A 57,671-nucleotide genomic window follows, 5' to 3' on the forward strand; every position below is an offset into this window, starting at 1 on the left:
CCCGTTCGCCACTCGCCACCAGACCGAAGTCCGTGCTGCCGTTCGACTTGCATGTGTAAGGCATGCCGCCAGCGTTCAATCTGAGCCAGGATCAAACTCTTCAGTTCAAACCTGTTACTGTTTTCGGTTCCGCAGTTTCCTGCTGACGAACCGGTCGCTCACTCAACGTACTGACGATGATCAATCCGTCTTTCGACAGATAAACCTTCCTCTAATACTGTGTGAGGCTTCTGATACTTTTGCCCTGCAGCAGATCCATACGGATCCGCCGCCGCATTCCGCATCAAGCGCCCACACTTATCGGCTGTTAGTTTTTAAAGATCGATCCGCCCAACCCGCAGCGCCTGAACTACCACCACCCGGCACTGCTTCGTTTGCGTCGCTGCGTCTGCAGCAGAGAAGCGGGATTATGGAGAGCGATCGACAACCCGTCAAGCCCCTTCTGCGAATTTCTTTTGGGAGCAAAGACTCTCGTCTCCGTTTTCTTGCCCACACCCGCAAAAGAGTCAACTCACGTCAGACCTAAAAAGAAGCAAAAATAGTTAGTCCTCCAATTCAATCCACTGAAGTCCAGATACCGACAAAACAAAGTAGTCCGAGCACAGCGCGAATCCGCCACCGCTCCCCAAGTTAAAGTTTTACCCTTCCTCGCCGTCAATCAGATCATCCCGCCACTTAAATTCGCTGCCGACTATGGACAATCGCGTCGACGCACACGTCGAGGAAACCCAGCGCGCCGCTGCATCGCCGGCGCTCGAACCCGATTCGGTGCCGGTAGGCACGCCGCTCCCATGGCCGATCGTCGATGCCGACGGTACGCTGCTGTTCGCAAGCGCGACGACGCTCGCGACCACCGACGAACGCGCCTTTCTGTTCCAACACTTCCACCCGCACCGCGGCGACCTGCACGACCTCGGCGCACGACAACTGCCGGCGCCCACGACCCAGCCCGACGAGACCGTCGAGCTGACGCTGAAAGACATGCACCTCGAGATCGGCGCATTGATCGGCATGCGTTCGCAACTCGGCAGCGGCGCGCCGATGCACCCATGCCGCATCATCGGTTTCGCGCCGAATCATGCGCTGTTCGTCACGCCGCCCATGCAGCAGGGCCAACCGCTGCCGCTCACGCCCGGCGAGAACGTCGAGCTCGTCGCGATCGCGAGTCAGGCCGTGTTCCGTTTCGTCTGCACGGTCGAAGCAGTCTGCCGCGTGCCGTTCGACTATGTCGTGTTGTCGAGACCCGGCATGGTCCGCCGGCTACGCGAGCGCAAATCGATCCGCGTCCACGCGCATCTGCCCGTGCGGTTTGGCATCGGTGTGGCCGGCGACACATACGAAGGCCTTGGCCTCGCCAAAGGCATCAGCGCACTCGGCATGTCGTTGTGCGCGTCATGGACACTGGGCGAGGTCGGCGAGCGGCTACGCATCGCGTTTCGGCTGAAGTCGGCCGAATACGATTCGCAGATCGAGACGATGGCAGTGATCCGCAACGTTCAGAAGGGCAAGACGCCTGGCGAGCCGTCCATGCATGGGCTCGAACTGGATCAACTCGATTCCGCTCAACAGATGGCGATGAAGGTGTTCGTGTTCGATCGTCAGGAGGATGTGCAGCATTGGTCCAACGGGCTGAAATAGACGCTCCGGCTGGCAACCAACGCGCGCGCGGACGGAGCAGTCCGAGCTCGCTGCGCACACATCGATCAGCCGATCAGCTGTTCCGGCGTCAACCGCCGCGCTCCCCACGCATTGGCGAGCACTTCGCAACGGCCGAGCCGTATCGCACCACGCTCGAAATCGACGAACACGACTTCGTCGGCGTCGGCCGGCCGCGCGGGTTCGTCGCGCGTGCGGCCGTCGGTCAGAATCCAGAGCCAGCGCTGCTGGGCCGGACGTCGCCGCGCGCAGCGCTCGAGCAAATGCGCGGCGCTCCGCACGCCCGACGCGAGCGGCGAGCCGCCACCTCCGCCCACGGGCGCGAGCCATCGCTCGTTCCACCAGCGCGGCACGGCGGGACCGAAGCGTATGTCCGCGCCCGCGCCGCCGAAGCAGATCAGCGCAGCCTCGCTGCGCATCGCACTCGCACGGTCGAACAAGGCAGTCAGTAGCCCCTTCGCGAGCGCGAGGCGTTGGCCCGCCAGCATCGACCCGGAGCAATCGAGCACGAAGCAATGCAGCACACCGCCGCGCGGCGCTTCGCGTGCGAAACGCAAATGCTCGCGACGCAGCGTGCGCTCGCGCATCGCGGCGAGCGTCGGTGGCCAGGCAATGCGCCGGCCCGGTTCGCCGCGCGACGTGTCGCGCGCACCCGCCCCCGCACCTTGCGGCCATCGAAAACCGCTGCGCGAGTCAGCGGCGGCGCCCTTCCGATGGCTCAGCGTTTTTTTGCGTCGAGCGGAATGACGCCTTTGACGGGCACAGTCGCGGTCGGCTCGGGCGGCAGGTAACCCCAGTCGGAGTCAGCGGAAGATATCGCCGTATCGCCGGACGCACCCCCGGCGACGCGCTGTGACCGCGCCTCGCTTTCCGGCTGACGCTGATTCGCATGTTGCGAATCATGTTGACGTCGCCGATGAAGCAGCACCGCATCGGCGACGCGCTCCACATGTCCGACCGTCACCGCATCCGTCTGTTCGAACGCGGCCAGCGCACGCGCCGCGCGCAGCATCACGAGGTCGGCGCGCAGGCCGTCGACGGCCGCGTCGATGCATAGCGCGCTCACGCGCGCATGGACGGTGTCATCGAACGCCAGCAGCGGCAGCGCCGCGCGCGCCGAGCGAATTCGCTGCACGTATGAAGCCTGCTGCTCCGCATAAGAGGCACGAAACCCCGCGGGATCGAGATCGAACGCGAACCGCGCTTTGACGATCGCCTGCCGCACCTGCGGCTCGAACGCGTTCTGCAACTCCACCATCAGACCGAAGCGGTCGATAAGTTGGGGCCGCAACTCGCCCTCTTCGGGATTCATCGTGCCGATCAGCACGAAGTTCGCGTCATGACTGTGCGACACGCCATCGCGTTCGACGGTATTCACGCCGCTCGCCGCCGCATCGAGCAACGCATCGACGAGCGCATCGGGCAGCAGATTGACTTCATCGACGTACAGCACGCCGCGATGCGCCTTCGCGAGCAGCCCCGGCGAGAAGCGTACTGAGCCGTCGCGCAGCACGGTTTCGATATCGAGCGTGCCGATCAGACGATCCTCGCTCGCGCCAAGCGGCAGATTCACGAGCTGCCCTTCCGGCAGCAGCTCGGCGAGCGCGCGCGCGGCGGTCGACTTCGCGGTGCCGCGCGGTCCGCTGATCAGTACGCCGCCCAAGCCCGGATCGATCGCAGCGAGCACCAGCGCCTGCTGCAACGAGGCCTGGCCAATCAGCGCGGCAAACGGAAAAACCGGCCGCGATGCTGTGCCCGACACAGAGCCCGCGCTGCCTACGTCGTCCGTTCCTCGCATCGCTCCATTCATGTTTGTCTTCCTTCGATCTGCTGTTCGCTCGCAAGCAGATGCGCTTCCACCTGCGCGCGATAGTCGCCCGGCTGCTGCCACAGCCCTCGCTGCATCGCTTCGAGCAAACGCTCGCAGATCGAATGCAGCGCATGCGGGTTGTGCCGTTGCATGAACGCGCGAGTGTCGGCGTCGTTCAGATAAGCATCGGCGACGAGCGCGTATTGATGATCGGCGATCACGCGCGCGGTCGCGTCGTAGCCATACAGATAGTCGACGGTCGCGGCGATCTCGGCCGCGCCCTTGTAGCCGTGGCGCTTCACGCCATCGAGCCATTTCGGATTGACCACGCGCGAGCGGATCACGCGCGCAATCTCCTCCTGCAGCGTCCGCACGCGCGGCGCGGCCGGATTGCTGTGATCGGCGTGATAGACACTCGGCTGCTGACCGGCCAGATGCCGTACCGCCGCGACCATGCCACCCTGAAACTGGTAGTAGTCGTTCGAATCGAGCACGTCGTGCTCGCGGTTGTCCTGGTTCTGCAGCACCACATCCAGCGCTGCGAGGCGCGCGCCAAACGCTTGATGCGCCTCCTCGCCCGCGCTCTTCTGCGCATACGCATATCCGCCCCACGCCTGATACGCGTTCGCCAGATCGGCGTCGGTCTGCCACTCGCGCGAGTCGATCATCTGCTGCAGACCCGCGCCGTACGCGCCGGGTCGCGCGCTGAACACGCGCCAGCCGGCGCGCTTGCGCGCATCGACCGGGTCCATGCCGCGGGCAATCAACGCATCGCGTTCGCGCTGCACGCGCGCGCGAATTGGATTCAGCTCCGCGGGCTCGTCGAGGTCGGCAACCGCCTGCACGGCCGCATCGAACAGATGCATCACGTTCGCGAACGCATCGCGAAAGAAACCGGATACGCGCAAGGTGACATCGATACGCGGCCGGTCGAACGCTTCGATCGGCATGATCTCGAAGTCCGTCACGCGATGACTGCCCGGCGCCCACTTCGGCCGCACGCCGAGCAGCGCGAGCGCCTGAGCGATATCGTCGCCGCCGGTGCGCATCGTCGCGGTGCCCCAGACCGACAGGCCGATCGCGCGCGGATAATCGCCATGCTCCTGCAGATGCCGCTCGATCAGTTGCTGTGCCGATTTCAGGCCGAGTGCCCACGCGGCTTGGGTCGGCACCGCGCGCGTGTCGACCGAATAGAAGTTGCGGCCGGTGGGCAATACGTCGGGCCGACCGCGCGAAGGCGAGCCGCTCGGACCTGGCGGCACGAAACGCCCTTCGAGGCCGCGCTTGAGCTGCGTCATTTCCTGCGGGCCACAGGCGTCGAGGCGCGGCAGCACGTCGTCGCGCAGGCGCGCGATCACCTGTGCCGCTTGCGGCAGACTCTCGTCGCCTGCGGGGACGGCCCGCGAACGATCCGCGTCATCGCAATCGACACCGCAGACGCCGCGCAACAGCTCGCCCGCAAGCAACTCCAGGCGCTCGCGGGTATCGCCGCAATGTCGCCACGGTGCGTCGCTGACCCGCTGCAAAACTTCGGGACGCGGGCCGTCCCATGCGGCGGCCCAATCCACGCTCAACGGATCGAACAGATGATCGATGCGCAGATCGCGCGCCAGCGCGTCGACGAGCCCGGCCTTGCCGCCCTGTCCATCGCCGATGGGAAAGCGCCCGAGCGCGAGCAGCGTATCGCGTCGCTGCGCGCCGCGCGGCGACTGCCCGAACGTATGCAGGCCATCGCGAATCTGTGCTTCCTTCAGCTCGCACAGCCACGCATCGACGCGCGTGAGCAGCGCGTCTTCATCGTCCTGTCCGTTCGGCGCCGCGAGACTCAGTTCTTCGTGCAGCCGATGCTCGACGATCGTCGTCAGAATCGTGCGACGCAAGAGCTTTGCGCGACGCGGATCGACCATCAATGCTTCGTAGTATTCGTCGACCTGGCGTTCGAGGTCTTGCAGCGGCCCATAGCTTTCAGCGCGCGTAAGCGGCGGCATCAGATGATCGATGATCACCGCCTGCGCGCGCCGCTTCGCCTGGCTGCCCTCGCCCGGATCGTTGACGATGAACGGATACAGATGCGGCATCGGCCCGAGAATCAGATCGGGCCAGCACGCGTCGCTCAGCGCGACGCTTTTGCCCGGCAGCCACTCCAGGTTGCCGTGCTTGCCGACGTGCACGACCGCGTCGATGCCGAACTGGTGGCGCAGCCAGAAGTAGAACGCGAGGTACGCATGCGGCGGTACGAGCTCGGCATCGTGATAGCTCGCATAGTCGCCTTGTTCGCGCGAACGCGAAGGCTGAATGCCGACGAACACCTGCCCGCAGCGCCAGCCCGCGATCATGAAGCGGCCGCGCCGCAGCGTCGGGTCCTGGTCGGGCTTGCCCCAGCGCGCGTTCAACGCGTCGCGCACGCTCGCTGGCAACGCGTTGAAATGCGCGAGATAGTCGTCGAGTGCGAGGCTTTGCAGGGCCGGACGCAGATCGCGGACGACCGGATCGTTGGTCACGCCCTCGGTCAGCCTGTTCAACAACGCGTCGCCGCTGTCTGGCAATTCGCCGACACGATAGCCTTCATCGCGCAGCATCGACAGAATGCCGACCACCGATGCCGGCGTATCGAGTCCCACGCCATTGCCGATGCGCCCTTCGCTCATCGGATAGTTCGCGAGAATCAACGCGACTTTCTTGTCGGCGTTATCGAGCGAACGCAGACGGCACCAGCGCCGGCTCAGCTCGGCGAGAAAGCGCACCCGTTCGAGGTCGGGCTGATAACGAACCACGTCGACCTGCGTATGCGCACAGCGATACGCGAGCCCCTTGAAGCTGATCGCGCGCGTGATGATGCGCCCGTCCACTTCGGGCAGCGCGACGTGCATCGCGATATCGCGCGAATTGAGGCCGTGGTTGTCTTTCAGCCAATCGTCGCGATTGCCGCCGCTCAGGATCACCTGGAACACCGGCGCGTCGCCGGCGAGTGCGAGCGGCTCCGGGTCGTCGATCGCGGACGCGGCGAACGCGGTGGTGTTCAGCACCAGCACGACGCCATGTTGCGCGCACAGCGACTGCACGACATCGCGGCTCATCGCATCCTTCAACGACGTGATCGCGAGCGGCAGCGGATTGAGCCCTTGCGCTTCGAGCGCATCGATCAACGCATCGAACACCGCGGTATTGGCGGCCTGCAGATGCGCCTTGTAGAACAGGATCGCGACGACCGGCGCGTCCTGCCGCCAACGCGCCTGCCAGTCGGCAACGGTAGGCGTATCGCGCTCGGGGTGATACAGCGACGCGGCCGGCAATGCGCGCGGCGGCTCGGGCGCGCGCCCCCGACCGAGCGCGCGGTACGCGATGCAGCGCAAAAACGCCTCGGCGTTCTGCGGACCGCCCTCGCGCAGATAGCGCCACAACTGCTGACACAACTCGGCGCTCGCGGTGCTGCGCGCGAGCAGGTTCGGGTCCTCCTGCAGATCGCCGGAAAACATCGCGAGCGTTTGCTGTTTGCGCTGCGCGAGCGCGACGACCTGCTCGATGCCGTACGGCCAATACGCTTCGCCGCCGAGATGATCGACGACGACCACGCGCGCATGCTGCAACACGTCGTCGAGATAGAAATCGACCGAGGCAGGCTGACGCAGATACGTGACGTTCGCGAGCCGCAGGCTCGGGAAGCCGTCATCGAGACGCGGCACCACGCTCGCGAGCAGCGACAGCGTGGTGTCGGCGGAACTGAGCACGACGATCTCGGCGGGCTGCTGATCGATGCGGATCACGCCCTGCGTATCGTCGACGAAACCGCCCGGCGTCGTGCGCAGCAAATGCATGCTGGCGCGCCCGTTATGCCGTCGCGTTCGACGTCGCGCCGAGCGCCGCGTCGAACGCCTGTTGCAGCGCGGGTTGATCGAGGTCTTCGCCGATCAGGACGAAGCGGCTCAGGGCGTCGTCGCCGCTTTCGCCCGCCTGCCAGCGCCGGTCGAAGTAGCTGTCGAAGCGCCGGCCAACGCCCTGGATCACGAGGCGCATCGCCGCGCCCGGCAGTGCCGCGAAGCCTTTGACACGGTAAATCGTGTGGCTTTCGACCAGCGTCTGCAACGCGGCGAGCGCCGCGTCGCGCGACGGCACCGATGCCTGCACGACGACCGAATCGAATTCGTCGTGGTGATGATCGGGGTCGTCGGCGGAACCGTGGTGGTCGTGACGCAGATGGATCGTCTGTTCCGACGCCGCTTCGAGCCCCAGCAGCGTATGCAGGTCGAGCTGCCCCCGCTGCGCGCGCACGATCTTCACCTGCGGCGGAATCTCCGCGCGGATCGCGGCTTCCACTTCGTGCTGCCGCGCGTCGTCGATCAGATCGGTCTTGTTCAGAATCACCAGATCGGCAGCCGACAACTGGTCTTCGAACAGCTCGTGCAGCGGCGACTCGTGATCGAGATTCGGATCGGCCTTGCGCTGCGCATCGACGGCGACCGGGTTATCGGCGAACTGGCCGCTTGCGGCGGCCGGGCCATCCACCACCGTCACCACCGCGTCGACCGTGAAGCCGTTGCGGATCTGCGGCCAGTTGAACGCCTGCACGAGCGGCTTCGGCAACGCGAGCCCCGAGGTTTCGATCAGCACGTGATCGAGTTCGTCGCGCCGCTCTGCGAGCTTTTCCATCACCGGGAAAAACTCTTCCTGCACGGTGCAGCACAGACAACCGTTCGCGAGTTCATACAATTGTCCTTCGGTCTCGACGCCGTTTTCATCGCAACCGATGCCGCAGCCCTTGAGGATTTCGCCGTCGATGCCGAGTTCGCCGAACTCGTTGACGATCACCGCGATGCGCTTGCCGCCCGCATGCTGAAGGATGTGCCGCAGCAACGTAGTTTTGCCACTGCCGAGAAAGCCGGTAACGATCGTGACGGGAATCTTGCGCAATTGAGTTTGCATCGTGAGGTCCATCCCTTTGCGTTGCATCGGTCTGCCGCAAGTTCCGCGCATCGGTCGGCATCGGCTGGCGAATGGAGCGAATGAAGCACGCGCAACAGTACCAGCGATCACTAGACACGGGGACGAACGACGGCATTGCCGCGACAACGGAAATACAGAAAGCGGAACTGAGGTCATGAACGCGCCGCCGCATCCCCGCGGCGGTCGTTCTGCTTCTTCGGGCCGGTATCCGGGCTGGCGAAAGCGCCGCTCCCCCTTCCCGGACGAGTGGTTTCTCGTCCAGTGGTGATATGTCGACGCGACCTTGCGCGAGGACATCGAAGCCGGCACCGCGGCGCCCGGCTATCAAGCCGGAACCGCTTTTCGCTTACCGTTGCGGGGACAGCACAGGTTAGCCGCTCTAGCGCAGATGGCTCCCTGTTTCCCGTTTAACTGCATGCGCACGAACGCGCACGCGAGCACCCAAAGTGCGTGCGAGTGTAGGCCCCCGGGCATGCGCAGTCAAGGAACGCAGAGCGCCGGAAAGCGCCGCCGAGGCTTATCTGGCAAGGCGTCATGTGCTATCGTATGCGCGCGTTTGGTGCCCGCACATGCGCTCGCATGTGCAGTTAAACGGGAAACAGGCAGCGCGTCGCGCGTTCAACCTGTGCTGTCCCCGCAACGGTAAGCGACCTGCGGCGCGCGATTCGAATCGCCTTCGATTCCACCGTGCCGCGCATGCGTTTTTTGATGCCACTGTCCCGCGAATCCGCAGATTCGCAACCGGCACGGGAAGGCGAAGCGCGTGAGGCCGCCAGCCCGGATACCGGCCAGACGCGGAGGCGGCGCCGCATGCATCCGTGCATCAGGTTGCGCCGCCGGCCGCCGGAATCCGCGGGGAACGGATGTGAAGGCGTAGAAACGTGGCATCGCGTGTGTCGTGGCGTTCTCTCTGAAGAATCCGCCGCGAACCGCACGAGTGACCGCACCCCGATTCGCTGTACCGCATGACATCCATATTCACCGCTGCGTGCACCGTCGCACGCCGCTTCTCTCCCCCCATCTCCGCATGGCATGCGCCATGCACGCCGCGATGACGCGCGCCTGGCTGATCGGCGCCGGTCCCGGCGACGTCGAACTGATGACCCTGAAGGCCACTCGTGCGCTCGCCCAGGCCGATGTCGTGCTGGTCGACGATCTGGTCAATCCCGACGTACTGCAGTTTGCAAGCGCCAACGCGCAAGTCGTGTACGTCGGCAAACGCGGCGGCCATCCGTCAACGCCGCAAGCGGAGATCGTCGCGCAAATGCTCGGGCATCTGCGCGCGGGACGCAGCGTGGCGCGGCTCAAAGGCGGTGATCCGTTCGTGTTCGGCCGCGGCGGCGAAGAATTGCAGGCGCTGCAGGCGGCGGGTATCGAAGTCGACGTGATCAACGGCATCACGGCCGGCATCGCCGCGCCCGCGACGCTCGGCATCCCGGTCACGCATCGCGATTACGCGCAGGGCGTCGTGTTCGTCACCGGCCACGGCGCCGGCGGTGGCGAGCCGGACTGGGCCGCGCTCGCCGCGACGCGCATGACGCTCGTGATCTATATGGGCATGCGGCGGCTCGGCGAAATCGTCGGCGCGTTGCTCGCGGCCGGCATGTCCGCCGATACGCCCTGCGCGGCGATCGAATCGGCGACGCGGCCCGAGCAGCGTCACGTGCTCGCGCCGCTGCGCGAGTTTGCCGAGGCGGTCGTGCGCGCGGGGCTCGGCTCGCCGGCGATCGTCGTGATCGGCGGCGTGGCCTCGTTCGCGCTTGCGCGTGATGCGGCCAAACGCGACGGCCGAGTCGCTCACGAACAAGCTGCGAGCGCGATTAAAACGCTGAGCGTCGGCGTAGGTTGCCGCTTGCACAGCGATGCGGCTGACATCGAAGCCGCCGTGCGCGCAGCACTCGGTTCGAATGCCTTCGAGCAGATCCACACCATCGCGACGATCGACGCCAAAGCCAACGAAGCAGGTCTGCTCGAATTCTGTTCGCGCCATCAACTACCGCTGCAACTGTTCAGCCGCGAGCAGATCACCGCCGCACCGGTCGCGTCGCCGTCGGCGGCCGCGCGCGCGCATCTTGGTGTCGACGGTGTGTGCGAACCGTGTGCGCTACTGGCGGCAGCAGCGTCGGTCTGCGCGACAATCGCGAAAAACGCCCGTCTGGTCGTACGCAAGACCACGCACGCCGGCATTACCGTCGCGATTGCGGCGGCGAGCGACTGCGCACCCGGCGACGTAGCGCCCTTCCATCCCGCCCCTCAAGACCAGGACCTCCGATGAAAACCGATCCCGAATCGCATCAACGCATGACCGAGCGCCGCCGCGAAGGCCACGAAAAGAAACAGGCCAGCGCGACCGTCGAAAAAGGCCTGCTGATCGTCAACACCGGCACCGGCAAGGGCAAGAGCACAGCCGCGTTCGGCATGGCCGTGCGGGTGCTCGGCCACGGCATGCGGCTGGGTGTCGTGCAGTTCATCAAGGGCGCGCTGCATACGTCGGAGCGCGATTTCCTCGGCGCGATCGCGCAATGCGATTTCGTCACGATGGGCGACGGCTATACGTGGAACACGCAGAACCGCGAAGCCGACATGGCGACCGCGCGCAAGGGCTGGAACGAAGCGCGGCGGATGATCGAAAGCGGCGACTACCAGATGGTGATCCTCGACGAGCTGAACACCGTGCTGAAGTACGAGTACCTGCCGCTCGACGAAGTGCTCGCCGTGATCAATGCGCGAGCGCCGATGCTGCACGTCGTCGTGACCGGGCGCCATGCGCCCGACGCGCTGATCGAAGCCGCCGACCTCGTCACCGAAATGCGCGCGATCAAGCATCCGTATCGCGAGCAGGGTGTGAAGGCGCAGCGCGGCGTGGAGTTCTGAACGATGTCCGCACCCCCCACGGGGACTTCCTTCGGGGCGCCCCCCAAGGGGACTCGCTCCGCAGCGTGCCCCGCGCTGTTCATCAGCGCGCCCGCCTCGGGACAAGGCAAGACCACGATCACCGCGGGTCTCGCGCGCTATCACCGGCGGCTCGGACGTCGCGTGCGCGTGTTCAAGACCGGGCCGGATTTTCTCGACCCGATGATCCTCGCGCGCGCGAGCGGCGCGCCGGTGCTGTCGCTCGATCTATGGATGGTCGGCGAAAGCGCGTGCCGCAACCTGCTCGCGCAGGCGGCGCAAGAAGCCGATCTGATCCTGATCGAAGGCGTGATGGGCCTGTTCGACGGCACGCCGAGCAGCGCCGATCTGGCGACCACGTTCGGCGTGCCGGTGCTTGCGGTGATTTCCGCGCAGGCGATGGCGCAGACCTTCGGCGCGCTCGCGTTCGGTCTTGCGCGCTTCAGACCGCAACTGCCGTTTCATGGCGTGCTCGCGAATCGCGTCGGCTCGGCCCGGCACGCGCAGATGCTGCAGGAAGCGCTGCCGCCTGAACTGCGCTGGTGCGGCCACATCGCCACGAGCGACGAGATCACGCTGCCCGACCGGCACCTCGGCCTGCATCAAGCCGATGAAATCGACGATCTGGAAGCGCGCCTCGAACGCGCGGCGGATACGCTCGCGTCGACCGCGCTCGCCGAACTGCCGCCGCCGGTCGATTTCGGCGCACCGTCGCCCGAGGTGCTGCCGCGTCTGCTCGAAGGCACGCACATCGCGATCGCGCGCGACGCCGCGTTCTCGTTCATCTACCCCGCCAACCTCGCGCTGCTCGAAGCGCTCGGCGCGCGGCTCAGCTATTTCTCGCCGCTCGCCGACGAAGCGTTGCCCGCCGACACGCACGCGCTCTATCTGCCGGGCGGCTATCCCGAACTGCATATGGCGACGCTCGCGGGCAACATGAGCAGCGCGGCATCGATCCGCGCGCACGTCGTGGCGGACAAACCGGTGGTCGCCGAATGCGGCGGCATGCTCTACCTGCTCGACACCCTGACCGACGCGCAAGGCACGCGCACGCGGATGCTCGGCCTGCTGCCCGGTCACGCGACGATGCAAACGCGCTTCACGTCGCTCGGCATGCAGCAGATCGACGGCCTGCACGGCACGCTGACCGGCCACACGTTTCATTACTCGAAGCTCGCGACACCGCTCGAACCGCAGCGCTTCGCCACCCGCGCGCACAGCGACACCCCCGGCGAAGCGGTGTTCCGCGTGGGCCCGATTGTGGCAACCTATATGCACGCTTACTGGCCCTCCAACCCGGCTTTCACGGCCGCCCTCTTTCATGGCGAAGCCTTTTGACGACTCCGAGCGCGATGCGGTCTATCGCGCGATTTACGAACGCCGCGACATGCGCCACTTCGTGCCCGATCCGGTCGATCCGGCGGTGCTGCGGCGTCTGCTCGACGCGGCGCATCACGCGCCGAGCGTCGGCTACATGCAGCCGTGGCGCATCGTGCGCATCACCGATGCGGCGCTGCGCACGGGCTTGCGCGACATCGTCGAGCGCGAACGGCTCGCTACCGCCGACGCGCTCGGCAAGCGCCGCGACGAGTTCATGAAGCTGAAGGTCGAAGGCATGCGCGATTGCGCGGAACTGCTGGTGATCGCTTTGATGGACGGTCGCGAGCGACACGTGTTCGGCCGTCGGACGCTGCCGGAGATGGACCTCGCGTCGGTCGCGTGCGCGATCCAGAACATGTGGCTCGCCGCGCGCGCGGAAGGACTCGGGCTTGGATGGGTGTCGCTGTTCGATGTCGACGCGGTGCACCGGCTACTGGCGATGCCGGAAGGGGCGCGGCCGGTCGCGATTCTGTGTCTCGGCCACGTCGATGCGTTCTACAGCGAGCCGATGCTCGAAACGGAGCGCTGGGCGAGCCGTCTGCCGCTAGCCGATTGCGTGTTCGAAAACCGCTGGCCGGGCGGCAAGCCGGCGCCGGAATAACCGACACGCACGGCTCCGGCGACTCGAAGCTGCATTATTTAGCGCCGCAGCGGCTCCATCGACTCGACGTTCGGCGCACCGCTCGCCTTGTCGATACTGAGCTTCACGCGCCAGTCGGCCGGCGCGTCGTACGGCAGCTTCGCAAGCGCGGTTTTCACGAGCAGCGGCAGCGCATGCAGCGGGTCCGCGTCGCGATCGCCATACACCGCGCTGACCTTGTAGCGCTCGGTGCCGCTCGCATAGTCGAAAAAGCGCAGCGTCAGCGCGTGCTGATACTTGCGCCCGAACAGCAGCGCGCCTGGACCGTCGCTGCCCGCGCCGCAATCGGCGGGCGCGCAATCCCCACCGCCAATGCCGATCGACGCCGGCCGCGTGCTATACGCGATCGACAGCAGATAATGCGCGGGCTTGCCCGCCGTATCGACGAAGCCGTGTTTCGCCAACTCGTCGCGCAGCAGCTTTTCGACTTGCGGATGGTCGGTGCTGTCGTCCTGCGCCGGCGTGCGCGCGAGCGAATAGGTCTGCTCGCCTTGCAGTGCAACGGCGTGATCGGCGCCGTTGGCGGAGACGGTGTGCACGTCGGCGCTGAGGCCCGCGCAAGCGGTGAGGCTCGTCGCGGCCAGCGCGGCACATAGGTGAGCGATCTTCGCCATTTTCTGTCTTCTCTCTAGTCCATCGAATCCATCACGAGCGCATCAGGCGCGCGGTGCGCTCGTTTCATCGAGCGGCGCGTCGTCGAGCGCGGGCAGCCAGATCGTAAAGGCCGTCCCCTCGCCGGGCGCGCTGACGACTTCGACGCTGCCGCCGTGGCGCGTAACGACAGTTTTGATGAACGCCATGCCGAGTCCCGCGCCGCCCACTTCCGGCCGCTCTGCCTCGTGAAAACGGCGAAAGCGCTCGAATAGCCCCGCCTGCTGCTCCTTCGGGATGCCATAGCCCTGGTCGCGGATCGTGCACGCCACGCGAGCCGCCCCGCTGCCTTCGCGCCTCGCCGCCGGCTGGCTCGCGAAGCTGCACACGATGCGCGTGTCGGGCGGACTGTACTTGACCGCGTTGTTCAGAATATTGACGAGCGCGCGTGTCATCAGTGAGCGGTCGGCGCAAATCCAGGGTTCGTCGTTGCTGTCGTCGCCGGTTTCCGTATGCAGCGTGATGCGCTTCGCGTGCGCCTGCGGCCAGACCTCGTCGCTCGCATCGATGACGAGTTCGGTCAGGCTCAGCGGCTCGAGCACATAGGCCTGCGATTCGGCGCGCGCCAGTTGCACGAAGTCGTCGGCGAGCGTGAGCGCGCGTTGCGCGTAGCGTTCGATGCGCTCGAGCACTCCGCGCGCGAGCGCCGGCTCGGTCCGCGCGCGCTCGATCTCGACCAGCGCAATGATCGACGCCTGCGGCGAACGCATGTCGTGCGACAGCAGCCGCAGCGCGTCCTCGCGCTGACGCTCGGCCGCATGCAGCGCCGACACGTCGACCAAACCGGCGATCCAGCCGGTCGTCTCGCCCTGCGCGTTGGTGCAGGTCGCATAGCGCAGCAGATGGTCGCGCTCGTTCGTGTCGCGCACCTCGACACCCTGCGCCATCAGCGCCGCGAACTCGCCGCGCGTCGGATCGAGCGGCGCCGGCCAGTGCGCGTGCGCGTACACGTTGCGCTGGTTGTCCGAGGCCGCGCCGGTATCGATCGTCTTCACGAGCGTGAGCCCGCCGAGCACGCTCTGCATCGGCTGGCCCTCGGGCATCGGCGCACCGAGCCGCGCGAAATGCGCTTTCGCCGCGTGATTCGCGATCAGCACGACGCCGCCCACATCGCTGACGAGAATCGGCTCCGGCATGCTGTCGAGGCTGTCCCACACGAAGCGTTTCATGTCCTGCACCCGTTGCGCGGCCTCAGCCATCAGCGCCATGTGCTGTGCGAGCACGTCGCCGCCGAACTCGCGGCGGCGCCTCGGCGTTTCTGGCAGCAGATGCGGCTCGTCGGCGAGACGTTGCAGCTCGCCGCGCAGATACGCCATCGTCATTTCGAGGCGGCGCCAGTTCCAGATCGGGTAGACGATCGCGACGCCGAGGATCGCCGGCACCGGCGACATCCACAGCCTGCCGCCGTACAGCAGGAGCGCGCTGCCGGCCACGGCGAGCAGCACCAGCGCGCCGGTCAGCATCAGCGAGCGGCGCGGCGACAGCACGAGGAAGCCGCCGAGCAACGCGCCGAGCGGCGCGAGTGCCGCCGCGAACACGATCCACAGCGCGACCGGCTGGATCTCGCGGCCGGTCAGCAGCGTGTCGAGCACGTTCGCGTGGATGTAGACGCCTGGCAGCGGACCGAGCTCGCCCGACACAGGCGTCGCGAAGCGGTCGTACAGACCCGACGCCGTCACGCCGATCACGACGATGCGCCCGCGCAACTGATCGGCCGGCACCTTGCCGGCGAGCACGTCGGCGAAACTGAAGCTCGCGTAGTTCGCGGCATTCGGGCCGAACGGTATCAGGAAGCGGTCTTCGCGGCCGTCGTCGCTGCCGCGCGCGGGCTCGTTCGAGCGACGCGGCGGCAGCCCGTTGCGCAGATGCAGCTTGCCGTGTTCGACCGCGTCGGCGACGAGCACCGTCAGTTGCGGCCAGCGCGAGTGCTCGTCGCCGTGGAAGCGCGCGACGCTGCGCACGATGCCATCGCTGTCCACTTCGAAATTGATGTGACCGAGCCCGGCTGCCGCCTGCGCGAGCGGCGTGACGGGTTGATCGACGGTGCGCTCGCCGCTCGCATCGGGCGGTGTCAGCAGCACGGGCAGATAGGTCGGGCTCAGCGCGATGGCGTGGGCGAGCCGGGCGTCGTCGAGGTTGGGCTCGGTGAACAGCACGTCGTAGATCACCGCGGCAGGTTTGGCCGCGGCAAGCTGCTCGAGCAGCCGCGCATGCACGCTGCGTGGCCACGGCCAGCGGCCGAGCCCGTCGATGGTCGCATTGTCGATCTCGACGACGACGATGTCCGACAGCAGCGGCTGCGCGCGCAGCTTCAGAAACTGGTCGTACACCAGCAGATCGATGCCCGCGCCGACGCGCCCGAGCGAAGTCAGCAGGACCACCGCGAGGCCGAGGCAGCCGACGCTGAGCCACTCGATCAGAAAGCGCCGGCCGGCCCGCCGTCCGAGACGGGCGCGCGGATCGAGGCTCAGTCGCGTAGAAGTGGCGGGCAAGGGACGATGTAGTCGGGAACCAGAGGACGGATCGGCCAGCAGGCCGGCTCCGAGAATCTACCAGCGTCAGCGCGCCAGCGTAAAGGAGCGGACCGGGCTGCTCTTTTCGTAGAAGCGCCCGTTGTCGAACTGCTCGGCGACGATCGTCCAGTAGTAGACACCTGGCGGCAGATCGCTGATCACGAGCTCGCCGCCCGCCAGATCGGTGCGATCGATCAAGGGATGGCTTAGATCAGCCGTCTTCGCGAGCACGAAGCGAAAACGCGTCGGCACCTTGCTGTGGCTGACGAACCAGCGGAACTCGTAGTCGTGGCTGCCCGCGCGCTGCGCGGCCGAAGCATCCAGCCCGAGTTGGCGGCGCTCGAACGCATACACGCTCGGCAGGCCATCGAGGCCGTTGCTATCGGTCGACGCAACACGTACGAAATATGTGCCGTCGGGCAGATCGCCGAAGTCGGCGTGCGGCACGCTCACGCGTAAATCGCGCACCAGGTCGAGCTGATCGGCATCGTGCGAAATCTGCAGCCGATAGCCGAGCGCGTGCTCGGCCGGGTTGACGTCGAACGCGACGGTCTTGCCGTCCTGCACGCGCGCCGGCCGCGCGAGCGAAGGTGCCGGCAACAGTTGGAGCGGACTGCCGACCGCTTCGCCCGAGTGCGTGACGTTGCCGAAGCTTGCCTTGACCAGTTGGTCGGACGCCTGCAGCGGCCTGCCCGGCGCCGGCGCGGCGCTCTGGCCGTGCTGCGTGGCCGGATCGACGCCGACCGCGCCATCGAGCACGGCCACCGCGGTGGTCTGCGTGTCGCCGTTGTAATCGACGCGGAAGCGCGTACCGCGCACCCCGGCGACCACCGAAGGCGACCGGATCTGGAAACGATCGTCGCGTCGCGTCGCACGCGTGACCTGGCTTTCGACCTCGCCCGAACGCAACTGGAAGATGCGATCTGCCGCGCCGGTCAGCGTGATGTGCCGCAGCCTCTCAATATTGAGTTCGCCGTTTTGCGCGACCGTCACATACGAGCCGTCGGGCAGTTCGAGCGTCGCGAACCCGTTCGCGCCAGTGCGCAAGTGATCGCCTTCGGCAAGCGTTTCACCGCTCTTCAACGGCAGATAAGGGCTCGTGTCGAACGCGTGCTCCACCGGACCGCTGGTCGCGACCACGCGCGCCGTGTCCCGATCCTGGCGCAGCCTTTGGAACGGCAAACGCAGCACGATGCCGGCCGGCATGCGGCGCGGCGCGGGCACGTGATTGAGCCTGCTCAACAGCGCCCAGTCGGACGGGTCGGCCAAGTAGCGGGCGGCGATGTCGTACAGCGTGTCGCCTTCGTGCGTGGTGTACGAAGCGTAGACCGGCAACGCCTTCGCACCGGCCTTGCCGCGCGCGGGCTGCGCGTGCGCGAGCGCGCTCCACCCGGCCGCGCCTGTTGCGATCAGACAGGCCGCGGCAAGCCACGCGGCGGCGCGGCGGCCGGAGATGGCGCCGCTGCCCGACGCCGCCCCACCCACGCAGACGGTCACGCCTCCCCCGCTTCTTCAGTGGGTTCGTCGTCGGCGGTAGGTGGTGTGTCGGCTTCGATCCGCTCGAGGCGGTAGCCATAGCCGTAGATCGGTGTGAGCCGATAACCCTGCTCCGGGCGCAGACCGAGCTTGCTGCGCAACATCGACACGTGGGTGTCCATCGTGCGCGACGGGATGTCGGTGGCCTGCTTCCAGATCACGTCGAGAATGTGTGCGCGCGACAGCGGCCGGCTCATATGCTGGAACAGCAGCAGCGCGAGTTCGAACTCTTTCTGCGTGACGGAGACCGGTGTGCCGCGCACGACGACGTGCTTGGCGCTCAGGTCGAACTCGAAGTCACCGAACACTTCCCTGGTCGCCGGCGGCTTCAGGTAATACGCGCGCCGCAGCAGCGAGCCGACCCTGGCGAGCAGCACCGCGCCCGACACGGGCTTGACGAGATAGTCGTCGGCACCGATATTCAGAATCGAAGTGATGTCGGATTCGCGGCCGCGGCTCGTCATGAACAGCACCGGCAGACGCTCGGACAGGCTCTCGCGCACCCAGCGAAGCACCTCTTCGCCGGACATGTCCGGAACGTTCCAGTCGAGCACGAGCAGGTCGAACGTCTGGCGACGCAACTGGCGCACGAGTTCGCGCCCTGCGCCATACGCATGACAGACGTGTCCAGCGGCGGATAGCGTTTGACACACAAGGTCGGCCTGAGCCGAATCGTCTTCGAGGACAGCAATTCTCATAACACCCCACAACGTAACAGCGCCTTTCGCGGCTGACGGCCGGCGCACCGGCTGACGACCGGGATGACGACATAGCGCCGCCGATCCGGCTTTCCATAAAATTCTGGCTGCTACTTTCTGACTAATGGTCCCTCGCCGTACCCTGCCATGACGCTGGTTTCATGAAGCGAAATCAGCGCATAAATGTAATTTCCATAGCGATTTATGCAGGGCAGATCATGATAATCGAAAACCCTCTTTCATCCCGCTTACCGGGTACCAGCAATTCGTCGCGAAAAACCCCAATTGAAAAACGATTGCCGTGTTTCTTAGGTTTGCTCCAGTCTGCCAGCAGTGCGAGGCACCCGGACGGACGTCACAATGCGGACCGCAGACCCTTGCTGGAGCGGCTTTTCGGCGATGCCGCTTATCCGCCTTAAGATTCCTTTCAGATACTCTTATTTAACAATTGCTTGTTCAGTATAAGAATAATCTCAAAATAAATCGTTTAAAGATTGTTAGATTTCGTCTCGGGGCGAGTTGTCATTTGATGCAATCGTTATGCAGGTGCGCGAGACGCGCAGCCCGTTTTGGTATGAGGCGTTCGAGTGCTTCACATTAAGGCCAATGCAATGACGCAATGCGGCAAAGGCAGTCAGCGGATGATGCCGGGCGCGCGTGTCGCGGGCAAAAAAAAGCGGCGTTGCCCCTGTCGAAGCAACGCCGCCTAAAGAACACTACACACGCTCGCCGGGGTCTAGCCGCACGAGTAATGTCACGTTAGCCCGGCGCGAAGCCGCGCTCAAGAAGAAAGAATTTCCTTTGTAACCGCTGGGAAAGTAGTTATTACGCATGGTCCGGAAGCACGCGACGCGCAAGTCTTGCACAGCGCGAGTTCGAAATTGGTATGAGTTGAAGCCTCCCGCGGCGGCCATTTACACACCCAGACGTTTTGTTACAGTCCGGCCCCCTTTAACGTTGCTGCAGCGCATCAGATTCCCCCGATGGATGCTGCGCATTGCCCCAGCATTGCCTCGTTCGATCATCCGCTCGCGCTCACCGCGCGCCCTCGATTTCCGGTATCGGTGCGAACAGCGCGTCGAGATCGTCGTCCGAGAACTTCGCGGCGCCTGCCGCGTCTTCCGCGAGAATGCTGTCGGCGAGCCCGGCCTTGTGTTCCTGGAGCTCGACGATCTTTTCCTCGATGCTGCCGGCCGCGATCAGCTTGTAGACAAATACCGGCTTGTCCTGTCCCAGCCGATGCGCGCGGTCGGTCGCCTGGTTCTCGGCGGCCGGGTTCCACCACGGGTCGTAGTGGATCACCGTGTCGGCGGCGGTCAGGTTCAGCCCCACGCCGCCCGCCTTCAGGCTGATCAGGAACAGCGGCACCTCGCCCTGCTGGAACCGCTCGACCGGCGTCACCCGATCAGCCGTGTCGCCCGTCAGCATCGCGTACGGGATCGCGGCCTCGTCGAGCGCCTCGGCGATCAGCGCGAGCATGCCGGTGAACTGCGAGAACAGCAGCACGCGACGACCTTCCTCGATCAGCTCGGGCAGCATCGACAGCAGCAGATCGAGCTTGGCCGAGCGCATCGCCCGCTCGCCGCCGCTCGCGGCCGCGCCGTCCGCGATGCCACTCGGGGTGCGCACGAGCCGCGGATCGCAGCACACCTGGCGCAGCTTGAGCAACGCATCTAGCACGATGATGTGACTGCGCGCGAGCCCCTGCGCGCTGACCGCAGCGCGCACCTTCTGCTGCATCGCCGTGCGCACGGTTTCGTACAGGTCGCGTTGCGCGCCTTCGAGATCGACCGGGCACACGATCGTCGTCTTCGGCGGCAGTTCCTTCGCGACCTCGTCCTTGCGCCGGCGCAGCGTGAACGGCCGGATGCGGCGCGCGAGCAACGCGCGGCGCACGTCGTCGCCGTTCTTCTCGATCGGGTTGCGCCAGCGTCGCGTGAAGTCCTTCTGGCTGCCGAGAAAGCCCGGCAGCAGAAAATCGAACTGCGACCACAGCTCACCGAGATGATTCTCGAGCGGCGTGCCCGTCAGACACAGCCGATGCCGCGCCCGCAAGCCGCGAATCGCCTGCGCGGCCTTGGTGGTCGCGTTCTTCACGTACTGCGCTTCGTCGAGAATCAGCAGATGATAGTCGTGCTCGCCGAGCACCTTCTGATCGCGCCACAGCAGCGCATAAGTGGTCAGGATCAGCTCGTGTTCGCCGATCTGCTCGAAGCGTTCCTTCCTGTGCGGCCCGTTCAGGGCCAGCACCTTCAACTCCGGTGCAAAGCGGCGCGCTTCCTCGCGCCAGTTGTGCACCAGCGTGGTCGGCACGACGATCAGCGCGGGCTGCGTGAGCCGCCCCGCTTCCTTCTCCGCGAGAATGTGCGCGAGCGTCTGCACGGTTTTGCCGAGCCCCATATCGTCGGCGAGCACGCCGGCCAGATCCTGTTCGCGCAGGAACTGCATCCAGTTCAGGCCCTGGTGCTGATACGCGCGCAGCTCGGCCTTCAGACCGCGCGGCACCGCCACTTCGCGCAAGCCCGGTCCGGCTTGTAGACGGCGCGCGAGCTCGCGAATCGAAGCGTCGCCGCTGAACTGCCAGCGGCCGGTGTCGTGCAGCGCATCGAGGCGGCCGGCATCGACCGCGGGCACGCGCAGCGGCGCGCCTTCGGCAAGCGCGCCGCCGAGCGAATCGAACAGATCGACCAGCACCCGCACCACCGGCTTCAGTCGATCGGCGCGCAACCGCAGACGCTTGTTCTCCTCGGTCTTCAGCTCGATCGGCTCGTCGTCGCGGATGCTCTCCAGCGCGCCAGACAGCCAGCGCCGGTCGCGCCGGAACAGATCGGCCAAGAGCGGCTCGAGCCGCACGTTGCGCTCGCCGACGCGGATGCCCATCTCCAGGTCGAACCAGCCGTCGCCGGCTTGCTGCGCGGTGCCGTCGATCGAGTCGATCTCGATCACGTTGTAGCGGAACTCGGGCGCCATCGTCACGCGCCAGCCCTTCGCGACCAGATCCGGCACCGCGTCGTTGACGAACTCGGACCACGCGTCGGCATCGGGCAGACCGAGCATGGTGTCGGGCAACAGACGCGCCGCCTGCATATTGCGCGTCGGCACCTTCTGCAGACCGGTCTTGCGCAATTCCAGCAAGCGCTTTTTCTCGACGTCGTAGCGCCGGCGGATGTGAATCACGTCGCCGCCCGGCAGCGGCACCAGCGTCACGCTGCTGTCGGCGTTGATGCTGACGCCGTCGTATTCGAAGCTCGCCGCGGCCAGCTCGACCGCGGCGGACTTGTGCTCGGCGGCCTTCGCGGCCTTCGCGGTTGTTGCGGCCTTCGCCGTTTTCATGCCCTTCGCGGTGCCCGGCAGCGCGTGGCTGTTCAGCGTCAGCACCGGCACCGGCTCGACATCGATCACCCGAATCGCGGGCGCGTCGTGGGTCGGCGGCAGCGGCAGCTCGGGCGCGATCTCGCGCAGCACCGACGCGACGAGCGGCGCCTCGGCGAGCGAGATCGGCGGCATCGCGAGGTAGTCGGGCAATTGCTGGAACGGCAGCGACAGCGGCACGACGCCCGCCTCGTTGGCGACGCCGTCCACGTACCAGACCGGCTCGGTCGGCAGCACCATGCTCGCGCGCGGTTCGGTGCGCAGCACCGGGCGCAGGCGCTCGTCGGCGAGCGGCTCCCATTCGATGCGCCCGGGCCGGTCGGCGGCGCGCGCGAGCGGCGTCGGTCGGGCCTCGCCCGGCGCGATCCTGAAGTCGAAGAACAGGCGGCCGGTCGCGATCAGCTTCTGCAACGTTTCCGCGCCACTCGTGCCGCGCAGCACGAACTGGCCCAAGTCCTCGCGCGAGCGGCCAAGCCACAGGCCGCGCAGAATCGACAGGTCTTCGTCGGACACGAAGCGCGGCTGCCTGAGCAGCGCGCCTTCGACGTCGCCCCAGCTGTCGCCGACTTCGACGATCACGCCGTCGGCGTCGCAACGCGCGCGATGCAGCACGACCTCGTGGCGCAGATGAAAACGCGACCAGTTGAGCCGATAGGCGAGCGTTTCCCTGCTCGGGGCCTCCACCTTGCGGGCGGCATTTTTTTCGGCGGCGGCGTCAGCCGCGCGGGCTCGCGCGCGAAAACGCTCGAGCCAACTGACCAGTTCGGGCCGCACACCTGGAGTCGAAGATGATGATGGTGATGGCGCCGGCGGCACGCCAGGGACCGTGATCCGTCGCGTGACGAACACCTCCGAGGTGGCCGGGTCGCTGTCGTCCTCGACCTGCGTGATGATGTGATCCATCTCGTCGTGGTAGTCGAGTTCCGCGAGCAGCAGCGCCGCGACGTGCTTGCAATTGCGCCCGACCGGGCACGTGCATTCGCCTTTGGCCCACGGCGACCCGCCATCGGTCCGAAATCGGACCCGTGTCCGGTAAGGCTGGGGCTGCGAGCCCTGCACGTCGCCCGACAGCGTCTCGCCCTGCCATTTGACGTTGCTGACCGCGCCCGCGCCCACCGAGCGCGCCTTGGCGACGGTGTGCTCACCGAGCCATTCCGCAATGCTTTCCCGATCGAAGAAAACTGACGACATCCGCGTGCATTCCTGTTCAAACCGGCGAAGGCAAGCGCGCGCGGGTTGAACCATGCGACGGGAGACGCTCGCTCGCGACGCCCGGCCGATTCTGTCCAGCTGCGATTTGCCTGTGGTAACCGGCCATTTTACGCGTTGGACGAAAATCGCTGGGCCGGCCGATTCGCGCCGGTATCAGCGTCCTGCGCGGGCCATGCTGCCCCACACCCCGTCGCGCAGGATCAGCCCATGCAGCAACGCCGCCGCCAGATGCAGCAGCACCGTTGCGAACAACGCGAACGCGAGCCACGTATGCAGCGCGCGCAGCAGCGCGAACAGCGCGACGTCGTGCGGTGCGATCGGCGGCAGATGCAGCGGACCGAACAGCGTGACCGGATAGCCGGCCGCCGACAGCATCGCCCAGCCGATCAGCGGCATCGCGAGCATCAGCCCGTACAGCACGACGTGCGACGCATGCGCCGCGATTCGCTGCGGCTTCGACATGCGCGCGGGCAATGGCGGACTGCCGCGCATCACGCGCACCGCGAGCCGCACCAGCACGAGCAGCAGCAACGCGATGCCGAGCGGCCGATGCAGCGCGACCAACGCATCGTGGCTGCGCGATACCGTCGCGACCATGCCCACGCCGATGAACAGCATCGCGACGATCAGCGGTGCCATCGTCCAGTGCAGCAGCCGCGCGAGCGGACTGAAGTGAGTGCGATCGCCGGTCATGAGTGCTCTCCGTTTGGCTGGGTTCGATGGAGCTCGGGATGCAGCGCCTCCTCGCGCGTGCGGCGTTGAAACGACTGCGCGTAGGCCGCCGAGCGCGCGGCGAGCAGTGGATCGTCCGATGGCGCGATGCCGGCCGGCACGATCGTCGGATCGAAGTTGACGTCGCGGCAGGTGCCGTCTTCCTGCGACGTCGTGCGTTCGATCACGAGCGTCCCCGCGTCGATGCGCTGACGATCGTCGGGCCATTGCAGCGTCGCGTCGTTCGTGGGGTCGCCCGGCTGCGCGACGGTCAATATCAGATGCCAGCGCAAGGGGCCGTGTTGCAGACGCTCGTCGAGATCGGCGGCGAGGAAGTTCTTTTCGGCCTGTTGCTCGGCGGTGATCGGCGCGTATGGCGTATCTGGCACGACGGCCCAGCGCACCGCGCGCGTCGTGCCGTGAGCATCGGTAAACAGAAACGTGTCGATGCCGTAGTACCCGGCGTTCGCGAGGCTCGACGACGGCGCGTGCGACTTGACCCAGCGCTGGAACGGCTGCGTTTCGGGATTGGCCGCGTAGAACGCCTTCAGCTTCGCGGGGTCCGGTTTGCCGGTCGCGGGGTCGGGCTTAGAGGCCAGCAACTGCTGATAAAACTGCGCGGGCGTGTGCACCGCGAACACCGGCGTCGAGTTCATGCCGGTACGCCACTGTTCGCGATCGCGAAGCCGGAACTGCAGCGCGAGACTGCGCACCGGCGAGCTCGTATCGGGCGCGGACGGATTACCGCCGGGCACTGCGAAGCGCCCCGACACCGGCGTGCGGCCCGGCGCGAACACTGCCGCGTGCGACAGCGCCGCGCCATTGCCGTTGCTGTCGAAATAGCCGTCCACGCATAGGCCTTTGGCGTGATTGCGTCGATAGCCGGGATGCTGGCCCGCGACTGCTTCGAACGTATCGATGATGCGCGGAGCGGTGAGACGCGCGGGCGTGAGCCAGCCCGCGGTGTACGCGAAGCCGCCCGCTAGCGCGAGCACGACCGCGCCGATCGCGGCGAGCCGGCATGGCACGCAGATCGGCCGCGGGCCGGAGCCGGGGGGATGAGGTTTGGGTCGGGAGGGTTGTGTCACGGAGACTCCTTGCCGGATGGATACCAACGTACGGGCAAACACGCCGCGCAACGATCTATTCCATCCGGCACCGGCGCGCCCGTTCAGACCCATTCGCGCGCCGGTGGCCGATGCTTCAACGGGTGCCGACAGCCGGCGCGCCCGAGTTCGCGACGTGGCTCGCGGCGGCCGCCGCTTGCGTGGCAAGCGCAATCTTGTGCTGCGCGACCTGACGTGCGAACACGGGACTGACGTCGGGGTACGACGCGTCGGTGACGTAGTCGAGACCGTTCTGCTGGGCCTCGATCAATTCCTGGTACACCTGAGCGCGTGTCTTGGCCTGCGCAAACGCGCTCGACGAAGCGGCCAGAACGACGAACGACAAAGCGACGAACGAAAGCTTTTTCATGATCGACTCCAGTGAGTGTTGTGCGGGTTCGCACCAGGGAGAACCACGAGTCGGCAGTGTTTATTCCTGTATTCGCCGCGTGAAAAAACATCGCAGGCGCGGGGAATAAATGCGCAAGCGCCTGTGTTTGCACTCGGACAGCAGTAGTCAACACCGCGCATCACCATGACCTCGACTCATCGCCCGTCCGGCACTCCTCCGTCCGAAGACGACATCCAGGCCTATGCCGACGGCACGCTGACGCCCGAACGTGCCGCGGCGCTGCGCGACTATCTCAACAAGCATCCGGCGGAAGCACGGCGGGTGGCCTTCTACGACCGCTTGAACGCACAGATCCAGGCGACGTTTCAGACCACCGAGGAGCCCGCGCATGAGTACCTGAGCGGATCGCGCCGCCTTCGCATGCGCGCGCAACCGGCCGGTCCCGCGCGTCGAACGCTCGTCGCATTCATAGGCCTCGCGCTGATGGTGATCGCCGTCAGCGGCTGGCTCGCGGCGGCGCAGGTATCAGCACAAGCGCTCGACAACGCCGCCGTGATGGCGCTCGCCGAAGCCAGCGCGCGGCCCTTTTCGTCGGCATCGCCGACGCGCGCCGATCCAGCCGCGCCGGATCTCGGCGCGGTCGGCCTGCGCCTCGTCGAGCAACGCGTGCTGCGGCTCGGGCCATTGCAGCGCGTGGACGAGCTCGTCTATCTGAACGGCGATCAGCAGCCGGTGGTGGTGCTGTCGGCGGCGGCGCCGTTTGCGCGCGAAGAGCCGCAGTGGGCCGCGCGCCGCATCGGCGAATTGCGGCTGTTGACTTGGACCGCGCGGCGGCAGCGTTTCGTCGTCGCGGGCGATGCGCGCACCCACGGCCTGATGCGCGCCGCCGATCTGATGACCGCGCGCTGACGCCGGTGCGCGCGGCCCTCGCGGAATAAAATGCGCGGACAGGTGTTTGCAGTTCGAACGCATCGCGCGACGGAAGCTTCCGCGACCGGCCCGGTGCGTATCGATACCGACGCGAGTGAAGCCGATGCCACCCCCACGCCCCTGGATCGACCATGGATGTCCGTGACGAGCTGATCGAGCACGTGCCGCGTCTGCGGCGCTATGCGCGGGCGCTGATCAACAATCGCGAGCTCGCCGACGATCTCGTGCAGGACACGCTCGAGCGCGCGCTCGGCCGCACCCGTATGTTCCAGCCGGGCACCGATCTGCGCGCATGGCTGTTCACGATCATGCACAACGTGTTTGCGAATCAGGCACGCAAGGCGGCGGCGCGCGCGGTCCACGTCGCGGTCGACGACGACAGCATCGCCGAAAGCGAGCTCGCGGTGCCGTCGGGCCAGACGCGTTCGCTCGAAATGCGCGACCTCGACTACGCGCTGCAGCGTCTGCCGGTCGAACAGCGCGAGGTGGTGCTGCTGGTCGGTCTCGAGGAGATGAGCTATGCCGACGTCGCGCTCGCTCTGAACATTCCGATCGGTACGGTGATGTCGCGGCTGTCGCGCGGACGCGAACGGCTGCGAGCTTTGATAGCGGGCGCCCAGCCCGGTGCGAAATTACAGGTGGTGCGATGAGCGAGCCGCAAATGCCGATCAGCGAAGAAGACTTGCACGCGTACGTGGACGGCACGCTGTCCGGCGAGCGGCGTGACGAGGTCGAGCGCGCGCTCGAACAGAATCCGGAGCTGGCCGCGCGCGTCAGCGACTACTTTTCTCTCAATGGGCTGCTTCACGACCGCTACGACCGCGTGCTCAGCGAGCCCGTGCCGAAGCGTCTGCAGACCGGCGCGCCGCGCCGCGCGCGAGCGGCCGCGAACTGGCCGCGCTATGCCGCGCAGTTCGCGGGCATGGCTGCCGCGCTCGTGCTCGGCCTGGGCATCGGCATGCACAGCAACGATCTGATTCCACCCGTTGCGATCGATCGAACCGATACCCGGGCCGACACCCAAGCCGGCGATCGTGCGGTCAGCGCGACCAGCGCCGAGGGTTTCGCGCGCCGGGCGGCGGTCGCGCATGTCGTCTACATGCCGGCGATCGACCGGCCGAGCGAGATGAGCGCCGATCACGAGCAGGACTTCGTGCAATGGCTCGCGGACCGGCTCGGCACCGAGGTGCATCCGCCGATGCTGTCGAAGAGCGGTTTCATGCTGTCGGGCGGCCGCCTGCTGCCCGGCGACGATGGACCGACCGCGCAGTTCATGTATCGCGGACCGAACGGCGAGCGTGTCACGCTGTGCATCTCGCATCGTCGCGACAACGCGAATACGACGGCGTTCAAGCTGTATCAGGCGGGGCCCGTCAACGTGTTCTATTGGGTCGACGGCGATTTTGGCTATGCGGTGTCGGGCGGAATCGATCGCAACGAGCTGTTGCAGCTCGCGCATGATGTCTATGCGCAATTGACAGGTGCGGCGCATGGTTGAATCGAATGCGTTCCGCGCCGCGCGGTTCCGCGCATCAACGTAGTGTCTTCGCCTGCTCCGACGTCACCGCCTCATCGCGCGCGGCGACGCGCAGTTCACGCGGCGTTGCACCCAGCAGGCGCGACATCCAGTGCGCCATATGGCTCTGATGCGCAAAGCCCGTCTCTAGCGCGATCTGGCTTGCGCTGAGGCGTCCTTGCAGCAGCAGCGTTCGCGCGCGCTCCACCCTGCGCTGTACCACGTACTGATGCACGGGCACACCGAGCGTGTCGCGAAACAGCGCTTTGAAATGCGGCACGCTCAGTTGTGCCTGCGCGGCGAGCTCGTCGAGCGTCAGACGCTGATCGAGATGCGCGTCGATAAACTCGATCACACGCGCGGCCGTGCGCGGCGCGAGCGTCCGCCGCCGGTTGGCGGGCAGCGGTTCGACGCCGATCAGACGCACCAGCATCGCCGTGCACAGACTTTCGGCGTACAGCGGATCGGATGCATCGTCCGCTTCGAGCTCCGCGCGCAACGCCCAGGCGAGATGCTGAAAGCGCGCATCGCGCATCTGGAAGCGCGGACGCAACTGCGCGTCGGCCGGTTTCAATGCTAGTTGCTCGACGGTCCGTCGCGCGAAGTCCTCGGCAAACCAGACGCTGAAAATCGTGCAGGCGGCGTCATCACTCCACTGACCTTCGAGTCCAGCGGGGATCACGTCCGCGTCGCCGTGCGCCTGAATCCGCGTATGGCGGCGCGCATCGCACAGACAGCGCGCGGTCACCGGCGCGCCGACGTGCACGCCCACACGGTGATGGACGAACGCCGGCATCCGATGCAAACCGGCCGACACGTTGACCAGATCGGCACCGAAGCCATGCCAGCCGAGCGCCCTGCTGGTGCGTACGGCGATGCGAGAGCCGCTGTGCGGCGCAGGCGCGGGAATCGGGGTGACGGCATTCATCGCTTGTCTCCTGAGTGACCTGAATGACGGCGAGAAACCTGCATTGTGCGGTGTTTTCGGCGGCTTCGCCGGCGTGACGAAATTTCGTAACGCGCCAACCGCCCACGCGATCCGCGCGACCTGCGCGGCATCGCAGTAAAAAATCATCCATATCTGCGCAATGTCATCCGGATCTGAGCGCCTCGCGGGCACCGCGTCCCTACCATCACGCCATAGCGATCCTCACAAGGAGCACAACGTGTTCGTCATTTTCGGAGCGGCCGGTCATGTGGGACAGGCGAGCGCAGCCGCGTTGCGTCGCGCGGGCCAACCAGTACGCGCGGTGGTGCGCGACGCAGCACAAGCCGAAGCACTCGCGGCAATCGGCTGCGAGATCGCGCTCGCCGACCTCAACGACGCGGGATTGGTCGCGCGCGCGATCGACGGCGCGCAGGCGGTGCAATGGCTCTGTCCAGTCCCGCGTGCGCATGACGATCCCGCGGCCGCCATGCGGCGCATCATCGACGCAGGTGTCGCCGCCTTGCGCACGGCCGCGCCGCCGCGGCTCCTCGCGCTATCCGACTACGGCGCCGAGCACTCGGACGGCACCGGCATCACGACGCTGTTCCACTACCTCGAAAAGCAGTTGCGCAACGTCGCGTCATCGCTGATCTTGCTGCGCGCCGCCGAGCACATGCAGAACTGGGCGCGCGTGCTGCCGGTCGCGCTCGGCCGGGGCGTGCTGCCGAGTCTGCATGATCCGCTCGACAAGCTGTTTCCGACGGTCGCCGCCGAGGACGTCGGCGCGCTCGCCGCGCAGTTGCTGCTCGATGAAGCGCCGTCGCGCGAAACGCCGCGGGTGGTCAGTATCGAAGCGAAAGAACGGGTGAGCGCGCTCGACGTCGCGCGCACCCTGGCGGAACTGTCGGGGCGGCCGGTGATCGCCCAGCGGGTGCCGCGCGACGAATGGGGTGGCGTGCTGCGCGGCGCCGGGCTCGGCGAGCGTCACGCGCAACTGATCGTCGATCTGTACGACGCGCACAACGCTGGCCGCATCGACGTGGAGCCGAACGTGAGCGAGCGACGCTTCGGCGCCACGACGTTGCGACAGGTATTGGAGGCGCTGCTATCGCGCGTGGGCGGTACGCAAGCGGCGGCGCGGTGAGCTGCATGGACGTCCGGCAAGCGGACGGCGTGGCGCGAGCAGCGGCGTACCCAGACTCACGCGCCGAGTGCTGGCTGCGCGCGGCGATAATGCTTTCGAGCCTGATCGGCTGCCGCGCGCTTGCGAACCTGCTCGCCGCGATTCCCGATAGCAACGACGATTTCGGCGTGTTCTAGGTTGCTGGCGTTCCGGCTTACTGCAGCTTTTGTCACACTGCGCGCGGCGCGGTCACCGTGGCCCATCTCTCGACAATCCTGCGATTCGCAAATCGCCACAGCACGAAGCCGTGGAACTCGATCTTCTGCCCGGACGTCGCGTCGGTCGCGCGCCAGGTGTTTCTGACCATCACCTTGTCCCGCTCAGCGAGGATGTCTTCGACAGTGACATGCAGGTCCGGCCATTTTTTGTAAAGCTCCGTCATCATCTCAATCGCGGCTTCGGGGCCGACCTGGGGACCTGACGGTTCGTCATGGTCGAGGAAATCGACGCTCAGGTTCTGCCGCGCAACTTCCGCTTTCTTCCGGTTCACGAAGTTCTCGAAGTGCTCGATCACGAACTGCTTCATTTCTTCAAGCGTGAATCCCGGATCGCCTGCCGGTGGCACGGGTAATGGCTGCATGGCTCACCCCTCGCTGGTCAATAGCTTGAACGCATGCCGCCATTCGTTGCGCAGGAAGCCCGGTAGACACCACAGCATGCAAAGCGGTTCGAGCGCGCGTGCCGAGACGATGCTTCCGCAATCGTAGGGTTCCCAGCCGAACTCGCGGATGATCGCGGCAACCCGTTCCTTCGCCTGTTCGTCGTTGCCGCAGAGGAACATGGTCGGCGTGCCTTGCGGGAACTGCGGATCCACCATCAGCGCATTACCGACGCTGTTGAATGCCTTGACCACGTGCGTACGGGGAATCTGGGCCTGAATCTGCTCGCCGACTGATTCGTTCGGACCTGTCGTATATTTCAGCACGCCGTTGACCGGTGGCTCATCGGCGAGCGGATTGGTGGCGTCGATCAGGGTCTTGCCGGCGAGATTGTCCGCTCCCGCAAGCTCGATCACGTTTCCCGCAATGCGGCCAAGGACTGCCAGCACCACGATGTCGCCGAAGCGGGCGGCCTCGTCGAACGTACCGGTCCTTGCGCCGGCGTGATTGCGCGCCCATTCCTGCACGTCGTTCTTGCCGGGCGTGCGCGTACCCAGCATCGGTTCGTGCCCATGCTTGAGAAAACCTGCCGCCAGTGCCCGCCCGACATCACCTGAACCCAATACACCAACTTTCATTTCACCCTCTCCTCCGCCGGCGATCGCCAGCGTCACCTGCGCGATCAGGAACGCGAGCCACCCGGCACGTTTCCCGCTATATCGCGCAATAACGAGAAGCCGATTCTCGTGCCGAACCCGCGTGTGTATGCGAGTTGTACGAGCAGCATGGCGGCAGGTTCAGTGTAGCGCGCAAGCGTGAGGGGACCGGCGTCGATCGGCTCGGCGCCGATGTCGCCAACCAGTTGCGCGACGACCGTCCGCGCGTTTGCGTCGTCGCCGCAGACAAACACACCTATCCGCTCGCCACCGACCCTTACTTCCGTCGAATGCAGCAACTCCGCGAAAGGCGGGATGGCCTTGACCACTGTTGCCCAGGGGGCCAGCTTCGCGATCTCTTCGGCGCCGGAAGTCGTCGTGCCGACGACGAGACCACTCATGTCGGGCCTCAGCGCATTGGTACAGTCCCACAACACCTTCCGCCCGGGTGGCGCGCCGACCTGCGCGAGCGCGTCGGCCGCGGCGCTCCAGGGCGTCGCCAGCACCGCGACATCAGCGAATCGCACCGCTTCGGCGACGCTGCCGACCTCCGCACCCAGCTCCGCCGCCGTTGCCCGGAGCTTCTCTGTGTCGAGACTGAAACTCAGCATCACTGAGTGCCCTTTGCCGAGCAGATGCTTCGTGAGACCGGTTCCGACATTTCCCGCACCGATGATGCCGATTTTCATGGTCGAGCCTCCTTCCCTATCGTCAGGCCTGCGAAATGTTTGCCCAGATGGACTTGTATTGCGTATAGCTCTCGAGCGCCTCGGCACCTTGCTCGCGGCCGTAGCCTGACATCTTGTAGCCGCCGAAGGGTCCGCGCGGGTGATACTTGTGCCAGGTGTTGATCCAGACCGTGCCGGCCTCGATGCGATCCGCGAGCCGCAATGCGCGACCCAGATCGCGAGTCTGGATGCCTGAGGCGAGCCCATACGGCGTGTCATTCGCGATGCGCACGGCCTCCTGTTCGCCTTGGAACGGAATGTCCGGCAGCACCGGTCCGAAAATCTCCTCGCGGCTGATGGCCATATCGCTCGTCGCGTCGGCGAACACCGTGGGCTCGATGAAGAGCCCCTTGCCGTTGATCCGGCGGGTGCCGCCACCGGCTACGAGGCGGGCCGTCGATGACTTGCCGGCATCGATGTACCGCTGCACCTTGTCGAATTCCGCCCTCGACGCAATCGGCCCGACCTGTGTGCGTGGATCGAGCGGATCGCCCAGCACGGCGGCCTGCGCCATCCGCGCCAGCTTTTCGACGACCTCGTCGTAGACTTGCCGCTCCACGAGCAGTCGTGAACCGGCGACGCAGACTTCGCCCTTGTTCCAGAAGACACCCCAGAAGGCCGTCTGGACTGCCGCATCCACATCGGCATCTGCAAACACGATGTTCGGCGACTTGCCGCCGAGCTCCATCGTCGTGTGTTTCAGCGTGTCCGCGCCGTTGCGCATAATCGTCTGGCCGACAGCGGTCGAACCGGTAAAAGCGATCTTGTCGACGAGCGGGTGTTTCACGAGCGCGTCGCCGAGCGATCCGCCGGGTCCCGTGATCAGGTTGTAGACGCCTTCCGGCACCCCTGCATCGAGCATCACCTGAGCGAGCGCGAGCGCGGTCAGCGGCGTATCGGACGCCGGCTTGTGCACGAGGGTGTTGCCGGCTGCCAACGCCGGCGCAACTTTCGAGCAGGTGAGCGCCAGCGGAAAATTGAAAGGCGTGATCGCTGCGACCACGCCTAGCGGTTCGCGACGCGTCAGGATACGGATGTGTGGTTCGTAGGACGTGCGATAGGCGCCTCCCATCGCGTGCATCGCGATCCCGCCGAAGAAACGGAAAAGGCCCGCGCAGTGGGGCATGATGACGTCGACAAAATCGCGGTACGGCATGCCCATATCCATCGATTCACGCAACGCGAAATCTTCCGCCCGCTCTTCGAGCAGGTCGGCCACGCGAAACAGGATTCTTGCCCGCGCTTCATGATGCATGCGCCGCCAGGCGCCCGTCTCGAATGCCCTGCGTGCTGCTTTGACCGCCGCGTCGGCGTCCGTCACGGTCGCCTTCGCGAACTCCACGACCATCCCTTCGGTGGTCGGATCAATGCTCGAAAGGGTCGATCCGTCGGATGCGTCACGCCAGTTGCCGTCGATAAGAAGCTGACCGCGCGGCATGCACTTGCGCCGCGGGAGCGCCGTCGATTCCTGGACCATGATCGACCTCCTGACTGTTGCCAAGTGGAGACCATTTTCAGCGCCGGGGCAGTGCTCGTCTATGCTACCCGGAGAGAAAACAGTTGTGAGCGGAGGTGCAAAATGAAAGCGGACGGAGCCAGCTCGATTGACCTCTTGCGGGCATTGAAGACGTTTACCGCGACGGTCGATCTGGCGAATTTCTCGGCCGCCGGCCGCCAGCTCGGGGTCACACCCGGCGCCGTGAGCAAACAGATTGGCATGCTCGAGGCGCTGGTCGGCTGCCGGCTGTTTCAGCGGACCACGCGGCACCTGTCGGTCACCGAGCAAGGGCGGCGGCTCTACGCGCAGGTGCGGCAGCCGACGCAGCAGATCGAGGACGCGATCACGACGTTGTCATCCGACGAAACGCAGTTGAGCGGACCCGTGAAGGTATCGTTGCCGATCGCATTCAGTCGCGCGGCGCTGCTGCCCGTGCTGGGCCGATTCAGGGAGCGCTTCCCCCAGATCGAGCTCGATCTGCGTTTCGATAATCGCCGCGTGGACCTGATTTTGGAGGGCTATGACTGCGCGATCGGTCAGCTCAAGGATACGGATTCGAGTGTGGTCGCGCGAACGCTCGCACCGTTGACGTTGATTCTCTGCGCGGCGCCGGCATACCTTGAACGGCATGGGGAGCCCTCGTCCGTCGAAGAGCTGGAGCACCACGAGCTTATTTCGTTTCGTTCGCCGAATACCGGACGAATTCAGACGTGGAAGTTTCAGGCGCGCACGAGCGAGATTGTGCTTCAGCCTCGCTCCCGGCTCGTCGTGACGGACACCGAGGCCTTGACCGAACTCGCCGTCGCGGGCTGTGGCATCGCCCTGTTGGGCGCACATCACGCGGCGCCGCTGATCGACGCCGGCAGACTGAAGCATGTACTGCCGGGTTGCGCCGAGCGGCGCAGCGACATCTGCGTCTACTACCCCGCTCGCAGGCATCTGCCGCCACGCGTCACGGCATTTGTTGAATTTGTCGTGGCGCAAGTGCGGGAAAGCGAACCGATGAAGCGCGCGATCGCGATCGGACGGCGGCAGCAGGCCACGCAGGCGGAAACGCAGGCTCCCGGGTAGGCTGCCGGGCGACGGCGGAATACTTCGGATTTACCCAGAAAGGTCCGCAATTTTCTCTATTCGTTCTCGTCGAAGTAGTGTAGCGGCCTTGCCCGACAGGCCTCTGTCGACAAACTTACGCCAAAACCTACGCTGAGTTCCGTTGCGGTTCCTAGGCTAATTAGTGTTGCGTTTCAGCGACAGGCGAACCGAAGGTGGCGAACCTGTCGCGGCATGATGGGGGAGGGCCTACACCTGTGTGTCACCCGTTGGCACTTTCGTCATCAATGAAATTGCCGCTGTCGTCGTTGGTCTCGCCGGACAGTGCAGGCGGCAAGCCCGTATCCGCCGCCTGCCGGACTGAACGAGAGAAACCCATCATGACAAACCGCATCCGCATGGCCGTGCTCGCCACCAATGCCGAAGGCTCTCCCGACCTCTACCTGACTTTCGTTGAAGCCACCGATCTGCAATACAACGAAGGCCAGCACTATGACATGGCCCTTGTCCGCGCCGAAGATGAAGGCTACCGGGCACCGATGATCGCCTTCGACCAGAACGACACGGCAGCAAACGTGCTTCGTCACGCCGCTGACTTCATGGAAGGTGACACAAACGACTTGTAATCCGTGCGGGCAGACGGCGAGCCCTATGCCCGCCCCCAATGCACGCCTGCCCACCATCCGGCCAGCGCGCCCGCACCCGCCGCCGCCAGCATCACAATGAGCCCACCGACGACCAGCCCATAGCATGCCCGCACGAGTCGCCGCGTGGCGAGTGAGCGCGACATCGATCCGTTTCTGCTGCTCACGTACGGCGACAGTCGTCGCCCCCACGAGCCGGTTACCAGCAACGCGGGCAATGTGGTTCGCTGCCCGCTGCGTGAGTGTAGCCAGCGCCTCGTCGTTCAGCGCGGCAACCGCAGCCCGGTAGCGCGCGTCGTGCTCGGCGGTCATTTGCTCCGCCAGTTCGATCGTGGCCTTGCAGCGGGCAAGCGCATCGCGATGCTGCTCCATCAGCGCATCCGTCGCCGCGCGTGCTTCGGCCCGCACGGCATCGAGACTGCCCGTGCCCGCCTGCCGGATCCGTTCCGGCATGGCCTCATAGAGCCGCCCGTAATGTTCAAGCATGACCAGCACGGACCACAGTGCATCGTTGTCGCGCAGGTTGAGTACGCCGGACACCCGCCGCATTCTCAGGACACTGGCATCGTCGGGCAATTCACCCGTGACGTCGAGAAACAGGCGGGCGAGCGCGTCCGGCGGTCCACCGCGTCTGTTACCCACCGGCGGTCACCCTGGCAAACATCGTTCCGCATAGCGCGCACCAGCGCAGCAGTTCTGCCCGTTCACCGATATGCATTGTCTCCGCCGCCCTGCGGATCGACAGGCGCTGGCTACGCAACTCGTCAGCGACGCGATCCGCAAGGTCCGGAAAATCCAGCGACTGGCCCTGCTTCTCGACAGCCGTCCTCAGTTGTGAATCCCGGTACAGCGTGAATTTCTCCGGTGAACCGAAATAGCCGTTACGCACCACATGCGTCACCGCATCCGGAAACGTCGCCCCGAACTTGAACAGCAATTCGAGGCTGTCCCGCTGCCGGTTGATCACCCACAGCACAACAAGTCGTCGCGCCAGTTCATCGAGAGTACTGGCTAGCGTTGCTCCATATTGCGCGACGCCGGTCTGGCTCCGCGCTGCCGTGTTGACGACAACGGTCGCGTTCCGGTGCCGGTCGCAGAAATTGACGAAATCGATCCAGCCACTCGCGTCATCCAGATCGCATGCCCCGCATTCGATCTCACCGTGAACCGCTTTCATGACATCCGGGTTGGACGTATCCGTCTCGACCAGCACGACGTCGACGTCCGTGCGTCGCAGGTACTCGATCAGTGCCAGCGTCACGACGCTCTTTCCGACACCACCCTTGCTGCCGCCGACCATATAGATGGGGGGATTTGCTGTTGCCATGCCACACCTCTACAGATTTTCGGTGTCCGGGCTGATCGAAAATCCGAGGAAGCCCCTCACCGGTTGCCCCGGCCTGGTTACGCCCCCATCGCCTTTTTGCTGTGTCCCGCTGCGTGGCGGTTTATCGTGTGTTGCATCTGCCTGTGAGGGTTTCCTGCCTCGTACGGCGACCGATGCATTGGCGCGCGCCGGCTCATTCCCGCCCCGCCGGATTCGTCCTTTTCCTTCCGCACGGCGCATCGCGTATCTCAGGGAATTGACCGATACAGCGATGCCTTCCTGTGCAGCCTCCTCGATCAGTTCACTGAGCGTGTATCCCTTCTCCCGCGCTGTGCCGATCTGTTTCTGGATGGATTCAACGCCGTCGCTTACCTTGAGCGGCTGATCGCTTGTCGCTTTTTCAGGCAGCGCATCCAGCCTGCGTCCGAGCGCCTCCCACTGCCCTCGCGTGAAACTCCTGACAACCGGCATGACTGGCTCCGACGCACGACCTTGATCGCATCTTGAACAGGCGTTAATACGTCGTCAACACCCACCGCTGGTGCTTTCCGGCGTGGCTGGAATACAGCGGAATCCAGCGGAACAGGACGGAACAAAAAATATTTTTCTGCTGTTGTTCGACGTCCCGTCCACGCACACGGAATTGCGCGCATGCATCACGCATGCACGCGGACTTCAACGGCGGCGAGCACCGTACACCCGTGGATTCACGCTGCAAGACAACCGCGGCGCATTTGAAGCCACTGGTAGACGCACTCGGCACGCCTCTGCCTCACTTCGCAGTCGCCACGCCTGCACACTCGACTTGTATGGATAGTTACTGTCGTGCGAGAGGCACCCGAGCGTTTAACACCACCTGGCTTGCATCACGTGACAGGTCGCGCACATTCGACGTCACCCCGTTGTCGACATTCTTTTTCCGTGCATTACATCTCGAGCGCGCAGCACTCGCAGATCAGACGCACGCCGCGCGCTTCGTTGCATCACGACCGAGAAGTCGCAACGCACGGCAGTTACACGGACGCGCATTTGGGTTGTACACGGCTTGTATCTCGTGCACACCGAAGTCACGCTCGACACCGACAACAACTTGAAAATCGGTGACGGCAGGATAGGCCGTCGCCGGTTTTGGGCGCCCAAGGATCAACGCTGAGTGAAGAAGTCGATTAGCTGCCGACGCGATACCCTCTTTCGAAATAAAACCTTGCCAGACACGTCCTGGCCGTAGAGGTGAAATAAGCGCTTGACGATGAAAACGCAAACAGCATTCGGAGGAGCACAGTAAGCGGCTCGCGGTGGCCGTTGTAGACGGCCGCAAGTATCGGCATCAAAGTGATGTCCATCATTTTCGAAGTGGTGGACACCATTTTGTCAGAGCCAACACAGAGGCCCGGTAGCCGTAAAGGTCGCCCGAACCATAGTGCCGAATTCCGTCGTCGCCTGGCGATGGCAGCTTGCGAACCGGGGGTGTCAATCTCCAGGTTGGCCCGCAAGAACGGCTTGAACGCGAACCTCGTGTTCACCTGGCGGCGCCGATATCTGGCGGAACAGCAAGCCGAGGCGGTGCAACTCGTTCCAGTGGCAATCGTGAACGAGGTGTCATCGGTCAATGAACCTTCTGCGCTGCCAGAGTCTGAGGTCGTGAGGCCCGCTGCGCCGGCCGGGTCAATCGAGGTTCGGATCGGCCGGGCACTGGTTAAGGTCGACGGTATTGTCGACGCTGAGATGCTTCGGACAGTGTTGGGGAGCTTGCGCTCGTGATTTCTCCGCCAACGGGTACGCATATCTGGCTTGTTGCGGGCATCACGGCCATGCGCCGAGGCTTCCAGGGCCTGGCTGCCAAGGTGCAAATGGCACTCGAGGAGAATCCGCTGGGCGGCAACCTGTACATTTTTCGCGGGCGCCGCGGCGATCTCGTGAAGCTTCTGTGGGCGACCGACGACGGGCTTTGGCTGATCGCAAAGCGTCTGGAGCGAGGCCGTTTTATCTGGCCACAGGCCGATGGCGGCAAGATCCATCTGACGAGCGCACAGTTGTCGATGTCGCTCGAGGGCATCGACTGGCGACAGCCACGACGCACCGCCGCACTCTCGATGTTGTAAACCGCGAGGAAGGCTCGTAAACTGCGACGCATGCCCGATCAAGCGCCGCTGCCCGATAATGTCGCCGAGTTCATGCCATGGTGCTCGCGCAACAGGCATCGCTGCTTGAGCACCAGGCATCGATCGCGAAGATGGTGCAGGAACTCGCCGCGCGAGATGACGGGATCGAACGCCTGAAGGCGCAGATCGACAAGCTCGAGGCGCAGCTGGAGGACCTGACGGGCGGCCGTGGTGCTGCCGAGGCGCGAACAGCGAGACAGGACACCGAATGCGCCGGCCAGCAAATCGGCTTCGCGAGAGCCGCTCCCGCCACACCTGCCGCGCGAGGAGATCGTACTCGAGCCTGATCCGCTCTGCCCCAGATGCGCGACGAACATGCATTCGCTGGGTGAGGCGCTCGGGCTCGGCGGACCTGCGGCAGTCTGGTTCACGTACTCGTCGGACCGCAAGGGTATTCATCCGCAAACGCATCTCGCCAACTTCGAGGGAATCCTGCAGGCGGATGCCTACGCCGGCTTGATCACCTGTATGCGAACGGCGACGTGCACGAAGCGGCGTGCTGGGATCACGCGAGGAAGTACATATGCGACGTTCACGAGCGTACACCGACTCCAGATACCCGGAAACTACTCGAGATGATTGGCGAGCTCTACAGCATCGAAGCCGACATTCGCGGCAAACCACCCGATGAGCGGTTCCCTGTGCGGCAGGAAAAGAGCAAACCGCTGCTCAACACGTTCGAATCGACGATCAGTGCAAAGCTTGCGACGATGTCGAAGAAGTCCACGCTCACGGGCGCGATCAACTACTCGCTGAACCACTGGGCGGCACTCACGTTCTACTGCGAGGACGGACGCGCCGAGATCAGCAACGTGCTCGCGGAAAATGCCCTGCGCTGCGTAGCGTCGGGCAGGAAAAACTACCTGTTCGTCGGCTCCGACAGCGGCGGTGAGCGTGCGGCGGCGATGTACAGTCTCATCGGTACGTGCGAACTCAACGAAATCAACCCACGTGCCTATCTCGAATACGTGCTCACTCATATTGCGGACCACAAGGTCAACCGCATCGACTAACTGCTTCCCTGGAACGTGGCCGTCAAACTGAATCCGGCCACTCCGCCCCCGCCCGCCGTTTGACCGGGCAGGATCGGGGACCGGCCCTGCCGAGCCGCTTACGCTTACTTTCAAAGATGAGCAAGGTACTGCCGTCTGGATCACGCAGGTTTTTTGCGCCGGTGATTTGCACGGTATGGCTGTTGATGCGCCAGCACCGCCCAGCCTATTCGGGCGAGCTTGGTGGCCATGGCGACGATTGCGACGTTCAACGGACGCCGCTGTTTCATCTGCTCCACCCACTGCCCCGGCTCTTTGGTCCGATAGATAATCCTGCGCGTTCCATGAACCAGCAAAGTCCTCAGATATGTGTCACCTCGCCTACTGAGTCCTCACAGCCTGATATTCCGCCCAAGCCAGTCTGGCCCGGCACAAGACCCAGCCATGCAGCAAACTCGCGGCCGGATCTGAAGGCTTCGGCGTGTTCCATCGTTGCCACTGCCGGCGTCGAAGTGAGTAGCCCTACGCAACGAATTGCTGCGATCGCTTTGGCTGAGTGATCGTCCTTCATCCACTCCAGCAACCGGCGCTCGATCTGACCGACCTGCCGGTCGATCGTATCCAGGCCCCTCCACTGCTCTCGCAGCGAGTCGATCAATACCGCGGGAAGACGTCCTGACAACCTTTCCAGAACTCCGGCCATCCCCTTTTCAACCGTTGCCCTACCTCCTGCCGTATCGCCATGGTTCGTCTGCATGGCACCATCCTTCGTCTGTGCGCGCATCGCTTCGTTCCTCGGAATGGACCCAAGGCTATCGTGCTCCGCCCACGAACCACGGCGATGTTGGAATCAATTCAACGTAAGATCATGAGGCACACGACGAACTGCGGTGCGGCGGTGTCGGGCCAATCTGAAAAAGCGTCTATCGCGGCATCTGGCACTTTGCGCCGTTTACAAAAGCATTGACGCGTTGCAGCGCGGGCGGATAGACAGCAGCCAACTGATTTTGCACGTATTTGATTTGGCGAGCAAAGGCAAACCCACGGCTAGCTTGGGTGCGGCTAGCCGGAGAATTGACCGGAAATCAAAGTCACCCCGGTTAGCCTTTGTCCCATGTCTCGATCAGTACCGCACACGGCGACCGATCAATGACCTCCCCGCTCGTCGACGGGTTCGCCCAGCGGCGTAGCCGCGACAAATGGTGATGTCCCATCACAATGACCTCCGCGGTCAGCAGCCGAGCTTGTTCGATGACGACGTCGGCCGGAGAATTTCCCGCGCAGAGGTGCTGTTCCACGGTGAGATTCCGATCGGCAAGCTGGGCGGCTGCTGCAGTCAGGACGGCTTGTGCGAAAGATGTCTGCGCCCGTGCAGGCGGATAATTCAGGCGATCGGGTGCGGTGCCACTTTCGCTACCGGGAGGCAAAAAGTAGGATGGGTCGACAACGCAAAGAAGGTGTACGGTTGCCCTGCCTGGAGCCGCCACGCGGCTGGCCAGGTCGACGACGCGGACACTCTGGGCTGTGCCGTCCAACGGAACGAGGAGGATATTGAACATGGCTAGAGATACCCTTTGAAGATACGATTGACATGCTGGGTGCCATCGCCGCCTGGAAGCGTGTCGGGCCAGTAGTTCCTGGCATCCTCAAACTGGTTCAGCCAACGGCAGAACTCCTGCAAGATGCCGGTCTTCCTGAGGCGTGCCTCCGCGACAAGCGCGATAACCTGCGGCTGCCGACCAAGCGCGTCATGCGAAGCTTGGAGCAGCATGGAAAGCTCGTTCTCCGGGCCACGAACTCCGTAAAAGACGTTGTGATACACGGAAGCGCGGTCGCGCCGATACGGCCGATGAACCTTCGCCCGCACGCGTGCCCGTAAGAAGACCCCCGAAAACCTCGTGAGGGAGACGGTCATTGGGTTCTTCCACAGCATCGACCCATCCTCGTCCACAAGCGAGCCGGCACCAGGAGCGATCGGTTTCGCGGCAGGTCAGTGCAAGCCGTAGGTTTTATGATTCTGCACCGATGCGCTCCGATGGCTGAATGAAGTTCAGGCTCGGTCGCAACCCGGAGTCATGCGTTCGCCTGGACACGCTGTGCGCGCCAATCCGGCGGTTGAGTTCAACGACGAGAAACTATGGTCGCCGCGCCTCGATGAGGGGATTCACACGCTCGGTGAATCGCTCTTTTTTCCCGCTGTGTGTGCTCGATCGCGATCAATCGATGCGCGCGGCGCCAACCCTTAGCGACCTCAACTGCCAAAAAACAGGTCGCAGAAACTCGCCGGACCCACACAGGCATTAGGGTCCCTGGCCGGAGCCGCAGCCCGGCGCCGCGGCGCGCGATTCGTATTCGCCTCGGATGTATTCGCCGCGGACGTACCCGCCTCGGCCGCTTGTTGAACATCCGCATGCGCGGGGGCAAGGGGTTCTGCGTGAACAGCGAAGCTGGCCGACAGCGAACATGCAAAAAGAACAGCAGTAAGCAATTTCATTTCGATCTCTCTAGCAAGGTGATGGAGGGGGGCCTCCCGGGGAAACACCTAGGCAGATTAATCACCTTCAATAGCCAAGAGAATCCCGTAGCCTCGGGAATGATCCTTCCATTCCATGGGAGTATCGAGAAGCTGGCTTACGGGACGTCGTCAACGAGTGGTGGTATATATCGCAATGAGGCGTCGCTGCGATACCACCTCCTCAAATACGCCCACACTATTGCGGGCATCTCCTCTCCCAGTTAGGGCTGCTGGCGTCCATTTCGCAAATACGGCGCGAGTGGGCGGGGCATCAACACGCCATCACGAAATCATCTCGAGATCTTTGGTCCGCACGGCCGGTCGCGGCACGCGCATTGCATCAATAACTGCCGACCTGGCAGGAGCCCGAAAGAACTCGGTGCAGAAGTCGACGAACATCCTGATCCGTGCCGGGATCAGTTCCCGATGAGCATAGAAAAGGCATATTTCAATGCTGCTTTCCGATGCCGTACATTCCGGCAGGACGTGCACGAGATCTCCCCTATCAATGTCGTCGCGAACCATGGTTTCAGGCAGCGTGGCAATGCCGGTACCTTCGAGCGCTGCCGCGCGAAGCAGCAGCTGGTCACCTTCCATCGACGACATGGGCAAAACGCTCACCTTCCGGACACCCTCATAGAGATCGATGAACTCCGCATTTTTCTTTCTCGTTTCCGGATCGATCAGTAGAAAATGATTGGCGAGCTGCGCAGCGGATTCCGGTGCGCCATATTGCTCGAGATAGGCCGGAGCGGCGACGAGAATGCGAGGCGAGTGCGCTAGCGTCCGGCGAATTACGGTGGACTGCTCGACCAGCTGAGGCGGAAGAATGGCGATATCGAAACGGCCATCGAACAGGTTCGCGGGGTGATCCTGAACGGAAACCATCAGATTCACATGAGGCGCGATGGCTCGATAGCGCCGCACCAAGCGTGGGAACACCCCGTTTACCAGCATGGGGTGCACGACAAGGCTCAATTTTCCGCCATTGACCTCGTGCTCCATCGCAATGCGCCGGTTAGCCTCGTCGAGCTCTTCGAGCAAACGGCAACAAATCAGATAGTACGATTGTGCTGCGTCTGTCAAGGAAACGGACCGCGTGGTCCTGAGCAAGACTCTCGTCTGGACGCATTCTTCAAGCCTGGCGATCGCTTTTGAAACAGACCCGGTGGTCACATTCAACGATTCGGCGGCCTTGCTGAAACTCTGATACCTCGCAGCAGCGACGAATGCACGCAACATGTAAAGCTGGTCCATCACGCACCTCGCAAGTTTCGCTCTGGTCGACGATTCAAGCTTAATCGCGTAAGCCGCGCGGCGGTATCGTCCAATATGATGTGACGCCTGATGCAGGCGCGTGCGCGTCTAATACATCCGGATGGCCTGAACCAGCGGCCGGCATAGCGGCAGATCCCTCAGGCCAGATAGCGCCCAATTTTAGAGCGTTCGGCCACGTCATTGCTTTAGCAGTTCACTAACCCGTGCGAGAAGTCCCGCGTCATCCACAGGCTTCGAGAAGAAGCCTGCGGCGCCGTTACGTTTTGCGCGCTCCAGCACTTCCGGGGTTGTGTACGCGGTAATGAAAATGACGGGGATAGGACGCTTCCACAGCTTGATCGACTCGAGTAGCGCAAAACCATCCATGCCTGGCATCTGGATATCGGCGACGACGAGTTTCAGTTTGGAGCGGCGCGTATCGCCCAGAAGATGATGCGCGGACGCGTAGTCGATGACGTTCCAGTTCGCCGAACGCAGCGAACTGGACAGCGCCATCCTGACGGACTCATCGTCGTCCACCAGGCCGATCATTGCAGACGAAAGCGCTGGTTTTATCTGGGGTCGGGTGGCCATCGAAATGATGCAGAAAGATTGAATCTTTCTGCAAAATACAAGCCGGCCGATTGAGCAGCAATCACACCTTCGAATGATTCTTGTGCCAGTCCGTATTAGCCGGGGGAGATCCGCGCGCTGACGCAGGCACCCACCGCGCAACGAATGGGCAAATGCTTATCTGGCGCTCTGAGGAGCCTGCACTTGCTGCAACTTCTTGATGAGCTCGGCGACAGAGCGCGCATTGAGCTTGTGCATGGCCTGCGCCCGATGGATCTTGACCGTGACCTCGCTGAGACACAGGCGGTCGGCAATCTGCTTGTTCAACAGACCCTCCGCAACCATCCCGATCACCTCGCGCTCGCGGGAGGTCAGTGAATCGTAGGCTTGACGAATGCCCGCAACGAGCTTCGCCTGGCGCCGCAGTTCGCCATCGCGCTTGAGCGCCGCAGCGATCGTATCGAGCAGATCCTGATCCTTGAATGGCTTTGTCATAAAATCGAAAGCACCGGCTTTCATCGCCTTGACGGTCATGCCGATATCGCCGTGTCCCGTCAGAAAGACGATGGGAAATCGAATGCTCTCTTTAAAAGCTTCCTGCTGAAGCGTGAGACCGCTCTCGCCTCGCAATCGAATGTCGAGAATGAGACAGCTCGGCACATCCGGCATCTTCTCGGCGAGAAATTCGTCAGCCGATGCGAACGCTCGAACCTCGATGCCCACCGACCTCAGCAGACTGTTGAGCGCGCCTCGGATAGACTCATCGTCGTCGATCACATACACGAGCGAGTCCGGTAGTTGTTCACTTCGCGTCCCAACGCTATCGTGTGTCATCGCTCGATCTTCGAAATGTTCGTGACGGCGTAAAGCTGCCGATGCTCGCCGTATGGTAAGCAATATCGAGACTTATCGCTACCGCTTGCAAACTGTGAGCATTGCTTTCCTTTGAAGCAGGCGCCCCCATAAATCACACTCGTCAGCCCGGCTCCTTATGGCACACCACGCCTGAGAGCTTCACGGGTCATACCGGCGTATGAGGGACCGCATGCCGGCAAGATACAGCTTCAGCCATTCGGAGAATGGTCAGGGTGGCGCTGCACGCCTAACCTATATTACGAACGGGTCATCGCGCTGTCGGCATCGTCGGTCAGAGTGGGTGCGCAAAATGAAAGTCGCTCTTGTAGTGCATGATGGTGTTCAGGCGATGGACGTGGCAGGCGTGCTCGACGTGTTCGCCGAAGCGAATCGTTTGCTCAGCGAGTCACGTCGGTATCAGGTGTCCCTCGTCGGAGAGCACGCAGGCGGGGTGACCTGTTCGAACGCAATGCAACTGTGCGTGCCGTGGGCTTACGTGGACTTTCGCGCAAACCTCGATGTTCTGCTGGTGACAGGCGCCTTTCACCCAACTCACGTCCGGCCGAAGCAGGATTTTCTGGACTGGCTGCGGCGACGCGCACTCGAATCGAAGCGATACGGCTGCGTTTGCAACGGCGCATGGCTGCTGGGGCGCGCAGGTCTGCTCGATGGCAAGGAGATCGTTGCGAATTGGGCCGACGCGAGCCAGATGGCCGGCGAATTCCCGCGCGCCCGGATACGTCCCGACAAGATTCTGATCCGCGACGGACGCCTGATTTCATCTGGCGGCGCGACTGCCGGACTCGACCTTGGCCTCTCTCTCGTCTCGCAAGACTGGGGCCAGACGCTCGCCGAACAGGTGGCAAGACGTCTTGGCGCCAATCTGCACAGCGAGCCCTACGAACGCAATCCTTGCATTGCCACGCCAGGCGATGAAAGCGCGATTATCGGAAGAGTACAACGCCATATCGACGACCATCTGTCCGATGTCCTTTCGATAGAGCAACTCGCCGGCGCGGTCCATGTAAGCCGGCGCACGCTATCCAGGATTTTCGCGAAGCATCTCCACACGACCCCTTCTGCATTCGTGGATCAGGTCCGTGTCGGTGCGGCAAAGAAGCTCCTGGAGGAACGCAACATTCCGATGAAAACCGTCGCGTTCGATTGTGGCTTTCATAACGCCGCTCACATGCGCATGGTGTTTCAAAGGCTCCTCGAGCTTACCCCCCGGCAATACCGCCAACAGTGCCACCCGACCGAGGTCGCCGCCTGAGTGATCGCCGCGTGCGCAGCGACGTCAGCCCGCCGCGATTTGTTCTCATGACGCAAGACTCTTTGTCCATGGTGTGTGTTCGCATGAGCAACCGATGCGCCTACAGTGCTCCTTCACCGGATCCGTCGATTCGAACGGCCGTCTGGCCGACTTACCCTTACTGCGAGATACACAATGAGCACTTCCAGGATCATCATCGTCACCGGGGCATCGCAAGGCATCGGCGCTGAAACCGTCAAGGCCTTCCGCGCGCAGGGCCATCGCGTGGTCGCCACGGCCCGTTCCATCACACCGGCTGCTGAAGCCGACTATGTCGCCGTGGCCGGCGATATCGGCGATGCTGCCACGGCTCGCCGCGTGGTGAACGCCGCCATCGAGCACTTCGGTCGTGTCGATACGCTCGTCAATAACGCGGGCATTTTCATTGCGAAGCCCTTCACGCAGTACACCGCCGACGACTACGCCGCGATCCTGAACGTCAACCTGAACGGCTTCTTCCATGTCACGTAATATGCGATCGAAGCTATGCAGAAGCACGGCAGCGGGCACGTGGTCAACGTCACCACCACGCTTGCCGACAAGGCCAACAGCAAAGTACCGTCAGTTCTTGCGTCGCTCACCAAGGGCGGTCTGAACGCTGCGACGCGCTCGCTCGCAATCGAATATGCGCGTGCGGGAATCCGTGCCAACGCGGTTTCGCCCGGGGTGATCAAGTCACCGATGCATGCTCCCGAAACGCACGCCACGCTTGGCGCGATGCATCCGATCGGTCGCATGGGGGAAATGAGCGACATCGTCAATGCGATCCTCTATCTCGACTCGGCGCCGTTCGTGACGGGCGAAATCCTGCACGTGGACGGCGGCCAGAGCGCCGGTCACTAAGCGCTCGAGCAACGCCCGCGCTCCGAGACTTGATGGCTCGTCGGGGCGCAGGCGCGCGGCAGCCGCTCATGCCACGTGGGTTAGCGTCTTCGTAATGACGAGCCGTGCGTCGCGCTGGCGGATGTTCGACAAGTGATTGTAGTGATTGAAACGCAGCATGCGTACGCGCAGTTTCGCCGCCGCGATGTTTTTCTAAACATCGAGCATCGGCAGTTCCGTTTCGACCGGCTCGCCCAATTCGGCCGGCGATGGCCTGTTTGCAACACCCGCAAGATACTCGTCCATCGTCTTGTAGCAGGGCCGGCCATTCACCTCCCCCCGCCACGATCGCGTGCGCATCGAACACCATTCTCAGTGGCTTTACATCCCTCGCCGGATGGCGTCGAAATAGTGCTGGACGAGTTCGACGATTTCGTTGCTATTGTTCGTTGCAGTCCGCTCCTTATTGATTTCCGCCCGGTCCGCAATTCGAAACGGGCTGTGCAATCGCTTGCGCAGCCCGTTTCGAACAACCCAGGATCAAACGCGATCAGGCAACCAGCCGCTCGATCTGGTTGAATCTTTCTTCGAGGGTGTTGACGCTCGCGTAGCCCGAATTCACGGCGTACATCCGACCTTGCTCTTCAAGCAGCAAGGTCGGAAACGACGCGACGCCAAGCGCCCGCGCGCGCGCAAAATCGCGCTGCGTCTCTTCTTTCGCTTCTACCCCTGCCCATGCCAGGTAGAACGAGTCGGCACTCACCTGAACGCCTACGGCCGCCAGCGCTGTCGCTGCGATATCGCTCAACACGCGAGCGTCGGTCGTATCCAACCCCTGCACATAGAAGCCATTCTGAAGCGCGCGAAACACCGAAAGCAATGCATCGCCACTGACGAACCGGCGCGCCGCCACAACGGCACGGCAAACCGGCTCGGTATCGTAGACGAACCCCTCGCGCGCCATGAACGCTTCGCGGTTGAACGGCAAGCCGCTCAGCGCTTCCACGCGTTGCCAGTGCTGCAGCCGGAAACGCTTGCCGGCTGCATCGAGAACATCGGTCGCGCCCGCGCGAATGCCGCCGACCACGATTTCCAGTTTCAGATCCGGCACGCGCGCGACGAGCGCTGAGAGCTCCTTGCCAAAGCCATAGCACCACGAACACATCGGATCGCCGACATAGATCAGTTTCATTCTTGCTCGCCCAAATGAAGAGACAACGCGGGGACCGCAGGACCCCATGCCCCGCATCGCTCCCAGCCATCGCAATGACTATAGGGTTGCGGTCTGACTCGATAAACGCAGTAGCCAGAACATCTTTTGTTACTTGGCGGAAAGACGCAATGCGACTCACGAGCGAGCCCGCGCGCTTGTACCGGGCTGGAACATGTCGGAAGCCGGTTGATCACCTGCGCGCGTGCCCCCGGACTGGTCGCGGTCCCTCGATGGAACGAAACTTTTCCACCACGAACCGCGGCTGAATGCGATATGCGCATCGTGGTGCGCTCGCGGCGCAAATGCCTGAGGGCGGCCGCCGGCGACGCGATCGTCGAGAATCGCGACCCGCGGCACCTTCCGCAAATCAGGATCATCGGGACCGAATCGCCATTGCAATCGGCAATCGGCAATCGGTGTCACGGCATGGGTCGCGCCGGGACCCGACGTCACCATGAACGCGCCGAGCTTTCCACTCGCGCCCGCGTACCCGCAGCGATGAAACCGGCGGTCGGTTCGTTGGCGGGTACGACGAGGGTGATCCGACGCTCGGGCTCATCGGCGTGGCAGTTCGTTAAACGAAACACCGCGGCTGACCGTCGGCTGCCCCTACCATTCGGCAATGCCTACGTCCAAGTCCTCGTCGTAGAACGCCACGAGAAACTCTTCTGGCATCAACCACGAATCGACGCTCACGGTTTGTGCGCCAATATCGACATCGACCTTCGCATCGGCATCCACGGACTTCATCGCATGCACGATTGTCGGAAGATCGTCCTTGCGGATCTCAGTTTTCATCGCGAACTTCATTTTCCACCTCTCTGTATGGGGAACCAGTCTGGACAACTATAGGATCAACGTCCACTGCCACCAACCAGGGGCGCCTCAATTCACTCTTTACACGGCGTAATCAAAGCCCCGTCAATCCGGTGCATGCGGGGCAAGCGCCCCGGCCGTTGAAGCTGCGCGCGTTTCTCGACTTCATGTCGCGGCGCCTCGAGGCGCGCATGTCCACCGCTTGAATTCCCCGCGTTATTGCGCGCGAGTATCAACTGTTGTTCATCGCAGGCGGTTTCTGTCAGCGTCGTTCGTGCGTAATCTTGGCTCGCAATAGGGAAAACGCAAGGCGAGTCGCAATGGATATGTCAGCAATCACCGCCATCAAGGCTTCCGCGCCCATCGAACCCGCGCTTGCGGAGCAGCCCGCGTGGCGCCGGGTGTTTCGCGAGGGCGCGCTCACGGTGGGACTCATCCTGCCGCTCGAAACGCATCCGGACTCGCCTTTCCCGACCATGCGCGATCATGTCGCCGTGGCGCAGCGCGCCGAGTCGATGGGTGTGGCCGCGCTGTGGATGCGCGACATCCCGTTCTACGACCCCGCGTATGGCGACGCCGGGCAGATTTTCGAACCGCTGGTGTATATCGCCAGCCTTGCGGCAGTGACGAGCGAGGTCGCGCTCGGCACGACCGGCATCGTCTTGCCGATGCGCGACCCGCTCTTGCTGGCCAAGCAGGCGAATTCGCTCGACCAGTTGACGAATGGAAGGCTGCTGTTGGGCATGTCGTCGGGAGATCGGCCCGCCGAGTATCCTGTTTTCGGCATCGACTTCGATACGCGCGGCGAGCGGTTTCGCGACGCCTTCCAGACCTACCGCACGGTCGGCGAGCAACCCTTTCCTGTGTTCTCCTCACTCCGCTTCGGCAAATCGGATGGCACGCTCGACATGCTGCCCAAGCCGCAGTACGGACGCATCCCGGCGATTGCGGTTGGACGGGCGCAGCAGAGTCTCGAATGGATCGCGGCGCATATGGACGGTTACCTCGGCTTCGTGCCCGGCCCCGACGCGCTCGATGCATTCGTGCGCGGCTGGAACGAGCACGTCGCTCAGTCGATGGGCCGCGAAGCCTTCAAGCCGATTGCGTTTGGCGGCTACCTCTATCTGCACCCAAGGCCTGACTACCCGTTCCGCGCCATCAAGGGCGGATTCGTCATCGGCAGCCGCTCGCTCAGATACTTTCTCGAGCAGGCACGAGAAGCGGGCGTCAGCCACGTCGCGCTGAATCCGAAAGTCACGCCTCGCCCGTATGCCGACGTATTGGACGAATTGCACAGCGAAGTACTGCCGTACTTTATCCCGGAGGTTTCTCATGCAACACGCGAACATACGTGAAGCGCTGCATGCGCACTGGCAAGCGTCGGCGGCCGGCGATCTCGAAGCCGAACATGACATCTACGCCGACGACGCGATCTGTGACTATCCCCAATCGGGCGAACGCATCCATGGGCGCAGGAATTTGCAGGCCCTACGCGGACATCACCCCGACAGGCCGTCCGGTTTCAAGGTCAGACGAATGCAGGGAGAAGGCAATCTCTGGGTGACCGAGTACACCATCACATACCAGGGGCGATCTGCTTTCACCGTGAGCATCATGAAGTTCCATGACGGCAAGGTCGTGCACGAAACTCAATATTTTTCGGATCCCTTTGAGGCGCCCGGTTGGCGCAGCCAATGGGTTCAGAAGATCACACCCACTTAGCCGATAACCAACTTGGCTTTAGCTCCTGGACGCCTTCCAATGGCCCAGGGGTGCACCCGTACAAAAGCGAGTGGTAGCCGGCCATGCCCGGCCGGCCAACTTCGAGCGCGCGGCGTATTCACGCCGCGCTTCGCTCACTTCGACGCGGGCATGGCGAATTCAGCGCCCTTGTCGATGCTGTCGGGCCAGCGCTGCGTCACGCTCTTGTAGCGCGTGTAGAAGCGTACGGCTTCCTCGCCGTAGGCGTGATGATCGCCGAACAGCGAGCGCTTCCAGCCTCCGAACGAATGCCACGCCGACGGCACTGGACTCGGCACGTTGATGCCCACCATGCCGATCTGAATCTTCCTGGTGAACGTGCGCGCCGCTGCGCCATCCGCTGTGAACAGGGTGACGCAATTGCCCAGTTCGTGCGCGTTGACAAGTTCGATTGCACTGGCGAGATCCGGGACGCGCACCACCGAAAGCACCGGCCCGAAGATTTCTTCCCGGTAGATTTTCATATTCGGCTGCACGTTGTCGAAGAGCGTGCCGCCGAGGAAGAAGCCCTCTTCGTGCCCCGCCACGGTATGGCCACGCCCGTCCACGACGAGCTTCGCGCCAGCCTCGACGCCCGCATCGATATAGCTCCGCACCTTGGTGCGATGTGCGGCACTGATAAGCGGCCCCATGTCCAGATCGGGCTCCATGCCCGAACCGATGCGCAGCGCGCGCACGCGCGTGGCAAGACGCTCGACCAGTTCGTCGCCGATGCGCCCTACCGCCACCGCGACCGAAGTCGCCATGCACCGCTCGCCCGCTGAGCCGTATGCCGAGTTGATCAGCGCATCGACGGCTTGATCGAGATTGGCGTCGGGCATCACGACGAGATGATTCTTCGCGCTGCCCAGCGCCTGCACGCGCTTGCCGCGTTTGGCGCCCTCCGCGTAGATATATTCGGCCACCGGCGTGGAGGCGACGACGGACATCGCTGCTACGTCGGGATGCTGAATCAGCGCGTCGACGGTGCCCTTGTCGCCATTCACCACGTTGAAAACACCTTTGGGAAAACCCGCCTCGATGAAGAGTTCCGCCAGCCGGATCGACGACGACGGCGTGCGCTCCGAAGGCTTGAGGATGAATGTATTGCCGGTCGCGGCGGCCATGACGAACATCCAGCACGGCACCACCACCGGAAAATTGAACGGTGTGACGCCGGCAATCACGCCCAGGGGCTGACGCAAATTCCAGCTGTCGATGCCGCTGCTGCTTTGATCGGTGAAATCGGTCTTGAGCAGGTTCGGAATGCCGCACGCGAATTCAACGATTTCGATGCCGCGCATCACCTCGCCCCTGGCGTCCGAGAGCAGCTTCCCGTGGTCGCGTGTAATGAGTTCGGCGATTTCGTCCAGGTGTGCCTCTAGCAGCTCCTTGAACCTGAACATCAAGCGTGCGCGCTTGAGCGGCGGGGTTTCGCTCCAGGCCCCAAAGGCGGTCTTTGCGGCCGCGACGGCGGCGGCAACTTCAGTGGTATTGGCAACCGGCACGCGCGCTGAAACGCGGCCGTGGGCGGGATCGTACACGTCGTTGAATCGGCCGCTCGCGCCAGCGGTGTATTCACCGTCGATGAAATGTTCCAGTTGGCGCACCGCGCCCTGGTTTGCTTCGCTCATACGTCCATCCTTTACAGGTCCAGCGCTGCGCATGGATCGAAAAGAGTCCGCATTGCAGCGCGCATCAAGTCAAGTGGCCGGGCATCTGCATGACTCCCCGCCGGGATCGACAGTCATTGACCACCGACGAGAACAGTCTATGTTTTACGGCTGCCGACTGAGGTGCTAGCTGCGACGGTTTCGGGACATTCCGGGCTCGTTTCCGGCCAGGGCGACCAAGCGGAAGTCTTCGCTATCCGAAGAGTCGAATGGCGTGGCGATGCGGCGCTAAACACGGACTGGCGGCGAGGCGTTGCCTTGTGCGGGAAGCGTGAAATGAAAGCGGGCGCCAACGGGGTCGTTCGGCGTCACCCATAAGCGCCCGCCGTGGCTTTGCACGATCGAGCGGCAAATGGGCAATCCCATGCCCAGACCGTCGGACTTGGTCGTGAAAAAAGCCTCGAATACGTCCTCCGGATTGCCGGCGCCGAGACCCGGCCCAGAATCCTGCACGGTAATGCAAAGTTCGTTTTCGCCGGCCCTGTCCGTGCGGACAAGTAACGTGCGCTCGCCGGTTTTCATTTCGCTCATCGCTTCGAGGGCGTTGATCATCAGATTGAGCATGACCTGCTGCAGTTGCACCCGGTCGCCCTGAACGCGCGGCAACTCCTCGGTAAGCTCCACCGTGAGTTCAACCCTGGACTTGCCGGCTTCGCCGCGCACGAGCGCGATCAGTTCCTGAATCATGTCGTTGACATCGAGCCCATCGGTGCGCAGCGGCTCTTTCTTGAAGTAAGCGCGGGTCCTGTCGACAATGCCATTGGCGCGGTCGCTGTCCGCGATGATCCGGGTCAGCGCGAGACGCGCTTCGTCGAAATTCGGTGGGCGGGCCGCGAGCCAGCGCAAGGCCGCGCTCGCATACGCCGCGATCGCGGTGATCGGCTGCTTCACTTCATGCGCGATCGACGCCGATAGCTGACCCATCGTCGCCACGCGGTTCGAATGCGCCAACACCGTCTGAAGTTCGCGGTAGCGTCGTTCGCTGTCGCGCACATCCTGTTGCGCACGCTTCTGCCCGGTCAGGTCCAGGATGAACGCGACGCCCTGCCCCTCGCGGTCGCCGAATGCCGCTGCGCCAACCATAACGGGCACCCGGCTGCCGTCCTTGCGAAAATATTCCTTCTCGAATGGTTTGGCGCTACCCGTGGCCGTCAATTCGGCCCTCACATGTTCATCGCGTTCGTGCCATTCCGGCGGAGTGAGGTCGGGCCAGCGAATCCGCCCGGATCGGAGATCTTCGGCGGAATAACCCACGATGCGCAGAAACGCATCGTTGGCGTCGACGACATTGCCTTCCAAGTCCCAGATGTGGATGCCGATGATATTGGAATCCACCAGACGCCGCACCTTTGCTTCGCGTTCCTGAAGATCGGCATACAGACGAGTGTTCTCCAGAGAAATGGCAGCCTGCGACGCGAGCAAATCGAGCAGTGCGGAGCGGCGTGCGGTGAACACGTGCGAAGTCTCGGTGTTCTCCAGATACAGCAACCCACTGAGTTTTCCCTGTCTGACGAGCGGCAGGCAGAAGACGGACCGCGTGGCTCCGCTCGCCAGATACCCGTCTTCAGGAAAAAGACCGGATGTCACGGCATCGTCGATGATGACGCGCTTGCCCGTGTGCATGACGTAACGCAGCAGCGCGGCCGGTGTCGCGCAGCCGCTATCCGGCAAACGCTTCACCTCGATTCCGTTGCCGTCGATACGCGCTTCCGCCTCGACGCGGTAGCCGTCTGGCTGCTCGGGCATGATCAGCAGACCACGGTCGGCGCCTGCGGTTTCCAGCGCGATCGTCATCAGGCGCTCGACCAGGCTCTTCAGTTCGATCTCGCTGGAAAGTGCGTGGGATGCCTTGAGCAGCGTTGCGGCGTCGAACTGACGCCAACCGAAGCTGAGCGTCGAGGTCAGCGTGCTGCCTTCGAGATCGGCCAGACGCGGGAATTCGCCGTCGAGCTGCACGATCTTGCTTTGCGCGCCCCATGCGACGAAGCATCGGCGCGCATTGCGCAAATGGCCTTCGGCGCTGGTCGCGAGACCCATGCGCAAATAGAAGCGGCCGGCAAGTTCGCTGGCGAGGCCTTCGTGATGCGCAAAGCCATTCTCGCGAGCGGAGCGAATGGCCTGCTCGTACAGGTGCATCGCGTCGAGATCGCGCCCTTCCAGACGCGCGAATTCCGCGCCGAGCAACGCATGGCGGTTCTGATAGTTCTCCGGACAGTGTGCGGCCCAGATTTCAAACTTCTCGAGTGCCTCGGCCAGCGTGCGTTTGTAAATCCTCTGCTGCTCGGCGGAGGACTGGGGATAAAGCGCCGTCAGCGTCAGCATATGAAAAAAGTGAAAGGTCGGCTCAATCGCCAGCGCCATCACCGGACTAAGTACTGCCTGTGCCCGCTGCGCGGCCTTCAGCGCATCGGCGTAACGGCCTTCGAGAAACGCAAGAATGACTTTGATGATTCGATAGACGCCAATGGCACAACCGAAATTCGACTTGACGATCGACTCGAAACAGGCGGTTTCGTCGAAGGTCTCGTCATTCAGATCGAAAGCTTTGGCGGTCCGTCCCCGCAGACTGATGACGCATTGCCGTTCGACGCGAATCAGTTCGTAGACCGCGTCGTTGTGGCTCTGCCGCATGAGCGCCGCGTACCTTTCCGCTATCGCCTGCACGTCTTCGAGCGCGGCCCCGCTCTCGAGCGCCTGCCAAACCGCGTTGAACGCCACGTTGCCGGCAAAAACGAAATCGCCCGCTTCCATACATTCGGCTGTCGCCCGTTCCAGCACCGGAAGATTCTCGGCGATGTGGCGGCGCCAGAAATTGACATGAGCGCCATACAGGTGCAGCAGTTTCCCATTGAGGTGCCGATTACCGAACTTCTCGTTTAGCTTCAGCGACATCTCCGAAACCTGAACCGCAGTTGGGATGTCGCCGATCAGCGAAACCAGGATGAGCGCGTAATTGCCGAACGCAAAACTGGAGTTCTCGGTATTGCCGTGCTGCAAGGACAGATTGACCGCCTTTAGCGCGATGAGCGGATAAAACGCGGGCCGCGCCGCAAAAGCGCAGTTCATCGCCTGCAGGAGCAGATTGACGATCGCGTGGATCGCAGGGTCCGTCGCCACCGGCGCGTCAACCAGTTCGCCGATGGAGCGGCCGGCCTGATTGACGCGGACGTCGTGCAAGGCGGTATGGAACGCCGCCTGAATCTCCTGGTCGGTGTCAGGAAAGCAGACACCGAAGCCGCGAAGCGCGACGAGCGCGACCGCGAAGCTTTCGTCATATCTTCCGGCGAGCTGATACAACTCGATGCGCAGGCTGTAGACCTTTGCGCGGTCAAGACTGGAGTGCGCCGCGGCAAGCATCATGTCCGCCAGGGCATCCGCTTTTGCAAAATCGCCCACCAGATATTCGCACTCCGCTAACGCAAGATAGAGTTCGAACGTGCTCTCGTAGCGCCGCGTCCACGCATCGGGCGACAGCAACGCCACGGCTTGCGCCAGATAGTCGCGCGCGGCCACGTAGGCCGTCGAACGCATGGCCCGCCTTCCCGCGATGAGGTTCAAGGCAACGGCCTGCTCACGCTCCGTTTTGTCCACGATCAGCGCCGCGCCGCGATTGAGATGATTGACGATATCGAAAATCGCATCTTCGAGTGCATCCGGCGGCGTGCGCGACACCAGCGCACGGCCAATGCGCAGTTGCGCGGCGGCACGCTCGTCGGCGGGAATGAGAGCGTACGCTGCCTCCTGCACCCGATCGTGCGCGAATACATAGACATTGGCCTCGCGAAACACCAGGCCCGCTCGCACGGCTTCCCACAGGTCAGCGTGCATCTTCTCTTCGGAGCCGCCTCGAACCCAGGTCAGCGCGGCGACTTCGGCAACATTGCCCAGGCACGCCAACTGGCCTAGTGCGTCGCGCGCGGCGGGCGGCAGCCGGCTCAACCTGGTCGCCATCAGATCGGCGACGTTCTCGGTGTAGCCTTTTGCGCGAATGCGCGGCAGTTCCCAACGCCATTTCGCCGCGCGCGGGTCGAATGTGAGCAGGCCTTCATCGGCGAGCGCGGTCAGAAACTGGATCGTGAAGAACGGATTGCCGCCGCTTTTCTCATGCGCCAGCTGCGCGAGCGGTGCGGCGTTCGCGCGGTCACAGTGAAGTGCATCCGCCACGAGGTGTGCCACGCTGTCCCTCGTGAGCGGTGCAAGCTCGATTTGCCGCACTCTGCCTTCGGCCTGGGCAATCGACTCGAGCGTGCGGGCAAATGGGTGCGAAGCGTCGACCTCATTGTCCCGATAGGCGCCGACCAGCAGAACGTGCCGCACGTCCGGATGCGTGGCGAGATGCGCGAGCAGATCGAGCGTCGCCGTATCCACCCACTGCAGGTCGTCGATAAACAAGGCGAGTGGGTGCTCTGGCCGCGCAAATACGCCGAGAAAACGTCGAAATACTATCTGGAAGCGATTTTGCGCGTCTTGAGGTGGCAGCGTCGGTGCGGCCGGCTGCTCACCGATGATGAGCGCAAGCTCGGGAATCAGATTCACGATGAGTTGCCCGTTGGGCCCGAGCGCTTCCATCAATGCGCGCCGCCACGGCTCGACCTCGGCTTCCCGTTTGCTCAGCAGGTTGCGCACGAGGCTCTGGAAGGCTTGCGCGAAAGGCACGTACGGAATGCCGCTCCGGTACTGGTCGAACTTGCCGGACGCGAAGAGACCGCGCGGCGGGACCAACACCCTGTGCAGCTCGTTCACGACCGACGACTTGCCGATGCCTGGATAGCCCGAGATCAGCACCAGTTCGACCGACCCGCTGCCCACCACGCGATCGAACGCGGTGGTCAGTGCCTCGATTTCCGCCTCGCGCCCGTACAGCTTCTCGGGGATCAGCAACTGGTCGGACGCGTCGTGCTCCCCCAGCGGGAAGGGGTCGATGCGATGCTGCGCTTCCCATGCTGTGAGGCATGAGCGCAAATCGGCCTCCAATCCCGCCGCAGTCTGATACCGGTCTTCGGCGGCCTTCGAAAGCAGCTTCAGCACGATGCCGTCGAGCGCCTGCGGAATCGCGTCGCGCAATGCACGGGGCGGCGTGGGCTTGCGCGCGATATGGCAATGAATCCACTCCATCGCGTCCGAGGCCTTGAACGGCAGCGACCCGGTGAGCATTTCGTAAAGCGTGACGCCGAAAGAATAGAGATCGCTGCGCGTGTCGATCGAACGGTTC

At 63.9% G+C, this 57,671-nt stretch carries 45 protein-coding genes, 1 rRNA gene, 6 pseudogenes and 2 riboswitches (1 of these 54 running past the window's edge); of the genes and pseudogenes, 20 read left to right on the plus strand and 32 right to left on the minus strand.

Features of this window, described 5'->3' with window-relative positions; all coding sequences use genetic code 11:
* Positions 1-107: ribosomal RNA gene (locus AB4Y34_RS32925) — 16S ribosomal RNA — on the minus strand; the annotation flags it as partial.
* Between the two features lie 586 nt (positions 108-693).
* Between AB4Y34_RS32925 and AB4Y34_RS32930 the strand changes: the two genes are divergently transcribed.
* Positions 694-1,638 (plus strand): flagellar brake protein, encoded by a 945-nt coding sequence (locus AB4Y34_RS32930; RefSeq protein ID WP_368718407.1) that lies wholly within the window; start codon positions 694-696, stop codon positions 1,636-1,638.
* A gap of 65 nt (positions 1,639-1,703) precedes the next feature.
* Here the strand turns inward: AB4Y34_RS32930 and AB4Y34_RS32935 are convergent, their stop codons facing one another.
* The 4 genes from AB4Y34_RS32935 to cobW form a co-directional block, all read right to left on the minus strand.
* Positions 1,704-2,243 carry a VWA domain-containing protein gene (locus tag AB4Y34_RS32935; RefSeq protein ID WP_368718408.1) on the minus strand — a complete coding sequence of 180 codons (540 nt, stop codon included), beginning with the start codon at positions 2,241-2,243 and terminating at the stop codon, positions 1,704-1,706.
* A 131-nt stretch (positions 2,244-2,374) separates the two neighbouring features.
* A complete protein-coding gene (locus AB4Y34_RS32940; protein ID WP_368718409.1) occupies positions 2,375-3,466 on the minus strand; it encodes an ATP-binding protein in 1,092 nt (363 codons plus the stop codon).
* Positions 3,463-7,281 carry a cobaltochelatase subunit CobN gene (cobN, locus tag AB4Y34_RS32945; protein WP_368718410.1) on the minus strand — a complete coding sequence of 1,273 codons (3,819 nt, stop codon included), beginning with the start codon at positions 7,279-7,281 and terminating at the stop codon, positions 3,463-3,465. The genes AB4Y34_RS32940 and cobN overlap by 4 nt, the downstream gene beginning before the upstream one ends.
* Positions 7,282-7,294: 13 nt before the next feature.
* The gene (gene cobW / locus AB4Y34_RS32950) at positions 7,295-8,386 is read right to left on the minus strand and encodes a cobalamin biosynthesis protein CobW (RefSeq protein ID WP_281374983.1); all 1,092 of its coding nucleotides are present in this window, start codon (positions 8,384-8,386) and stop codon (positions 7,295-7,297) included.
* A 202-nt stretch (positions 8,387-8,588) separates the two neighbouring features.
* A riboswitch (cobalamin riboswitch) is annotated at positions 8,589-8,867 on the minus strand.
* A gap of 80 nt (positions 8,868-8,947) precedes the next feature.
* Positions 8,948-9,215: riboswitch (cobalamin riboswitch) on the plus strand.
* Between the two features lie 243 nt (positions 9,216-9,458).
* Between cobW and cobA the strand changes: the two are divergent.
* The 5 genes and pseudogenes from cobA to bluB form a co-directional block, all read left to right on the plus strand.
* Positions 9,459-10,184, plus strand: a pseudogene (gene cobA / locus AB4Y34_RS32955) (uroporphyrinogen-III C-methyltransferase); the annotation flags it as partial.
* 51 nt (positions 10,185-10,235) lie between these two features.
* On the plus strand, positions 10,236-10,682 hold the full coding sequence (locus tag AB4Y34_RS32960; RefSeq protein ID WP_368718453.1) for a cobalamin biosynthesis protein: 447 nt from the start codon (positions 10,236-10,238) through the stop codon (positions 10,680-10,682).
* Positions 10,679-11,281 carry a cob(I)yrinic acid a,c-diamide adenosyltransferase gene (gene cobO / locus AB4Y34_RS32965; RefSeq protein ID WP_018421084.1) on the plus strand — a complete coding sequence of 201 codons (603 nt, stop codon included), beginning with the start codon at positions 10,679-10,681 and terminating at the stop codon, positions 11,279-11,281. Before AB4Y34_RS32960 ends, cobO begins: the two co-directional genes overlap by 4 nt.
* Before the next feature lie 3 nt (positions 11,282-11,284).
* A complete protein-coding gene (locus AB4Y34_RS32970; RefSeq protein ID WP_368718411.1) occupies positions 11,285-12,637 on the plus strand; it encodes a cobyrinate a,c-diamide synthase in 1,353 nt (450 codons plus the stop codon).
* Positions 12,621-13,280, plus strand: a complete 660-nt coding sequence (bluB, locus tag AB4Y34_RS32975) for a 5,6-dimethylbenzimidazole synthase (protein ID WP_368718412.1) — start codon at positions 12,621-12,623, stop codon at positions 13,278-13,280. Before AB4Y34_RS32970 ends, bluB begins: the two co-directional genes overlap by 17 nt.
* A 38-nt stretch (positions 13,281-13,318) precedes the next feature.
* Here bluB and AB4Y34_RS32980 read toward each other — a convergent pair whose 3' ends face one another.
* From AB4Y34_RS32980 to AB4Y34_RS33015, 8 genes are all read right to left on the minus strand, one after another.
* Entirely contained in the window at positions 13,319-13,933 is a 615-nt protein-coding gene (locus AB4Y34_RS32980; protein WP_368718413.1) for a DUF4136 domain-containing protein, read from the minus strand.
* A 42-nt stretch (positions 13,934-13,975) separates the two neighbouring features.
* Entirely contained in the window at positions 13,976-16,462 is a 2,487-nt protein-coding gene (locus tag AB4Y34_RS32985; RefSeq protein ID WP_368718414.1) for a CHASE2 domain-containing protein, read from the minus strand.
* Positions 16,463-16,528: 66 nt separating this feature from the next.
* Positions 16,529-17,980 (minus strand): FecR domain-containing protein, encoded by a 1,452-nt coding sequence (locus AB4Y34_RS32990; RefSeq protein WP_368718415.1) that lies wholly within the window; start codon positions 17,978-17,980, stop codon positions 16,529-16,531.
* Entirely contained in the window at positions 17,977-18,717 is a 741-nt protein-coding gene (locus tag AB4Y34_RS32995; RefSeq protein WP_176368854.1) for a response regulator transcription factor, read from the minus strand. Before AB4Y34_RS32995 ends, AB4Y34_RS32990 begins: the two co-directional genes overlap by 4 nt.
* A gap of 1,035 nt (positions 18,718-19,752) precedes the next feature.
* Positions 19,753-23,280: an SNF2-related protein gene (locus AB4Y34_RS33000; protein WP_368718416.1), complete on the minus strand. Its 3,528-nt coding sequence runs from the start codon at positions 23,278-23,280 to the stop codon at positions 19,753-19,755.
* A gap of 174 nt (positions 23,281-23,454) precedes the next feature.
* Positions 23,455-23,994 (minus strand): cytochrome b, encoded by a 540-nt coding sequence (locus AB4Y34_RS33005; RefSeq protein WP_368718417.1) that lies wholly within the window; start codon positions 23,992-23,994, stop codon positions 23,455-23,457.
* Positions 23,991-25,100 (minus strand): catalase family peroxidase, encoded by a 1,110-nt coding sequence (locus AB4Y34_RS33010; RefSeq protein WP_368718418.1) that lies wholly within the window; start codon positions 25,098-25,100, stop codon positions 23,991-23,993. Before AB4Y34_RS33010 ends, AB4Y34_RS33005 begins: the two co-directional genes overlap by 4 nt.
* A gap of 115 nt (positions 25,101-25,215) precedes the next feature.
* On the minus strand, positions 25,216-25,488 hold the full coding sequence (locus AB4Y34_RS33015; RefSeq protein ID WP_176383536.1) for a DUF4148 domain-containing protein: 273 nt from the start codon (positions 25,486-25,488) through the stop codon (positions 25,216-25,218).
* Positions 25,489-25,653: 165 nt separating this feature from the next.
* Between AB4Y34_RS33015 and AB4Y34_RS33020 the strand changes: the two genes are divergently transcribed.
* From AB4Y34_RS33020 to AB4Y34_RS33030, 3 genes are all read left to right on the plus strand, one after another.
* A complete protein-coding gene (locus AB4Y34_RS33020) occupies positions 25,654-26,379 on the plus strand; it encodes an anti-sigma factor (protein WP_368718419.1) in 726 nt (241 codons plus the stop codon).
* Positions 26,380-26,531: 152 nt separating this feature from the next.
* A complete protein-coding gene (locus AB4Y34_RS33025) occupies positions 26,532-27,050 on the plus strand; it encodes an RNA polymerase sigma factor (protein ID WP_368718420.1) in 519 nt (172 codons plus the stop codon).
* Positions 27,047-27,898, plus strand: a complete 852-nt coding sequence (locus tag AB4Y34_RS33030; protein WP_368718421.1) for an anti-sigma factor — start codon at positions 27,047-27,049, stop codon at positions 27,896-27,898. Before AB4Y34_RS33025 ends, AB4Y34_RS33030 begins: the two co-directional genes overlap by 4 nt.
* Positions 27,899-27,932: 34 nt before the next feature.
* On the opposite strand, the gene AB4Y34_RS33035 is transcribed toward AB4Y34_RS33030, so the two are convergent.
* Complete coding sequence (locus AB4Y34_RS33035) at positions 27,933-28,844, minus strand: helix-turn-helix domain-containing protein (RefSeq protein WP_368718422.1); 912 nt, start codon at positions 28,842-28,844, stop codon at positions 27,933-27,935.
* Between the two features lie 238 nt (positions 28,845-29,082).
* Between AB4Y34_RS33035 and AB4Y34_RS33040 the strand changes: the two genes are divergently transcribed.
* Positions 29,083-29,988: an NAD(P)H-binding protein gene (locus tag AB4Y34_RS33040; protein ID WP_368718423.1), complete on the plus strand. Its 906-nt coding sequence runs from the start codon at positions 29,083-29,085 to the stop codon at positions 29,986-29,988.
* A gap of 5 nt (positions 29,989-29,993) precedes the next feature.
* Positions 29,994-30,164 (plus strand): hypothetical protein, encoded by a 171-nt coding sequence (locus AB4Y34_RS33045; protein ID WP_368718424.1) that lies wholly within the window; start codon positions 29,994-29,996, stop codon positions 30,162-30,164.
* 32 nt (positions 30,165-30,196) lie between these two features.
* Here the strand turns inward: AB4Y34_RS33045 and AB4Y34_RS33050 are convergent, their stop codons facing one another.
* The 4 genes from AB4Y34_RS33050 to AB4Y34_RS33065 form a co-directional block, all read right to left on the minus strand.
* Positions 30,197-30,541: an ester cyclase gene (locus AB4Y34_RS33050; protein ID WP_368367350.1), complete on the minus strand. Its 345-nt coding sequence runs from the start codon at positions 30,539-30,541 to the stop codon at positions 30,197-30,199.
* Positions 30,542-30,610: 69 nt separating this feature from the next.
* Positions 30,611-31,300 (minus strand): NADPH-dependent F420 reductase, encoded by a 690-nt coding sequence (locus AB4Y34_RS33055; protein ID WP_368718425.1) that lies wholly within the window; start codon positions 31,298-31,300, stop codon positions 30,611-30,613.
* An 8-nt stretch (positions 31,301-31,308) separates the two neighbouring features.
* Positions 31,309-31,971: an NADPH-dependent F420 reductase gene (locus AB4Y34_RS33060; protein ID WP_368718426.1), complete on the minus strand. Its 663-nt coding sequence runs from the start codon at positions 31,969-31,971 to the stop codon at positions 31,309-31,311.
* A 22-nt stretch (positions 31,972-31,993) separates the two neighbouring features.
* Positions 31,994-33,487 carry an aldehyde dehydrogenase gene (locus AB4Y34_RS33065; protein WP_368718427.1) on the minus strand — a complete coding sequence of 498 codons (1,494 nt, stop codon included), beginning with the start codon at positions 33,485-33,487 and terminating at the stop codon, positions 31,994-31,996.
* Between the two features lie 102 nt (positions 33,488-33,589).
* Between AB4Y34_RS33065 and AB4Y34_RS33070 the strand changes: the two genes are divergently transcribed.
* A complete protein-coding gene (locus tag AB4Y34_RS33070) occupies positions 33,590-34,579 on the plus strand; it encodes a LysR family transcriptional regulator (RefSeq protein ID WP_255208983.1) in 990 nt (329 codons plus the stop codon).
* A 266-nt stretch (positions 34,580-34,845) separates the two neighbouring features.
* Positions 34,846-35,184 (plus strand): hypothetical protein, encoded by a 339-nt coding sequence (locus AB4Y34_RS33075; protein WP_176383566.1) that lies wholly within the window; start codon positions 34,846-34,848, stop codon positions 35,182-35,184.
* Here AB4Y34_RS33075 and AB4Y34_RS33080 read toward each other — a convergent pair.
* The 3 genes and pseudogenes from AB4Y34_RS33080 to AB4Y34_RS33090 form a co-directional block, all read right to left on the minus strand.
* Positions 35,142-35,844: pseudogene (locus AB4Y34_RS33080) on the minus strand (hypothetical protein). The gene AB4Y34_RS33075 and the pseudogene AB4Y34_RS33080 sit on opposite strands and share 43 nt — an antisense overlap.
* Entirely contained in the window at positions 35,837-36,529 is a 693-nt protein-coding gene (locus AB4Y34_RS33085) for a protein mobD (protein WP_368718428.1), read from the minus strand. Before AB4Y34_RS33085 ends, AB4Y34_RS33080 begins: the two are co-directional and overlap by 8 nt.
* 9 nt (positions 36,530-36,538) lie before the next feature.
* Entirely contained in the window at positions 36,539-37,000 is a 462-nt protein-coding gene (locus AB4Y34_RS33090) for a hypothetical protein (RefSeq protein WP_368718429.1), read from the minus strand.
* Positions 37,001-37,864: 864 nt separating this feature from the next.
* On the opposite strand from AB4Y34_RS33090, the gene AB4Y34_RS33095 reads away from it, so the two are divergent.
* The 3 genes and pseudogenes from AB4Y34_RS33095 (at position 37,865) to AB4Y34_RS33105 (ending at position 39,704) form a co-directional block, all read left to right on the plus strand.
* On the plus strand, positions 37,865-38,290 hold the full coding sequence (locus tag AB4Y34_RS33095; protein WP_368598948.1) for a transposase: 426 nt from the start codon (positions 37,865-37,867) through the stop codon (positions 38,288-38,290).
* On the plus strand, positions 38,287-38,631 hold the full coding sequence (tnpB, locus tag AB4Y34_RS33100; protein ID WP_176383568.1) for an IS66 family insertion sequence element accessory protein TnpB: 345 nt from the start codon (positions 38,287-38,289) through the stop codon (positions 38,629-38,631). Before AB4Y34_RS33095 ends, tnpB begins: the two co-directional genes overlap by 4 nt.
* Before the next feature lie 30 nt (positions 38,632-38,661).
* Positions 38,662-39,704 (plus strand): annotated as a pseudogene (locus tag AB4Y34_RS33105) (IS66 family transposase).
* A 140-nt stretch (positions 39,705-39,844) separates the two neighbouring features.
* Here the strand turns inward: AB4Y34_RS33105 and AB4Y34_RS33110 are convergent.
* The 6 genes and pseudogenes from AB4Y34_RS33110 to AB4Y34_RS33135 all read right to left on the minus strand — a co-directional run.
* Positions 39,845-40,446: pseudogene (locus AB4Y34_RS33110) on the minus strand (transposase); the annotation flags it as partial.
* A 337-nt stretch (positions 40,447-40,783) separates the two neighbouring features.
* Positions 40,784-41,242 carry a universal stress protein gene (locus AB4Y34_RS33115; protein WP_176105821.1) on the minus strand — a complete coding sequence of 153 codons (459 nt, stop codon included), beginning with the start codon at positions 41,240-41,242 and terminating at the stop codon, positions 40,784-40,786.
* 2 nt (positions 41,243-41,244) lie between these two features.
* Positions 41,245-41,616 (minus strand): hypothetical protein, encoded by a 372-nt coding sequence (locus AB4Y34_RS33120; RefSeq protein WP_368718430.1) that lies wholly within the window; start codon positions 41,614-41,616, stop codon positions 41,245-41,247.
* 864 nt (positions 41,617-42,480) lie between these two features.
* A complete protein-coding gene (locus AB4Y34_RS33125; RefSeq protein WP_368718431.1) occupies positions 42,481-43,455 on the minus strand; it encodes a LysR family transcriptional regulator in 975 nt (324 codons plus the stop codon).
* Positions 43,456-43,653: 198 nt separating this feature from the next.
* Positions 43,654-44,049, minus strand: coding sequence for a response regulator transcription factor (locus tag AB4Y34_RS33130; RefSeq protein WP_368718432.1), 396 nt, complete (start codon positions 44,047-44,049; stop codon positions 43,654-43,656).
* A gap of 156 nt (positions 44,050-44,205) precedes the next feature.
* Complete coding sequence (locus tag AB4Y34_RS33135) at positions 44,206-44,862, minus strand: response regulator transcription factor (protein ID WP_368718433.1); 657 nt, start codon at positions 44,860-44,862, stop codon at positions 44,206-44,208.
* Between the two features lie 331 nt (positions 44,863-45,193).
* On the opposite strand from AB4Y34_RS33135, the gene AB4Y34_RS33140 reads away from it, so the two are divergent.
* Positions 45,194-46,156 (plus strand): GlxA family transcriptional regulator, encoded by a 963-nt coding sequence (locus AB4Y34_RS33140; RefSeq protein WP_176383572.1) that lies wholly within the window; start codon positions 45,194-45,196, stop codon positions 46,154-46,156.
* Between the two features lie 174 nt (positions 46,157-46,330).
* A pseudogene (locus tag AB4Y34_RS33145) lies at positions 46,331-47,038 on the plus strand (SDR family NAD(P)-dependent oxidoreductase).
* Between the two features lie 529 nt (positions 47,039-47,567).
* On the opposite strand, the gene AB4Y34_RS33150 reads toward AB4Y34_RS33145, so the two are convergent.
* The 3 genes and pseudogenes from AB4Y34_RS33150 to AB4Y34_RS33160 form a co-directional block, all read right to left on the minus strand.
* Entirely contained in the window at positions 47,568-48,209 is a 642-nt protein-coding gene (locus AB4Y34_RS33150; protein ID WP_368718434.1) for a DsbA family protein, read from the minus strand.
* 377 nt (positions 48,210-48,586) lie between these two features.
* Positions 48,587-48,820, minus strand: a pseudogene (locus tag AB4Y34_RS33155) (thiamine pyrophosphate-binding protein); the annotation flags it as partial.
* 19 nt (positions 48,821-48,839) lie between these two features.
* The gene (locus AB4Y34_RS33160; RefSeq protein WP_368598940.1) at positions 48,840-49,040 is read right to left on the minus strand and encodes a copper chaperone; all 201 of its coding nucleotides are present in this window, start codon (positions 49,038-49,040) and stop codon (positions 48,840-48,842) included.
* Positions 49,041-49,372: 332 nt separating this feature from the next.
* Here AB4Y34_RS33160 and AB4Y34_RS33165 point away from each other — a divergent pair, with 332 nt between their 5' ends.
* Together AB4Y34_RS33165 and AB4Y34_RS33170 are read left to right on the plus strand one after the other, a co-directional pair.
* A complete protein-coding gene (locus tag AB4Y34_RS33165; protein ID WP_368718454.1) occupies positions 49,373-50,401 on the plus strand; it encodes an LLM class oxidoreductase in 1,029 nt (342 codons plus the stop codon).
* Positions 50,379-50,768 carry a nuclear transport factor 2 family protein gene (locus tag AB4Y34_RS33170; RefSeq protein ID WP_176105813.1) on the plus strand — a complete coding sequence of 130 codons (390 nt, stop codon included), beginning with the start codon at positions 50,379-50,381 and terminating at the stop codon, positions 50,766-50,768. The genes AB4Y34_RS33165 and AB4Y34_RS33170 overlap by 23 nt, the downstream gene beginning before the upstream one ends.
* Before the next feature lie 134 nt (positions 50,769-50,902).
* On the opposite strand, the gene AB4Y34_RS33175 is transcribed toward AB4Y34_RS33170, so the two are convergent.
* Entirely contained in the window at positions 50,903-52,420 is a 1,518-nt protein-coding gene (locus tag AB4Y34_RS33175) for a CoA-acylating methylmalonate-semialdehyde dehydrogenase (protein WP_368718435.1), read from the minus strand.
* Positions 52,421-52,687: 267 nt separating this feature from the next.
* Positions 52,688-57,671: the 3' portion of an AAA family ATPase gene (locus AB4Y34_RS33180; RefSeq protein WP_368718436.1), read on the minus strand. The gene runs 527 nt beyond the window's last position; only the last 4,984 of its 5,511 coding nucleotides appear in the window; its start codon lies beyond the right edge, outside the window; its stop codon occupies positions 52,688-52,690.

The sequence above is a fragment of the Paraburkholderia sp. BR10954 genome (assembly GCF_040965775.1).
Classification (GTDB): domain Bacteria; phylum Pseudomonadota; class Gammaproteobacteria; order Burkholderiales; family Burkholderiaceae; genus Paraburkholderia; species Paraburkholderia youngii.

Coding starts and splice junctions, on each gene's coding strand:
- AB4Y34_RS33160 (WP_368598940.1), bottom strand. CDS start 49,040: ATGAAGTTCGCGATGAAAACTGAGATCCGCAAGGACGATCTTCCGACA.
- AB4Y34_RS33090 (WP_368718429.1), bottom strand. CDS start 37,000: ATGCCGGTTGTCAGGAGTTTCACGCGAGGGCAGTGGGAGGCGCTCGGA.
- AB4Y34_RS33005 (WP_368718417.1), bottom strand. CDS start 23,994: ATGACCGGCGATCGCACTCACTTCAGTCCGCTCGCGCGGCTGCTGCAC.
- cobN (WP_368718410.1), bottom strand. CDS start 7,281: ATGCATTTGCTGCGCACGACGCCGGGCGGTTTCGTCGACGATACGCAG.
- AB4Y34_RS32935 (WP_368718408.1), bottom strand. CDS start 2,243: ATGCGCGAGCGCACGCTGCGTCGCGAGCATTTGCGTTTCGCACGCGAA.
- AB4Y34_RS33120 (WP_368718430.1), bottom strand. CDS start 41,616: ATGCTGTGGAAGAACCCAATGACCGTCTCCCTCACGAGGTTTTCGGGG.
- AB4Y34_RS33165 (WP_368718454.1), top strand. CDS start 49,373: ATGTCAGCAATCACCGCCATCAAGGCTTCCGCGCCCATCGAACCCGCG.
- AB4Y34_RS33025 (WP_368718420.1), top strand. CDS start 26,532: ATGGATGTCCGTGACGAGCTGATCGAGCACGTGCCGCGTCTGCGGCGC.
- AB4Y34_RS33020 (WP_368718419.1), top strand. CDS start 25,654: ATGACCTCGACTCATCGCCCGTCCGGCACTCCTCCGTCCGAAGACGAC.
- AB4Y34_RS32995 (WP_176368854.1), bottom strand. CDS start 18,717: ATGAGAATTGCTGTCCTCGAAGACGATTCGGCTCAGGCCGACCTTGTG.
- AB4Y34_RS33170 (WP_176105813.1), top strand. CDS start 50,379: ATGCAACACGCGAACATACGTGAAGCGCTGCATGCGCACTGGCAAGCG.
- AB4Y34_RS33060 (WP_368718426.1), bottom strand. CDS start 31,971: ATGAAAATCGGCATCATCGGTGCGGGAAATGTCGGAACCGGTCTCACG.
- AB4Y34_RS33070 (WP_255208983.1), top strand. CDS start 33,590: ATGAAAGCGGACGGAGCCAGCTCGATTGACCTCTTGCGGGCATTGAAG.
- AB4Y34_RS32940 (WP_368718409.1), bottom strand. CDS start 3,466: ATGAATGGAGCGATGCGAGGAACGGACGACGTAGGCAGCGCGGGCTCT.
- AB4Y34_RS33140 (WP_176383572.1), top strand. CDS start 45,194: ATGAAAGTCGCTCTTGTAGTGCATGATGGTGTTCAGGCGATGGACGTG.
- AB4Y34_RS33035 (WP_368718422.1), bottom strand. CDS start 28,844: ATGAATGCCGTCACCCCGATTCCCGCGCCTGCGCCGCACAGCGGCTCT.
- AB4Y34_RS33125 (WP_368718431.1), bottom strand. CDS start 43,455: ATGGACCAGCTTTACATGTTGCGTGCATTCGTCGCTGCTGCGAGGTAT.
- AB4Y34_RS33115 (WP_176105821.1), bottom strand. CDS start 41,242: ATGTTCAATATCCTCCTCGTTCCGTTGGACGGCACAGCCCAGAGTGTC.
- AB4Y34_RS32970 (WP_368718411.1), top strand. CDS start 11,285: ATGTCCGCACCCCCCACGGGGACTTCCTTCGGGGCGCCCCCCAAGGGG.
- AB4Y34_RS33030 (WP_368718421.1), top strand. CDS start 27,047: ATGAGCGAGCCGCAAATGCCGATCAGCGAAGAAGACTTGCACGCGTAC.
- AB4Y34_RS33065 (WP_368718427.1), bottom strand. CDS start 33,487: ATGGTCCAGGAATCGACGGCGCTCCCGCGGCGCAAGTGCATGCCGCGC.
- AB4Y34_RS33085 (WP_368718428.1), bottom strand. CDS start 36,529: ATGGCAACAGCAAATCCCCCCATCTATATGGTCGGCGGCAGCAAGGGT.
- AB4Y34_RS33175 (WP_368718435.1), bottom strand. CDS start 52,420: ATGAGCGAAGCAAACCAGGGCGCGGTGCGCCAACTGGAACATTTCATC.
- AB4Y34_RS33095 (WP_368598948.1), top strand. CDS start 37,865: ATGTCCATCATTTTCGAAGTGGTGGACACCATTTTGTCAGAGCCAACA.
- AB4Y34_RS33045 (WP_368718424.1), top strand. CDS start 29,994: ATGGACGTCCGGCAAGCGGACGGCGTGGCGCGAGCAGCGGCGTACCCA.
- bluB (WP_368718412.1), top strand. CDS start 12,621: ATGGCGAAGCCTTTTGACGACTCCGAGCGCGATGCGGTCTATCGCGCG.
- AB4Y34_RS33015 (WP_176383536.1), bottom strand. CDS start 25,488: ATGAAAAAGCTTTCGTTCGTCGCTTTGTCGTTCGTCGTTCTGGCCGCT.
- AB4Y34_RS32930 (WP_368718407.1), top strand. CDS start 694: ATGGACAATCGCGTCGACGCACACGTCGAGGAAACCCAGCGCGCCGCT.
- cobO (WP_018421084.1), top strand. CDS start 10,679: ATGAAAACCGATCCCGAATCGCATCAACGCATGACCGAGCGCCGCCGC.
- AB4Y34_RS33000 (WP_368718416.1), bottom strand. CDS start 23,280: ATGTCGTCAGTTTTCTTCGATCGGGAAAGCATTGCGGAATGGCTCGGT.
- AB4Y34_RS33130 (WP_368718432.1), bottom strand. CDS start 44,049: ATGGCCACCCGACCCCAGATAAAACCAGCGCTTTCGTCTGCAATGATC.
- AB4Y34_RS33150 (WP_368718434.1), bottom strand. CDS start 48,209: ATGAAACTGATCTATGTCGGCGATCCGATGTGTTCGTGGTGCTATGGC.
- AB4Y34_RS33135 (WP_368718433.1), bottom strand. CDS start 44,862: ATGACACACGATAGCGTTGGGACGCGAAGTGAACAACTACCGGACTCG.
- AB4Y34_RS32980 (WP_368718413.1), bottom strand. CDS start 13,933: ATGGCGAAGATCGCTCACCTATGTGCCGCGCTGGCCGCGACGAGCCTC.
- AB4Y34_RS33075 (WP_176383566.1), top strand. CDS start 34,846: ATGAAATTGCCGCTGTCGTCGTTGGTCTCGCCGGACAGTGCAGGCGGC.
- cobW (WP_281374983.1), bottom strand. CDS start 8,386: ATGCAAACTCAATTGCGCAAGATTCCCGTCACGATCGTTACCGGCTTT.